Origin of the sequence: Streptomyces humi (genome assembly GCF_001005085.2) — a bacterium.
Lineage (GTDB): Bacteria > Actinomycetota > Actinomycetes > Streptomycetales > Streptomycetaceae > Streptomyces > Streptomyces humi.
The window spans coordinates 114,197-171,867 of record NZ_LBMU02000058.1; the positions used below are offsets into that span (position 1 = coordinate 114,197).

A 57,671-nucleotide genomic window follows, 5' to 3' on the forward strand; every position below is an offset into this window, starting at 1 on the left:
GGCCCCGAACGCGGCCATCCGGCCGACCGCGAGGTTCATGTGCCCCACGGACAGGGCGACCATCTGGGCGAGGGCCACCACGGTGAGGGTGGCGACGTCCCGCAGCAGCGGGAAGAGCACCAGACGCTGGTCGAGGAACGCCGGCCGCAGCACCCCGAACAGCACGCCGAGGGCGATGACCAGCACCAGCAGACCGAGCCGCTGGTTGACCCAGAACGGCATCCGGTGTCCGGCGGCGGGTGCCTCGGCGGTGGTCCGCGGCGGGCTGACGGACGTCGTCATGCCACCCTCCGGTCGTCGAGGGCGTCCAGGTCCCAGTCGATGCCGATGCCCGGCACGTCCGGGGCGACCGCCATGCCGTCGCGGATGGCCAGTTCGGTGCGGGTCACCGCGCGCAGTTGCGGGATGTACTCGACGAAGCCGCCGTTGGGCACCGCAGCGGCGAGGCTGACGTGCAGCTCCATCAGGAAGTGCGGGCACACCGTCACGTTGTGGCTCTCCGCGAGGTGCGCGACCTTCAGCCACGGGGTGATGCCGCCGATCCGGGCCGCGTCGACCTGTACGACGGACGCGGCGCCCGCCTCCAGGTAGCTGCGGAACTGCATGACCGCGTACATGGACTCGCCGACGGCCACCGGGATCCGGGTGGCCCGCGCGAGCCGGGCGTGCCCGCTGATGTCGTCCGCGGGCAGCGGCTCCTCGAGCCAGTACGGGTCGTACGGCTCCAGCGCGGCCGCCAGCCGGAGCACCGAGGACGCCGTCTGCGACTGGTTGGCGTCGGTCATGACGTGCAGCCGCGGTCCCACCGCCGCCCGTACCGCGGCCAGCCGTTCCGCGTCCTCGGCGGGGTGCGGCTTGCCCACCTTTATCTTCACGCCGGCCCAGCCCGCCTCCTGGGCCCGCAGGGCGCCCTTGACCAGGTCCTCGGTGTCCAGCTGGAGCCAGCCGCCCTCGGTGTCGTAGACGGGGACCTCCTGGCGGTGTCCGCCGGCCAGCCGCCACAGTGGTTCGCCCGCCCGTCGGCAGCGCACGTCCCACAGGGCGGTGTCCACGGCGGCGAGCGCGAGCGAGGTGATGGCGCCCGTGGTGGTCGCCCGGGTCAGGGCGAACAGCCGCTGCCACAGCGCCTCGACGTTCCGGGCGTCCTGTCCCTCCAGCGCGGGCAGCAGGTGGTCGCGGAGCAGCGCCAGGACCGAGGTGCCGCCGGTGCCGATGGTGTAGGCGTAGCCGGTGCCCGTGAGGCCGTCCGCCGTGGTCAGGTCGACCAGGACCGTCTCCTGTCTGACGAAGGACTGCACCGCGTCGGTGCGGTCCGTCTCGACGGCGATGTCGGCCAGCCTGGCGGTCGCGGTGGTGATGATGCTCATCCGTGTCCGTTCTCTGTGGAGGTGGAGCCGGGCGCCGTGCCCCGCCGGGCGGTCAGCCGCACGACAGGTACGTGTCGGCGAACTCGGTCTTCAGCCGTGCGGTCCTCGCCTGCCGGGCGGTGTCGTAGTCGGCGACGTTCGCCCTGGTGACGACGAACGAGCCGGAGTCCACCTCCACCCCGGGGTCGCGCACGGTGCACTGCTTCGTCTGGAGCAGCGCCAGCGCCCAGGTGCCGATCTCGGCCTGCCCGACCGGGTTCTGCACGACGGTGGCGGTGACCGTGCCCTGCCTGATGCCGCTGAGGATCTTGGCGTCGTCGTCGATGGCGATGACCTTCGCCTTCGAACCGGACGACCGCACGGCGTCGGCGGCGGCGACCGCCGGGTTGTAGGCGGTGGCGACGATCCCGGTGATCCGGCCGCCCTTGGCCGCCATCAGGTCGGACACCGCCTTCTGCGCGGTCCCCAGGTCGGTGTCGATGTCGGTGACGGTCTGAAGCAGTCCCACCTTGCCGCCGGACTCCCTGACGGCCCTGGCGACGCCCTTGATCCGCAACTGGGTGTTGGCGTCCACGTTGTTGCCGGTCAGGTGGACCAGGGTGCCCTTGCCGCCCATGGCGGTGATGGCCGCCTTCGCGGCCTTGTAGGCGGCGAGTTCGACGTTCGTGGAGAGGCAGAAGTCGGCCTCGTCGGTGCTGCCTGCCGGGCAGGAGCCCAGGGACGCCACCGGGAATCCCTGCGACTTCAGGTCCGCGAAGGTCGTGTTGATGTCGGTGGGGGAGACCCCGAAGATCCCGAAGGCGTTGTATCCACGCGCCGCGAGCGTGGACAGCAGGTTGTTCTGCTTCTGCTGGTCCCACTCCGCGGTCTCGTCGAAGGTGACGGCGCCGAGCTTGTAGGTCTTCTGCACGGTGGCGCCCGCCGTCCTCCAGGGCCGGAAGTACGGGTGGGCGCCGCCGGGCACCAGGGCGACCCGGGCGCCGGCGCCGTCCACCAGCTCGGCACCGGCACCGGTGTGCCGGGCCGCCGACGCCTGGCCGGCGGCGGGGAGGGGCGCGTTGCGGTAGGTGCAGGCCGTGGCCCCCGTGGCGAGCAACGCCGCCGTGAGGACTCCGGGCAGGACGGATCTGGTCGCGAAGTGCATCTCCCACCCCTGCGGAATCAGATAGGAAAACGATGCGGCGATCGTGGGGCAGGCGAGCTCGCGCGTCAAGGCTTGCAGCAAGATGGGCTTGAACTGGGGCGACCCGAGAGAGGGCCTGACCGGTCCCGGTGGGGGGTCGCAAATCCTATAGGAAGTGATCCTGTGCCTGAGGGATCACCCGTGCCCAAGGGCGGGTCAAGAAGTGGCATTTCCCGGTAACGCGGGAGGCTGGTCGGCGCCCACCACCATGGGCTACCGTCGGTAACACCCTGCCGTCCCGGCAGTCCCGGTCATGTCTCCCGCACCGCCCGCATCCGTACGGAAGGCAGTTCATGGACACTCCCAGACCAGTCGCCGGCGCCCCCGAAGGCCCCGACGAGCCGTCCCGTATCACCCGTCGCCAGGTGCTGACGGTCGCCGGCGGCGCGCTGGCAGGCCTGACCCTGGGGCAGGCCGGCGCGTTCGCCGCCGAGTCGCAGGACGCGGACGCCATCGTCGTCGGCCACGGCCTCGCCGGTCTGGTCGCGACGGCCGAACTCGCCGCCGCCGGCCGCAAGGTGCTGCTGCTCGACCAGGAACCGGAGGCGAGCCTCGGCGGTCAGGCCTTCTGGTCCTTCGGCGGCCTGTTCTTCGTCGACTCCGACGAGCAGCGGCTGATGGGCGTCAAGGACTCCCATGACCTCGCCTGGCAGGACTGGCTCGGCACGGCGGGCTTCGACCGGGGGGTGGACGACCCGGGGGGCCAGGACTACTGGGCTTACAAGTGGGCCCGGTCCTATGTGGAGTTCGCCTCCGGCGAGAAGCGCTCCTGGCTCTCCGGGCTGGGCGTGCAGTGGTTCCCGATCGTGGGCTGGGCCGAGCGCGGCGGCGGGCTCGCCGACGGCCACGGCAACTCCGTGCCGCGCTTCCACGTCACCTGGGGCACCGGCCCCGCCGTCGTCGAACCCTTCGAGAAGAAGGTGCGGGCGGCGGTCGCGGCCGGCAAGGTGACCTTCAAGTTCCGTCACCGCGTGGACGAGTTGGTGACCACGGGCGGTGCGGTGACCGGCGTCCGCGGTGCGGTCCTGGAGCCCAGCGGCGCGGCCCGCGGCACCCCCAGCAGCCGTACGGTCGTGGGCGACTTCGAACTGCGGGCCCCGGTCGTGGTGGTCACCTCGGGCGGGATCGGCGCCAACCACGATCTGGTACGGCAGAACTGGCCGGCCAGGCTCGGCACCCCGCCCAAGTCCATGGTCACCGGCGTGCCCGCGCACGTGGACGGCCGGATGCTCGGCATCACGGCGCGGGCGGGCGGGCGGATCGTCAACCCCGACCGGATGTGGCACTACACCGAGGGCCTGCGCAACTACGCCCCGATCTGGCCGAACCACGGCATCCGCATCCTGCCAGGACCCTCCTCGATGTGGTTCGACGCCAAGGGGCGCCGGTTCACCAGCCCCGACCTACCGGGCTACGACACCCTGCACACCCTCGGCACGATCACCGCCTCCGGCTACGACTACTCCTGGTTCGTCACCACCCAGAAGATCATCGCCAAGGAGTTCGCGCTCTCCGGCTCCGAACAGAACCCCGACCTCACCGACAAGAACGTCTGGCAGCTGCTCTCCCGGATCTGGCAGACCCCGGAGCCCATCGAGAAGTTCAAGAACAACGGCGCCGACTTCGTGGTCGCCGACAACCTCACCGACCTCGTCACCGGCATGAACAAGCTGACCGGCGACGACCTCATCGTCCTCGCCGACCTCAAGCGGCAGATCGAGGCCCGGGACCGCGAGATCGACAACTCGTACACCAAGGACGTCCAGGTGATGGGCATCCGCAACGCGCTGAACTACGTCGGCGACTCCCTCAGCCGTACGGCGCCGATCCACCGGATCCTGGACACGAGCGCCGGCCCGCTGATCGCCGTCCGGCTGAACATCCTCACCCGCAAGACCCTGGGCGGCCTCCAGACGGACCTCTCCGGTCGCGTCCTGGACAGCGCCGGCTCCCCGGTGCCCGGACTGCACGCGGCCGGCGAGGTGGCCGGCTTCGGTGGCGGCGGGGTGCACGGCTACCGCTCGCTGGAGGGCACCTTCCTCGGCGGCTGCCTCTTCTCCGGGCGGCAGGCGGGCCGGGCGGCGGCCGCGGCGACGGCCACCTGACGGAAACGGCCGGGAGAGTCCGGGCCATCCCACCCCCATCTCGCCCTGACAGTGGCACTCTTGACAGTGTGCGTACTGTTTCGCGACGTTTGAGCGGCACCTCCGGACCGGCGACGCGGTCGCCGGTCCGGGAACGCCGGCGCACGGCGGGAGCAGGAGCTGTTCGCAGCAACGGCGGAACGGCGGAACGCAGTATCCGCGTTATGGGGGGGAGCGGTCGCCCATGCGATCCGAAGGCCAGTGCAGAAGTCATGCGTCCCACACCTCGTCAGCCGAAGGGCGGTTGATCTGAGGTGGAGATCACGATCCACAGACCGGGTGAGCTGACCCAGCCGCTCCGCCGGGCCTGGCACCGCGCGATGGACGAGTCACCGGAGTACGCCAACCCCTTTCTGGCCCCGGAGTTCACGATCGGTGTCGGCAGGCACCGCTCCGGGGTGCGGGTGGCGGTGCTGCGGGAGGGCGGCGAACCCGTCGGCTTCCTCCCGTACGAGCGCAACGCCCTCGGCGTCGGCCGGGCGGTCGGGCTCGGCCTCTCCGACTGCCAGGCGCTGGTGCACCGGCCCGGCGTCACCTGGGACGCGCAGGCTCTGCTCGGCGCGTGCGGGATGGCCATCTTCGAGTTCGACCACCTGGTCAGCGAGCAGAGACCTTTCGCTCCCCATGTCACCGGGACCTTCGCCTCCCCGGTGATCGACGTCAAACCCGGCGACGGAGGGTATCCCGACTGGCTGCGCGCCACCTACCCGGGCCTGGCGAAGACCACGCTGAAGAAGGAACGCCGGCTCGGCCGCGACCTCGGCGAGCTGCGCTTCGAGTTCGACGAGCGCGATCCGGCCGTACTGCGCACCCTGATGCGCTGGAAGTCCGCCCAGTACCGGCGGACCGGACGCATGGACCGCTTCGCCCGCCCCTGGATCGTCGACCTCGTGGACCACCTCTTCCACGTCCGCGAGGAACACTTCACCGGGGTGCTGTCCGTGCTCTATGCCGGGGACCGGCCGGTGGCCGCGCACTTCGGCCCGCGCTCGGCCACCGTGCTCGCCGCCTGGTTCACCGCGTACGACCCGGACCTGCGCTACTACTCGCCCGGGTTGATGATGCATCTGCGCACCGCCGAGGCCGCCGCGCGCGGCGGGGTCACCCTCGTCGACCTGGGCCGCGGCGACAAGGAGTACAAGGACTGGCTGAAGACCCGCGAGCTACGGGTCGGCGAGGGCTTCGCCACCCGGGGCCACCCGGTGGCGGCGGCACACCGGCTGTGGCGCCGCCCGGTCCGCGGCCTGCGCAACACCGTCCTCGCCCATCCGCGGCTGCGTGACCCCGCGGACCGGCTGCTCAGGACGGTCGGCACGCTGCGGACGTCCCGCCGGTCCGACGGACCGACCGGGGGGTGACCCGGCCGTCATTCGCACTATGATCCTGTAAAGGTAAAAATCTGCGGTTCTGCCCTGGAAGGGTGTCGCCCCGGCCGGAGTGATCCATGCCCCGCAAGCACTCGATGGACGACGACGAGCTCCTGGTCAGACTCAGGTCGCTCACCGCCCAGGCGCGCGAGCGGGCCGAGTACCAGCGCTCGCAGGTCGAACTGGCCGTCGCCCTCCAGCGCGGCATGCTGCCCCGGGACCTGCCCGACACCCCCCGTTTCCACGTGGCCGTCCGCTACGCGCCCGCCTGCTACGGACTCAACGTGGGCGGCGACTGGTACGACGCCTTCACCCTGCCCGACGGCCGCATCGGGCTGTCCATAGGCGACGTCCAGGGCCACAACATCGAGGCGGCCGCCTTCATGGGCCAGGTCAGGGCGGGGCTGCGGGCGCTCGCCTCGGTGGCCGGCGAGCCGGGCGAGCTGCTCGCCCGCACCAACGACCTGCTGGTGTCCCTGGGCAGCGACCTCTTCGCCACCTGCATCTTCATGCGGCTCGACCCGGAGACCGGGGTCCTGGAGAGCGCCCGGGCCGGTCACATCCCCTTCGTCTGGGCCACCGCCGACGGCAAGTCCGGGATCGGCGAGGACGAGGGCGGACCGCCCCTGGGGATCGACCCGGGCATCGAGTTCCCGGTCACCCGGTTCCGGCTCACCACCGGCGGGATGTTCGTCCTGCTCACGGACGGGGTGGTGGAAGGGCCGTCGATGAGCATCGAGGAGGGCCTCGACCAGGTGGTACGCCTGGCCGGTGTCGCCGCCGTCGCCCGTCTGGAGGCGCAGTCCCTGGCGGCCGCCGTGATCAAGGGAGCGGAACTGGTGGGCCACGAGGACGACGCGGCCGTCCTGGTCGTGGGCCACGACGGCCTCGACTTCACGCCGTAGCACCGGCGCTCGCCTCGCCGACGTGGCCGCCTCGGTGTGTGATGGCTGCTGTGGTGGCATTCCGGGAACTGCGCCGACCGGCCGTCCTCGTCCTGCGGACGCTGGCGGTCGCCGCCTGCTACTACGCGGCGGCCCGGCTCGGCCTGCTGCGCCGGCTCACCGTCGAGGGCGCCGTCTTCACCCCGATCTTCCCGTCCACGGGCGTGGCGCTGGCCTGCCTGCTGGTCTTCGGCCTGGGCTGCTGGCCGGGCGTCACGCTCGGCGCGTTCCTCCTCGTCACGTCGCTCGGCTCGCCCGGCCTCGACGTCGTCGGCATCCTCGTCGGCAACACGGGCGGCCCCGTCTGCGCCTACCTGCTGCTGCGCCGGGCCGGTTTCCGCACCGACCTCAGCCGGCTGCGGGACGGCGTCGCCCTGGTGTTCCTGGGGGCCCTCACCGCCATGCTGGTCAGCTCCGTCGTCGGCATGGTCTCCTTGCTCCTCGTCGGCAAGGTCGCCACGAGCAGCTTCTGGCCGAGCTGGCTGGCGTGGTGGGTCGGCGACGCGATGGGCGTCCTGCTCGTCACCCCGGTCCTGCTGCTGCTCCTCGAAGCCCGCCGGCCCCCGCCGCTGGGCCGCTGGAAGGAGGCCCTCGCGCTCGGGGTCGCCACCGTCGTCCTGGTCCCGGTGGCCACGCACAGCTCGCTGAGCGCGCTCTTCCTCGTCTACCCGCTGCTGATCTGGGGCGCCCTGCGGTTCCGGCTGGCCGGCAGCATGCTGTGCGCCCTGTTCACCTCGGTGCTGGCCACGGTCGCCGCCACGGACGGCGTGGGCGCGTTCACCGGGCTGTCCCCCATCGAGGTGATGGTGAAGCTTCAGTTGTTCAACGGTTCGATGGCCCTGACCGCGCTGCTGCTGTCGGCCGTGATCAGCGAGCAGCGCAACACCAGGATCTCCGTCGCGGCGGCCTGCAAGGAGCTGGCCGAGGCGCTGGAGCACCTCAGCGCGCACGACACCCCGGCCGGGCGGGCGCCACCCGGGAAGGACAAACGGTGACCGGGCGTCGCCCGGTCACCGTCGCGGTGGGGAGGCCGCCGTCAGACGGTGCCGCTCGCCGTGATCTGAACCTTGGCCTTGGGGGCACCGCCGCGGGTGCCGTAGCCCTCGATCTTCTTGACGAGGTCCTGGCCCTCGACGACCTCGCCGAAGACCACGTGCTTGCCGTCCAGCCAGTCGGTCACGATGGTGGTGACGAAGAACTGCGAGCCGTTGGTGTTCGGGCCCGCGTTGGCCATGCTCAGCAGGAACGGACGGTCGTGCTTGAGCTGGAAGTTCTCGTCCTTGAACTTCTCGCCGTAGATGCTCTTGCCGCCGGTGCCGTCACCGCGCGTGAAGTCACCGCCCTGGAGCATGAACTGGGGGATGATCCGGTGGAAGCCGGAACCGGCGTAGCCGAAGCCGTGCTGCCCGGTGGCGAGCTCGCGGAAGTTGCGGGCGGTCTCGGGCACCACGTCGTCGAACAGGTTGAACACGATCCGGCCGGCCGGCTCGTCGTTGATCGAAATGTCGAAATAAACGTTGTCGCTCATGCAGGCCAACCTATCGCGAACCGCCCCCCGGCCCCTCCCGTGGGGCGGGAGAGGCCGGGGTGTCGGCCTAGTGGCGCCCCGCCAGCCGCTCCAGCACGGCCTCGGCCATGGCCGCCTCGCCCTTGGCGTTGGGGTGCGCGGGGGCGGCGGGTGAGGCCGGCTGGAGGGGTTCTGTCCAGCGGTCGGCGGGCGCCTTGCACATGTCGTGCCCGACGGTCGGCCCGTAGGTGTCCACGTACCGGGCGCCGTTCCAGGCGGCGACCAGGCGCAGCATCAGGTTGAGCCGCTTGCCGGTGTCGCGGAGGTAGGGGAAGTCCTTGGCGGCGAAGGGCACCGTCGGATAGCAGCCGCTGCCGTCGTCGGGCAGCAGGTCGGGGTAGCCGACGACCAGGATCCGGGCGTGCGGGGCCCGGGCCCGCACGGCCCGCAGCACCCTGTCGACCTTGGGCGCGGTCTGCGCGATGTTGACCACCAGCTGGTCGGTGCCGGAGGAGTTGTAGTACTGCTGGCACGGGTTGCCGGCGAGGTCCTTCGAGCTGAGCGCCGCGCAGGTGGCGATGATGGAGCCGAACCCCACGTCATTGCCGCCGATCTGGACCGTGACCAGGTCGGTGTCCCGCCGCACCGCGTCCAGCTGCGGGCCGTTGGTGCCCTGCGCCTTCCACATCTCCGCGGTCGTGGCGCCGGAACAGCTCACGTCCTTGAACGCGCTCACCTTCCGTGCCGCCGCCACCAGCGAGGGGTAGTTGTGGTCGGAGCGGGCGCAGTTCGCGTCGACCTGGGTCGGGATGACGGGGCCCGAGGTGTAGGAGTCGCCGAGCGCCACATAGCTCGTGCCGCGGTCGTGGCCGGGGCCGCGGCCGCCGTCGTGCGCCGCGGCCGGTGTCGTGGACGCGGCCACCAGGGCGCAGCCGCCCAGCGCCGCCGCCACGGTCGCCCTCCGCCGGTGCCCTCGCGCCGAACTCCGCGACGGGGTGCCGTACGCCATGAAGATCCCCCCTAACCGGGACGCGTACGGAACCGGTCCCGACGGGCGGCCCGCACGCATGTGTCGGGGGTCTGTATACCGCCCGGTAGGAGTCGCTAGCCAGAGGTCGGACGCAATGAACTGGAACGAGTAACCCGCCCTGCGCGCAAGGGGATCCGGTCCGGGCGGCGGGTCGGCGCGGCCGACCGCGCTTGAAGTCGGAAACCGATCGGTTTACAGTGGGCGGCGCCCGTTGGAAACCGATCGGTTTTCCATCTCCCGGCCTCTGGAGTGTGAGTGTCATGACCGCGATCAAGGACTCCGTCGTCCTCGTCACCGGCGGCAGCCGCGGTATCGGAAAGGCGCTGGTGGAGGAGTTGTACGCACGTGGCGCAGGCAAGGTCTACGCCACCGCGCGCGATCCGCGTTCCGTCACCCACCCCGACGCGGTGGCGCTGCCCCTCGAGGTGACCGACCCCGGCTCCCTGGCCGCCGTCGTCGAGCAGGCGCAGGACGTCACGGTCCTGGTGAACAACGCCGGGGTCGCCCTCGGCACCGAGTTCCTGACCTCGCCGCTCGACGACCTCCGCCGCGAGTTCGAGATCAACTTCTACGGTCCGCTGCGGCTCGCCCGCGCCTTCGTGCCGGTCATCGAGCGCAACGGCGGCGGCCATATCCTGAACGTCCACTCGGTGCTGTCCTGGGTCGCCGAGGGCGGCGCCTACAGCGCGTCCAAGGCGGCCCTCTGGTCGCAGACCAACAGCCTGCGCCTCGCGCTCAAGCCGCGCGGCATCGGCGTCACCGGCCTGCACATGGGCTATGTCGACACCGACATGGCCGCGCACGCCGACGGGCCGAAGGCCGAGCCGCGGGAGATCGCCGCGGCGGCCCTGGACGGCGTCGAGTCGGGCGCCTACGAGGTGCTCGCCGACGACATCACGCGCTGGGTCAAGGGCGCCCTGTCGGGGGACCTCGGCGCCATGTACGCGCAGCGCGGCCTGTGACGGGGGCCGCGGCGGCCGAAAAAACCGCTCCCGAAGGCTTGTCGGCGAGTTGCCTCACCACTTAAATCAAAACCTGAACTAAGCAGTGCGGTGCGGTCGTCGTCCGCACCGCCACGCTCACCTCAGGGAGCCGCTGATGAGACGACTGAGATCCTTGGGCGTAGCGCTCGCCGCCATGGCGGCGCTGCTCGCCCTGCCCACCGCGCACGCGCCGGCCGCCCACGCGGCCGACGCCCCGCTGTCGCAGGGGAAGACGGCCACCGCCTCCTCCGAGGAGAACGCCGGGACCACCGCCGCGAACGCGGTCGACGGCAACACCGGCACCCGCTGGTCGTCGGCCTTCACCGACGACCAGTGGCTCCAGGTGAACCTCGGCGCCACCGCGAACGTCACCCAGGTGGTCCTCAGCTGGGAGGCCGCGTACGGCAAGGACTACAAGGTCCAGATCTCCCCGGACGGCACCGACTGGACCGACCTGAAGACCGTCACCGGCGGTGACGGCGGCACCGACACCCTCGACGTGTCCGGGCAGGGCCAGTACGTCCGGATGCAGGGCGTGCACCGCGCCACCCAGTGGGGCTACTCCCTCTGGGAGTTCCAGGTGTACGGCACCACCACCGGCACGCCCCCGGTCCAGGGCGGCGGCGACCTCGGCCCCAACGTGATCGTCGTCGACCCGTCCACGCCGAACCTCCAGGCGAAGTTCGACTCCGTCTTCGCCCAGCAGGAGTCGGCCCAGTTCGGCACCGGCCGCTACCAGTTCCTCCTCAAGCCGGGCACCTACAACGGCATCAACGCCCAACTCGGCTTCTACACCTCGATCTCAGGGCTCGGCCTCAACCCCGACGACACCCAGATCAACGGTGACATCACGGTCGACGCGGGCTGGTTCAACGGCAACGCCACGCAGAACTTCTGGCGTTCGGCGGAGAACCTCGCCATCACGCCGTCCAACGGCACCGACCGGTGGGCCGTGGCTCAGGCGGCCCCCTTCCGTCGTATCCACGTCAAGGGCGGCCTCAACCTGGCTCCGAACGGCTACGGCTGGGCCTCCGGCGGCTACATCGCCGACTCGAAGATCGACGGCACCGTCGGCCCGTACTCCCAGCAGCAGTGGTACACCCGGGACAGTTCGGTCGGCGGCTGGACCAACGGCGTCTGGAACATGACCTTCTCCGGCGTCCAGGGCGCCCCCGCCACCAACTTCGACTCCGGCCCGTACACCACGCTGGACACCACCCCCGTCTCACGTGAGAAGCCGTTCCTCTACCTGGACGGCAGCGCCTACAAGGTCTTCGTCCCCGCCAAGCGCACCAGCGCCCGGGGCGTCTCCTGGCCGGCGAACGCGGGCACCTCCATCCCGCTGGACCAGTTCTACGTGGTCAAGCCCGGCGCCACCGCGGCCACCATCAACCAGGCCCTCGCCCAGGGACTCAACCTCCTGTTCACCCCGGGCGTCTACCACCTCGACCGGACCATCGACGTCACCCGGGCCAACACCGTCGTCCTCGGTCTGGGCCTCGCCACCCTGGTCCCGGACAACGGCGTCGACGCCGTGCACGTCGCCGACGTCGACGGCGTGAAGCTCGCCGGGTTCCTCATCGACGCGGGCCCGGTCAACTCCGACACCCTGCTGCGGATCGGCGCCCCCGGCTCCACCGCCGACCACTCCGCCAACCCCACGTCCATGCAGGACGTGTTCGTCCGCGTCGGCGGCGCCGGACCCGGCCTCGCCACCAACTCGGTCGTGGTCAACAGCAACAACGTGATCATCGACCACACCTGGCTCTGGCGCGCCGACCACGGCAGCGGAGTCGGCTGGACCACCAACCGGGCCGACTACGGCCTGCGCGTCAACGGCAACGACGTCCTCGCCACGGGCCTGTTCGTCGAGCACTTCAACAAGTACGACGTCTACTGGAACGGCGAACGCGGCCGCACGATCTTCTTCCAGAACGAGAAGGCGTACGACGCCCCGAACGCCGCCGCCATCACCCACGACGGTGTGGTCGGCTACGCGGCCTACAGGGTCGCCGACACCGTGGGCACGCACGAGGCCTGGGGCCTGGGCAGCTACTGCAACTACACGGCCGATCCCACGATCGTGCAGTCCAACGGCTTCCAGGTGCCGACCGGTTCGGGCATCAAGATGCACGACCTGCTGGTGATCTCGCTGGGCGGTATGGGCCAGTACGCCCACGTCGTCAACACCACCGGGTCGCCCACCTCGGGGACCAGCACCACCCCGTCCAAGGTGACCCAGTTCCCGTGACCGGCTAGGCCGCCGCCCTCCGCCGCGCCGGGAGCCGCAGCAGCAGCCGTCGCGCCGGGCCCTCAACGCCCTCGTACAGGAGCCAGGACAGGCCCAGCGACACGGTGAAGGCGACGAGGGCGGCGGCCGTGCCGGTGAGCAGGTCGAAACGCGGGCGGGTGCCGAGCAGGTGGGTGCCCGCCCGCAGGACCAGCAGATGGACCATGTAGAACGCGAACGACAGCTCGCCGAGCCGCACCAGCCCTCGCCGCCGCCACAGCGAGGGCAGCCCCCGCAGATCCGCCTGGGCCGCCGCCGGGATGAGCACCGCGAACCCCATGAGGGTGCAGGCGGTGGCCGCGTAGTCGTCGGTGACCTGCGGGACCAGGAAGTAGCCGATGACCGCGAGCGCGAGCGAGGCCTCCAGGCCGGGGCCGCGCCACCGGCCCAGCAGCACCAGGCGCGCGGTGGCCGCGCCGAGCACGAACTCGGGCAGCCGGGCGGCCGGGAAGGAACTGATCGGCTGGTCCCACCAGTGGTGCGAGTCCGTCCAGGCCAGCGCCAGCACGGCGAGCACGGACAGCGCGGCGAGTGCCGTGGCCCCCCGGCCGCCCAGCCGCCGCAGCACCAGCGCCAGCAGCGGGAACGCGGCGTAGAAGAACGCCTCGCAGGCCAGCGACCAGCTGACCGGGTCCAGCGTCTGCCACCAGGGGCGCCACCAGGAGTGCACCAGGAAGACGTCGGCGAGGCCCTGCGGCAGGGTCGGCCGCGGCTGGCGGGGCAGCGTGAACGCCATGACCAGTGCGAGGACGACGGTGACCAGGTGCACCGGGTAGATCCGGGCGACGCGTCGCCACCAGAAGCGCGGTGCCCGGTCGCCCGGCCGCGCCGACCACATCAGAACGAACCCGGACAGGATGAAGAAGAACGACACCCCCGAGGCGCCCGCCTCGAAGCCCCAGGTCATGAGCCGGCCGCCGGTTCCGCCGAAGTAGCGGAAGTTGTGCACGTGCAGCCCGAAGACCAGCACCGCGGCCATCCATCTGAGGCCGGTGAGGGACGGCAGTGCCGGTGCCGGTGCGGACGGCTGGGCGGCGGGGGACGGGGGCGCGGCGGCCGGAGCGGTCGAGGGGGCCTGCGTCGCCGTCGTCATCGGGTCACCTGCCGGGGGGTTCGCGCGTGGAGCATGAAACGGAGCGTTGCCCGTTCCACACCTTTCATTCCGGCCACGGACGAAACATCACACCAACGCCGAGGGAAGGCCTCGGCCATATGGGCCGCCGGGGCCGGACGGGCGGGTGCGACCCTACCCGGACGGCCGACACGCGCCGTGGCCCCCGCCGGCCGCCGCGGCACCCGGCGGGACGCCGTGGCCCGCACCTTCGGGCCCCGCGCGGCGCGCCGAAACCCGGAGGCCCGAACGTGTGAGCCACCCGTCCGCGGGTTGACGCCGCAGGACCGCCCGCCGGGCGACGCCGGGAACGTGACGACAGGACCTAGGACCGGGACGGCGTGGCGACGGCGCTCGGGCGGGTCTCGTCCGGCGTGTCGCGTGCGGTCGAGGGGGACGCCGACCGCCCCGGTACGGACGTCTGCGCGGTGCCCCGGGTCGGGCGTCGGGGGGTGGGCTCCGGTGAGGTCCCGCCCCGCGTCGGCGCGACGCTCGGGCTCGGACTGGGGTCGACCGGTGCCGGGGACGCCGAGGGGCGCTGCGGGGCCGTCGGGCTCGCGGCCGGCGGTGCGAGCGGCAGCCGGGGGGTCACCGGTGCCGAGGGTGCCGTCAGATGCAGGGACAGGGCGACACCGGCGGCGACGGCGCAGGTCAGCCCGGCTCCGGCGGCCGTACGGAGCAGCCTGCGGCGGCCCGCCGCGCGCCGTACCTCCTCGTAGCGGCCCGGTGGCGGACCGAGGTGGGTGGCGGGCGGGCGCAGGATGACGGTGAGCGGGTCGTCCGGGCCGTCGAACTCCGGCTCGTCGTCAAAGCGTGTGGTCAAGGCTTCTCCTCAGATGGACGCGGAGCAGTTCTCGGGCCGCGTGCAGATCGGCCTTGACGGTTCCCTCCTTGCGACCGGTCAGTTCGGACACCTCCCGGATCGGCATGTCAGCGTAGTAGTGCAGCAGGATCGGGACGCGCAGTCGCTCCGGCAGCGACTGCACCAGCAGCCGTACCGAGGGGTCCGCCTGCTCGGCGTGCGGGCGGGTCGCGGCCTCCGAGCCGACCTGGCGTACCGCCCGGCGCTCACGCTCCAGCTTGCGCCAGTGGTCCCGCACGAGATTGGCCGCGGTGACATAGAGGAAGCCGCGCGGCTCCTCCACCTTCGTCCACCGGGCCCACAGCCGGGTGAACGCCTCCGAGGCGACCTCGTGCGCCGTCTCGTCGTCGTCGACGAGACGGCGGCACCAGCCGGCCAGGCGCGGGTACAGGGCGGCGAACAGCTCGGAGGCCGCCGTGTCACGGGACCGTTTCAACGTTCTCCAGGGTCGAAGAGGGCCGAAGAAGGGGTGCGGGGTGCGGAAGGGCCCACCGGGGAGGATGCGGGACCGGCGGTGGACGTTCCGCCGGTCCCGCGTCCCTCCGGCGGGTCAGGGCGCGGTGCCGGTCAGCGTCGCGAAGACGATCACGTTGTCGAGGTAGCCGTCCCCGCCGCGCGGTCCGCCGCAGGTGATGAGCCGCAGCTCCGGGCGGCCCACGTCCCCGTACACGTCCTTCGTCGGGAACGCGGACTTGGCGACCGTACGCACCTCGCGGACGGTGAACACCGCCGACCTGCCGTTCTCCAGACGCGTCACGACCTGCTCGCCCCGGCGCAGCTCGGCGAGCCGGCGGAAGACGCCGTCGCCGTAGGCGCCGACCGTGACATGGCCGAGGATCACCGACGGACCGACCTGCCCCGGAGTGGGGGAGTAGCGGTACCAGCCCGCCCGGTCGTGCGCGGTGACCGGCGGCACCTGCACCGTGCCGTCGGCCGCGAGGCCCAGCCGCAGCAGCGGGGTGTCGACCCCGATCGCCGGGACCCGCAGCCGGACCGGTGCGGACCGGCCGAGCGGTGTCGCCGTGGCGGACCCGGCGGACCCGGCGGGTGTGGCGGACGGTCCGGGGGGCCGCTGCCGGGGTTCGGTCGTGGCCGCCCCGTGCGGTGCCTGCCCCGCACAGCCCGCCAGCAGCGAGGCCGTCGCGGCGGTGAGGAGGGCGCGCCTGGAGAGCGGGGTCATGCCCCGGTCGCCCGGCGGCGGCGGACGACGAGCGTCGCGGCGCCCGCGGCGAGCACCACGGCGCCCGCGCCGGTGCCGATCAGCGCGCCGTCGGAACCGGAACCCGAGGACGACTCGGTGACCCCGGTGTCGGGGGCACCCTGCGGCACCCGGGCGACCTGGCCCCGGTCGCGGGCCGGCGCCGGGGTGGGCGCGGCGGACCTCGCCTCGGACGGGACGGGGGAGGGGGCGGTGGTCGGCGCGGTGCTGGCGACCGGGCTGGGGGCGGTGCCGGAGGCGAACGCGGGCACGGTGCCGCCCAGCACGGCGGTGCAGGCGAGGGCCGTGGCGCTCAGGACGGTTCGGCGCATGAGGATGCTCTCTTTCGTCGGCCCGCCGTGGTCGGGGCGGGCTGGACAACGGATCGAGCGGAGAGACGAACCGGCTCCGGGCCGGGTTGTAAAGAGCAGGCAAAGTCGTTCGCGGGGCGCGCGGATCGGCACGCCGTCAGACTTGAGCGGCTTGTTTTCTTGAATCATTCGAGTCTTTGAGGTTAGGTTGGCCCCATGACCGCATCCCAGCCTCCGACGACCGCCGATGAGCTGCGCGGTGCCGGCCTGCGGGTGACGGCCGCCCGTGTCGCGCTCCTTGAGACCGTCCGCCACGGCGACCACCTCGACGTCGAGGCCATCGCCTCGGGCGTCCGCGACCGCGTGGGTCACATATCGCTCCAGGCCGTGTACGACGCGCTGCACGCGCTCACCACGGCCGGACTCGTACGCCGTATCGAACCGGCCGGCAGCCCGGCCCGGTTCGAGGGACGCGTCGGCGACAACCACCACCACCTGCTGTGCCGGTCGTGCGGCGCCGTCGTCGACGTCGACTGCGCGGTCGGTGACGCCCCGTGCCTGACCGCTTCGGACGACCACGGCTTCGCGATCGACGAGGCCGAGGTCATCTACTGGGGCCTGTGCCCCGCCTGTTCCACCGTCAGTTCCTGAGTACGTCGATCCGCCCCTTCCGGAAGGATTTCCCCCAATGTCCGAGACCCAGGAGAACGCCGCGGGCAAGTGCCCGGTCGCGCACGACCGCGCCCCGCACCCCACCCAGGGCGGCGGCAACCGCCAGTGGTGGCCCGAGGGGCTCAACCTGAAGATCCTCGCCAAGAACCCCGACGTCGCGAACCCCCTGGACAAGGGCTTCGACTACGCGGCGGCCTTCCAGACGCTCGACCTCGCGGCCGTGAAACGGGACATCGCCGAGGTGCTGACCAGCTCGCAGGAGTGGTGGCCGGCCGACTTCGGCAACTACGGCCCGCTGATGATCCGGATGGCCTGGCACAGCGCGGGCACCTACCGCATCTCCGACGGCCGCGGCGGCGCCGGCGCCGGCCAGCAGCGTTTCGCCCCGCTCAACAGCTGGCCGGACAACGGCAACCTGGACAAGGCCCGCCGGCTGCTGTGGCCGGTCAAGAAGAAGTACGGCCAGTCCATCTCCTGGGCCGACCTCATGATCCTCACCGGTAACGTGGCCCTGGAGCAGATGGGCTTCGAGACCTTCGGCTTCGGCGGCGGCCGCGAGGACGTCTGGGAGCCGGAGGACGACGTCTACTGGGGTCCCGAGAAGATCTGGCTCGACGACCAGCGCTACACCGGCGACCGCGACCTGGAGAGCCCGCTCGGCGCCGTCCAGATGGGTCTGATCTACGTCAACCCGGAGGGCCCCAACGGCAACCCGGACCCGATCGCCGCGGCCCGCGACATCCGTGAGACGTTCCGCCGGATGGCGATGAACGACGAGGAGACCGTCGCGCTGATCGCCGGCGGCCACACCTTCGGCAAGACGCACGGCGCCGGCCCCGCGGAGAACGTGGGCGCCGAGCCCGAGGGCGCGCCGATCGAGCAGCAGGGCCTGGGCTGGAAGTCCACCTACGGCACCGGCAAGGGCGGCGACGCGATCACCAGTGGTCTGGAGGTCACCTGGACCACCAAGCCCACCCAGTGGAGCAACGACTTCTTCAGCATCCTCTTCGGCTACGAGTGGGAGCTGTCCGAGTCCCCGGCCGGCGCCAAGCAGTGGGTCGCCAAGGACGCCGAGGCGATCATCCCGGACGCCCACGACCCGTCGAAGAAGCGTCTGCCCACGATGCTCACCACCGACCTGTCGCTGCGCTTCGACCCGATCTACGAGCCCATCTCCCGCCGGTTCCACGAGAACCCGCAGGAGTTCGCCGACGCGTTCGCCCGCGCCTGGTACAAGCTGACCCACCGTGACCTGGGCCCGAAGTCCCTGTACCTCGGCCCGGAGGTGCCGGCGGAGACCCTGCTGTGGCAGGACCCGCTGCCGCAGGCCGAGGGCGAGGCCATCGACGCCGCCGACGTCACGGCCCTCAAGGCCAAGCTCCTCGACTCGGGGCTGACCGTCTCGCAGCTGGTCTCCACCGCCTGGGCGTCGGCCTCCACGTTCCGCGGCAGCGACAAGCGCGGCGGTGCCAACGGCGCCCGTATCCGCCTGGAGCCGCAGCGCGGCTGGGAGGCCAACGACCCCGACCAGCTCGCCCAGGTCCTGCGCGTCCTGGAAGGTGTCCAGCGGGACTTCAACACCGGTGCCAAGAAGGTCTCCCTGGCCGACCTGATCGTCCTCGGCGGTGCCGCCGCGGTGGAGAAGGCCGCCCGGGACGCCGGTGTCGACATCGAGGTGCCCTTCACCCCGGGCCGGGTCGACGCGACCGAGGAGCACACGGACGCCGAGTCCTTCGCGGCCCTCGAGCCGACGGCCGACGGCTTCCGCAACTACCTCGGCAAGGGCAACCGCCTGCCGGCCGAGTACCTGCTCCTCGACCGCGCCAACCTGCTCGGTCTCAGCGCCCCCGAGCTGACCGTCCTGGTCGGCGGGCTGCGCGTGCTCGGCGCCAACCACGGCCAGTCCAAGCACGGCGTCCTCACCGAGACCCCGGGCGTGCTGACGAACGACTTCTTCGTCAACCTGCTCGACTACGGCACGGAGTGGAAGTCGACCTCCGAGGACCAGACCACCTTCGAGGGCCGTGACCTGGCCACCGGCGCGGTCAAGTGGACCGGCACCCGTGCCGACCTGGTCTTCGGCTCCAACTCCGAGCTGCGTGCCGTCGCGGAGGTCTACGCCAGCGACGACGCCAAGGAGAAGTTCGTGCGGGACTTCGTCGCCGCCTGGGCGAAGGTCGCCGACGCGGACCGGTTCGACCTGGTCTGACCGGCCCCGGCCTGGTGCCCGGACCGGCTCCTCGGGAGCCGGCCCGGGCATTGCCGTCCTTGCGGGCCGTTGGCCGACTCCCCACCGGCAGGACGGCGTAGCGCGCTGCACATGAGTCGTTCTTTACTCCACCATGACCCCGACTCCCGCTGTTCACGCGGCCTTCGCAGACTCTGCACGTCCTCGAGTCACCCCCCGTACCGGCCGCCCGCGGGAGTACGAGCATGAGCCACGGTCACAGCCACGACCACGGTCACCACCATCACCACCACGGGGACGGCGACGCCGCCACGTCGCTGCCGCCCGCCCTCGATCTGTCGGTCCCCGACGAGGAGCTGACGCCCGGTCAGCTCTCCCGTCGCTCGATGCTGCGCCGCACCGGCCTGCTCGGCGCCGGGCTCGCCGCGGGCAGCGTCCTCGCCGGCGCGGGCCAGGCCGCCGCGGCGGTCTCCTCCTCGCACTCCGGCAACGGCCGGTCCGGCGGCTACCTGTGGCTGGCCGGCGACCACCACATCCACACCCAGTACAGCTCCGACGCCAAGTACCGGGTCGTCGACCACGTCCGGCAGGCCAACGCGCACGGCCTGGACTGGATGGTCATCACCGACCACGGCAGCGAGGCGCACGCCAGGATCGGCGTCGAGAAGGTCAACCCGGACATCGTCGCGGCCCGCGACCAGATCGACGACACGCTCGTCTTCCAGGGCCTGGAGTGGAACATCCCGGCCGCCGAGCACGGCACGGTCTTCGTCCACCCCGGCAAGAACGAGGTCGCCGTACTGAAGGAGTTCGAGAACTCCTTCGACGGCTCGGTCAAGGGCGCCTCCGCCGGCACCGCGGCCAACGAGGCGCTGGCCATCTCCGGCCTCAACTTCCTCGCCGAGCAGGTGCAACGCCGCAAGGTCAGGGACGCGCTGTTCCTCGCCAACCACCCGGCGCGCAAGGGCATCGACTCCCCGCACGAGATCCGGGCCTGGCGTGACGCCCAGCCCTCGATCGCCGTCGGCATGGAGGGCGCCCCCGGCCACCAGGCGGGCGGCCTGCCCAAGCCGAACGGCCCCGGCTCCGCGCGCGGCATCTACGACAACAGCCCGAGCGCCGACTCGTTCGCCGCCTACCCGCTGGAGAGCTACCGCACCTGGGGCGGCTTCGACTGGATGACCGCCACCGTCGGCGGCCTGTGGGACAGCCTCCTCGCCGAGGGCAAGCCCTGGTGGGTCACCGCCAACTCGGACTCCCACAACGTGTACGCGGACACCGCGGTGCGCGGCCCGAACAGCGACTTCAACGCCAACGGCCGCTACGAGGACCCGGTCTACGGCACCGGCATCAGCCTCACCGACACCGACTTCTGGCCCGGCCAGTACTCCCGCACCCACGTCGGCGCCGCCTCCTTCTCCTACAAGTCGGTCATGGACGGCATCCGGGCCGGCCGGGTCTGGGTCGACCACGGCGGCCTGATCAGCGGCCTGAACGCGCAGCTGCGCGCCGGCTCCCGCGCGGTCACCCTCGGCGGGGTGCTACAGGTGAAGAAGGGCAGCCAGGTCGACCTGGTCGTGGAGATCAGCCTCGCCAACGGGCCCAACTGGGCCCAGTTCGTGCCGAGTCTGGCCCGCGTCGACGTCATCCAGGGTGACGTCACCGGCAAGGTGGGCGACCGGGACACCTTCGCCACGCCCGCCACCAAGGTCGTGAAGTCCTTCGAGGTGCACCAGTCGACCGGCGCGGTCCGGCTGACGTACTCCCTCGGCCGCCTCGACAAGCCGGTCTACGTCCGGCTGCGCGGCACCGACGGCAACCGCTCCGCGGTCGGCGTCAACGGTGCCGCCGTGGACCCGGCGGGTCCGGCCATCGACGTCCTCGGCGACGCGGACCCGTGGAAGGACCTCTGGTTCTACTCCAACCCGATGTGGGTCCTGCCCGCATGACCTCCCCGCACCACCCGTCCGGCGTCCGCCCCGTCATCGGGGTGGACGCCGGTTCGGCGACCCTGCGGGAGGCCGACCACCTCATCCACGGGCTGCTGGCGCGACTGGCGCTCGGCGACGGCGTGTTCGCCTGTACCCACCTCCACCGCACCGACGACCGCCGGGGCACGGCGGTGTCGCTCGAGGTCCCGGACCCGGACGCGGTGTGGCGGGAACTGCCTGCCCTGCTGCCGGCCGGCGCCGGTCTGGTCCTGGCCGACCGCGTCCGCGGCCCCGGTGACGCGGTGGCCACCGCCCGCGGCGCGGCGCTCGCGCCCCCCGCCTCCGGCCGCGCGGTGGTCTACCCCGGCGTGGCCCGGCTGACCGGCACCGTCGCCGTCGCGGACCTGCTCGACCGCACCGCCGTCGAGCGCCTGGTCGTGCTCGGTGCCCCGGGCGCCGAACTCCCGCCCACCACCGAGGTGCTGACCCAGGACCACGTACGCCCGGAGTGGCGTGCCGGCGTCCTCACCCTCGCCCTGGTGCCGGCGGCGGGCGGACTGCTGGCCCCCTTCGAGGTGCCCGATCCGACCCCGTGCTGCGCGGACCACATCTGACGCGCGGGTAATCCCTTAGTGACATGGCCTGGTCAAATCTGTCAGGCTTCCGACTCGCACCACTCATAGCGCGTGACCCGTGACCGCTCCCCGGCACACCCCTGCCGGGCGGGCGGTCTCCGAGCAGGCCGGAATCCCGGCCGGCGTAAAGGAGTTTCGTGTGAGATCGACCCCCCACAAGGCCTTCGTGACCATCGCGTCGGCCGTCGCGGCACTCACCGCGGCCCTGCTCCCCGGCAGTACCGCGTCGGCCGCCGAGCCGGCGGCCTGCACCCCGGCCCAGCTGATCACCAACGGCGGCTTCGAGAGCGGCACCTCACCCTGGACGCAGTCCTCGACCAGCGTGATCACCAGCCGCTCCGGCCAGACCGCCCACGGCGGCTCCAGCTTCGCCTGGCTGGACGGCACCGGCGGCACCCACACCGACACGCTCTCGCAGAGCGTCACCGTCCCGTCCGGATGCGCCGCCACCCTGACCTTCTGGCTGCACGTCGACACCGCCGAGACGACCTCCTCGACGGCGTACGACAAGCTCACCGCGAAGATCGGCAGCACCACCCTGGCGACCTACTCCAACCTGGACAAGAACACCGGGTACGTGCAGAAGTCCTTCGACGTGTCCGCGTTCGCCGGCCAGACCGTCACCGTCGCCTTCACCGGCACCGAGGACTCCAGCCTCCAGACCAGCTTCGTCCTCGACGACGTGGCCCTGGACACCTCGGCCGCCACCACCCCGGGCGACACCACCCGCACCCCGGCCGCACCGTCGTACACCGTCAGCCTGACCAGCAACGCCACGGGCACCGGCTGGACCGGCCACGAGAGCGTGACCTTCACCAACGCCTCCGCGACCGCGCTCAGCGAGATCTATCTGCGGCTGTGGGACAACTACCACGGCACCTGCTCGGCCCCGCCGATCACCGTCAGCAACGTCACCGGCGGCACCGCGGGGGCCCTCTCGGTCGCCTGCACGGCACTTCAGATCGCCCTGCCGACGCCCCTCGCACAGGGCCAGAGCACCACGATCGGCTTCGACCTGGGCATCACCGTCCCCAGCGGCGCCGACCGCTTCGGCTACGACGGCGCGTTCAGCATGATCGGCAACGCGCTGCCCGTCCTCGCGGTCCGGGACGGCTCCGGCTGGCACCTGGACCCGTACACCAACAACGGCGAGTCCTTCTACTCGCTGGCCGCCGACTTCAAGGTGACCCTGGACCACCCCAGCAGCCTGCTGGTCCCGGCCACCGGCACCTCGGTCGACACCCCCGGCACCAGCGGCCGCACCGTCACCACCGCGACCGCCTCCAAGGTCCGTGACTTCGCCTGGGCGGCCGGGCCGTTCAGCAAGATCTCCGGCACCTCGCCCGGCGGGGTCCCGATCAACATCTACTCCGTCTCGGGCATCAGCTCCTCCAGCGCCCAGTCGATGCTCACCACCGCCAAGTCGGCGGTCGACGCGCACGCCGGCCGCTTCGGGGCCTACCCGTACGGCGAGTTGGACGCCGTCATCGACAACAACTTCTGGTTCGGCGGCATGGAGTACCCGGGCTTCGTCCTCGACCTGGTCAGCACCACCGCGCTCACCCACGAGATCGGCCACCAGTGGTGGTACGGCATCGTCGGCGACGACGAGTACAACAGCCCCTGGCTGGACGAGGCGTTCACCGACTACGCCACCGACCTGGCGCAGGGCCTGACCGGCACCAACTGCTGGAACAGCGTGTCCTGGGCCTCGTCGGCCGAGAAGATCACCAACTCCATGGCGTACTGGGACGCGCACTCCTCCCGCTACTCCACCGTCGTCTACGGCTACGGCAAGTGCGCCCTGCACGACCTGCGCCGCCTGATCGGCGACACCGCCATGACCAACCTCCTGAAGAGCTACGCGAGTTCGCACTGGTACGGGGTCTCGACCACCGCCGAGTTCAAGGCGGCGGCCCAGGCGGCCACCAGCACGGACCTGACGTCGTTCTGGACCACCCACCGCATCGAGGGCTGACCGGAACGGTCCGCGACCCACGCGTGGGACGGCCGCGAGCCCGCGGCCGTCCCACGCCGGGCGTGCACCGCGCCGGAGACGGCCGGGCGCTGATCGCCGCGGCCGTCAGGGGATGGCCAGTTCGGCCCAGATCGTCTTCCCCGACGAGGTGTACCGGGTGCCCCAGCGCTGGGACACCTGGGCGACGAGGAACAGACCCCGGCCGCCCTCGTCGTCCCGGCGCGCCCGCCGCAGATGCGGGGCCGTGTGCGCGTTGTCGGAGACCTCGCAGAGCAGCGAGCGGTCCCTGATCAGGCGCAGCACGACCGGCCCGGTGGCGTACCGGATGCTGTTGGTGACCAGCTCGCTCACCACGAGTTCGGCCGTGAACGACAGGTCGGACAGACCCCAGCGGTCCAGCTGGCGCTCGGTGTCCGTACGGGCCCGGGCCACCATCGCCGGGTCGGGCGGCAGCTCCAGGTCCGTCACCTGCCGGGTGTCGAGCCGCCGGGTGCGCACGAGCATCAGCGTCGCGTCGTCCGCCTGCGGCCCCGGCGGGAGCGTCGCCATCGCCCGGTCGCACAGCTCCTCCAGCGGGCAGCGCTGCCAGGTGAGCACATGGGCGAGCCGGTCGATCCCGCTGTCGATGTCGGTGCGCCGGTCCTCCACGACGCCGTCCGTGAACAGCGCCACCACGCTGCCGTTCGACAGGCTCAGCTCGACGTTCTCGTACGGCAGGCTGCCCAGGCCCAGCGGCGGCCCCGGTGCCAGCGCGGACAGCGCCACCGAGCCGTTCGCGTCCGCCACGACCGGCGGCGGGTGGCCCGCGCTCGCCCAGACGCACCGGCCGCTCACCGGGTCGTAGATCGCGTACAGGCAGGTCACCCCGAGCGCCTCGTCGCTGAGCCCGTCGTCCCCGTGGGGCTCCGAGTCCAGGGCGACCAGACCGTCCAGGCGGGTGAGCAGCTCGGCCGGGTCCAGGTCCAGCAGGGCCAGCGTCCGTACGGTGGCGCGCAGCCGCCCCATGGTCGCCGCCGCGTGCACCCCGTGCCCGACCACGTCACCCACGGTCAGCCCGACCCGGGCACCGGACAGCGGGATCAGGTCGAACCAGTCGCCGCCCACGCCCACCCGGCTGTCCGCGGGCAGATAGCGGTACGCCACGTCGACCGCGCTCTGCTCCGGCAGCCGCTGCGGCAGCAGGCTGCGCTGAAGCACCAGGGCCGCCGCGTGCTGGCTGGTGTACCGGCGGGCGTTGTCGATGCCCACGGCGGCCCGCTCGGCCAGCTCCACCGCGAGGGCCTGTTCCTCGGGCCCGAAGGGGTCGGGGTTGCTGCTGCGCCGGAAGGTGGCCAGGCCCAGGACCGCGTCGCGGGCGAGGAGCGGGACGAACAGGCTGGAGCACCGGGCGGCGGACCCGCCGCCCGCCGGGCCGGCGTCGACGACGGGGCGGCTGGTGGCCAGGCTCTGGGCCTGCGGTGACGTGGGCGGATAGGAGACCGGGCTGGTCCGGAACTCCTCCGGGGTCCGGCCGTGCATCCGGAGCAGGCTGTGCCCCGGTGCCGAGCCCGTCGGCGGCTGCCGTCCCTCGATGACCGCCGGCGGCAGGTCCACCAGCACCTCGTCGGCGAGTTGCGGTACGGCCACGTCGGCCAGCTCCGCGGCCGTCCGGCGCACGTCCAGCGAGGCACCGATCCGCTTGCCCGCCCGGACGAGCAGCGACAGCCGCTCCTGGGCCCGGTAGCGGTCGGTGACGTCCAGGGACTCCTCGAACAGCCCCAGCGGTTCGCCCCGGGCGTCCACCAGCCGGTGGTAGGAGCAGGACCAGACGTGCTCACGGACCGGGTCGGCGGGGGCCCGGCCGCGGTAGTGCATGCCCAGGATCGGTTCCCCGGTCGCCAGGACGTGCTCCATCACCTGGTCCTCGTCCGGGGGATGGTGGCGGGAGATGAACTCGCCCTCCGGGAAGAGGGCGCTCGCGGGCAGGCCGACGTACTGCGCGACCCCCGCCAGCTCCATGTCGGTGGAGGCGTTGCCCCAGACCACGTTCATGTCCGTGTCGAAGACGGTCAGCCCCACGGACGACTCGGTGGCCAGCCCCTGCAACATCGCCAGCTGCGCCTCCCAGCCCCGCAACGCCTCCAGATCCGCCGCGACGACGACGGTGGCGGCGCCGCCCCGGTCCGACAGCGGGCTGACCGTCACGGCCGCGCGCAGGGTGCGTCCGTCCCGGCAGCACAGGTCCAGGACCGTGCTCCGGGGGTGGTGCGCCCTACAGAGAGCGGACAGCCGCTGTCCCGGCGCCACCAGCAGCCGGGCGGCCGACCGGCCCAGCACGTCCTCGGGGGAATGGCCGAGGAGGCGCTGCGCCGAGGCGCCCCATCCGGAGACGCGGCCTTCGGCGTCCAGCACCGCGGCGGCGGCCTTCGAGAGATCCAGGGGGCTGTGGAAGTCGACGTCGGCGGCATGCGGAAAACGATCCATGGCACCGCTTCCCTCCGTGCCCCCTCAGCATCCCGTGCCGCAGGACGGACGACAACCGCACGCCCGGGGCCCGGCCGCGGCCGGACGGCGGGAGACCGCGTCAGCAGCGGATGCCGACGAATCCCCGCAGGTCAACGCCGCGGGCCACGGCGGCCGTCACGGTGTGCGATAGCCGCGGAAGGTGACCTTCGCGCGGGTCTCGAAGCCCAGTCGTCCGTAGAGCGCGAGCGCGGTGGTGTTCGCCTCCGCGACGTGCAGGAAGGGGCGCTCGCCACGGGTCACCACACGGTCGGCGAGCGTGCTCACCAGGCGGGCGGCGTGGCCGCGCCCGCGCGCCTCGGGGGCCGTGCAGACCGCGCTGATCTCGGTCCAGCCCGGTGGCCGCAGCCGCTCGCCCGCCATGGCCACCAGTCTCCCGCCGTCCCGGATGCCGAGGTAGGTGCCGAGTTCACGGGTGCGCGGCCAGAACGGCCCCGGCTGGGTCCGGGCGACGAGGTCGACCATCTCGGGCACGTCGGCGGCGCCCAGTTCGACCACCTCGGCGGCGCCCGTGGACCGCGCCGGGGCGGGCGGGGTGCCGTCGGGCAGGACCAGCTGCCGCCCCTCCAGGACGAAGACCGGCTCCCAGTCCGGCGGCGGGGTCGCCGGACAGCTGAACATGTCCGCGAACGCGCCGCGGCCGAGCAGCCGGGCCAGGTCGGCCCAGTCGGCCGGTTCCGGGTCGGCGGGCAGCGCGGAGAAGGTCGCGACGTCCGGCAGGTAGGTGGCGGCCCGGCCGAGGCGGCGCGCGAGCTCCGCGTGCCGCCCCCGCAGGGACGCGCCCACCGGGTGGTCGAGTGCGTCGGCCGCACCGCTCGTCATCGTGCCACGCCCTTCTCGTCGTACGTGCCGGTCCGACCCGGGCGATGCCGAGCGCCGTCGGCGTCCATGCCGTGGATCATCGTATCCAGCGGGTACGGGCCGACCGGCGGCGGTGTCCACCGCGGCCCGCGCCGGCCCCAGGAGCTCCCGGGTCCGGCGCACGCCGTACGACGGGGTCAGCCCGTGTGCCCCGAGCCGTGGCCGCCGTGTGCCGCGCCGTGGTCGAAGGCCATCGCCTCCTCGGGCATCACCACGAAGGGCCGCATCATGCCCATGTCCTCGTGCTCGAGGAGATGGCAGTGGTACATGAACCGGCCGTAGGCGCCGTCGAACCTGCCCATGACCCGCAGGACCTGACCGCCCGGCACCCGGAACACGTCCTTGTACCCCAGCTCGTTCGGCGCCAGCGGGAGCCGGGTGGCCGCGTCGTACGCGATCGGCTCGACGGTACCGCCCGTCGCCGGGTCGAAGCCGGAGACGTCGTAGGCGTCGCGGCCCAGCAGCTGGAAGTCCGCCAGGTGGATGTGCATCGGGTGGACGATCGGCGCCAGGTTGAGGAAGCTCCACTGTTCGTAGGAGCCCTCGGCGATGGTGAAGCCGAGCGCGTCGTTGAAGGTCCGGGAGGTGCGCCGGTACGTCTTCGTGGTGCCGTCCGCCCCGGTGAGCTGGATGACGCCGTCGGCGGGGAGCTGGACGGAGGCCGGGTCGGTGACCTCGGTCATCTCCCAGATCTCCGGGTGCCCGCCGGCCCCCTTGGTGGCGGGCGGGGTCAGCACGATCAGCCGGTGGCCGTGCGGGACGTCGTGGGTGAGCCGGCGGAAGGAGCCGGAGAGCACCTCCGGCAGCTCGAAGGTGTCCGGCTCGCCGGCGCAGCCGACCCGGAACTCCATGACGGCGGGGTAGCGCACGTCACCCGCCGGGTCCGGCACCCCCGGCGCCTGGTTGCGGCCCTTGTTGACCAGGCGCAGCCGCCGGCCCTCCAGGCCCCGGAAGTCGGCGAGCAGGTCGAAGCGCTCCGCGGGGGCCGCGGTCAGCGTGGGCAGCGCGGCGTCGAAGTCGACCGGTACCGGGCGGGGCAGCAGCCCGCCGTCGCTGCCGATCTGGTGCAGGACGCCCGGCACCGGGTCGCCGTCCTCGTCGACCAGGACCAGTTCGAAGATGCGCGCGTTGGACGCGTTGACCAGCCGGAAGCGGTACCAGCCGGCGGTCACCTCGGCGTACGGCCAGATACGGCCGTTGACCGTGGTGTACGGGCCGGTGAACGGGATGGAGACCGGCTTGCCCGTCTCCGGGTTCTGCTGCTGGACGACCACCGTCTTGTGCAGCAGCCGCCCGTTGAGCCGGCCGTCCTCGTCGGTGTCCAGGTTCCGGTCGGCGAGCAGCAGCGGTATCTCCCGCTCCCCGCACGGGAGTCCGAGGGCGTCCTCCTCGTCGTCACGGACGAGGTAGGTGCCGTACAGGCCGGTGTGCACGTTCCACCGGGTGATGTTCATGGCGTGGTCGTGGTACCACCACTGCACCGCCTGGTGGTCGTTCGGGTACTCGGAGAGCTGGGCGTCGCCGGAGCCGACGGCGTTGTCCGCCCAGCCGTCGTTGCCCCCGCCGGTCTGTGCCCCGTGCAGGTGGGTCACCGTCCACGCGGGCAGGGCGGCGACGTCCTTGTCCGGTTCGACGCCCTCGCGGCCCGGCTCGGTGCTCGCCTGCGGCCGGCCGTCCGTGCGCAGCGGTACCTGCACCGAAGTGACCGGGTACTCGCCGCCCTCGGGGATCCGGTTGGTCCAGGCGATGCGGACGCGCTGCCCGCGGCGCACCTCGATGGTCGGGCCCGGCACCTGCCCGTCGTATCCCCACATCAAGGTCGGCGGGAGCTGCGGGTGCAGCCGGATCCAGGCCGGGCGCAGGGCGATCTCCGTCTCGCGCAGGACGTCCGCGCCGCCGGGCCGCAGGACCGGCGGGACGGGCAGCGGCGCCGCGTAGGGCGCCAGTTCGTCGGGCGCCGGCGCCGTTTCCCCCGCGTCGCTCCCGGTGATCCTTTCGATGATCTCGGTCAAGGTCGAACACCCCCGTGTGTTCTGTGGTCTGTTCCTTCACCCCACAGGACTCCCGAGATGTCGCCGACGTTCCAGGAATGCCCCGTTCCGCCCGAATGGGTGATTGGTTCCAGCCATCGTCGGCGTGTGGGAACACCGCTCGGCACGGTCCGGGGAGGAGGACCGTGCCGAGCGGTGTCGGGACGCGGTGGGCGTCGTCAGGCGGTGGCGCGCTGCCTGCGGCGCAGCGTCAGGTAGGTGCCCGTGGCGCCGGCGGCCACGAGGGCGCCCGCACCGAGGCTCACCGGAACCGCCGGGAACGCGCCGGAGCCGGTGGTGGCGGCGGTGTCCACCATCGCCGGGCCGGGGGTGATCCGGGTGCTGACCGGGGCGACGTGGCGGATCGGACCGACGGACCGCACGGAGCCGTCCGACTTCAGCAGCACCTGCTTGTTGTTCGGGTGCCTGAAGTCGAACATGCCGTTCAGCGAACCGGCGGTGGCGTCGAAGGAGTGGTCGCCGATCCGGCCGGTGCGCCAGTTGTTCTCGATGAACCGGGTGATCGAGGCCTGGTCGGTCAGCGTGTGGTCGACCTTGTTCACCTTGCTGTACGGCGAGATGACCAGCAGCGGCTGCCGGGTGCCGGGGCCGCAGCGGTCGGCGTACCCGCCGGACGCGGCCGGGCCGGACTGGCAGGCCGCGCTGTCCAGGGCCTTGCCGTTGGAGCCGACCGTGGTGTCCTTGGAGCCGTTGCGCGGCGTGACGTAGGCGTGGTCGTACCAGCCGTCGGAGTCGTCATAGGCGACGACGATCGCGGTGGACTTCCACTGCGGCGAGCTCTGGATGGTGTTGATCTCGTTGACGAGGAAGTGCTGCTCGTCCGTCGGGTCGGAGTACCCGGCGTGCCCGTCCTGGTACTCGCCGGCCTTGAGGAAGCTGACGGCCGGGAGCTTGCCCGCCTTGGCGACGGCGGTGAAGTCGGTCAGGTCGTAGTTGTGGTTGGCCCGGCCGTTGTGACCGATCTCGTTCACGTTCTTCGGCGCCACGTGGTGGGGGTTCGCCGTCGACTTGTAGTACGAGAAGGGGTTGTGGTGCGGGCTGTAGTCGACCACGGACGCGCCGCCCACGTTGGTGTGCGTGGTGTCGCACTTGGCGTAGGAGCCGGACGTGCCGTTGTAGACGGTGGACGGGCGGAAGCCGCCCTGGAACCAACCCCAGGTCACGTGCTTGCTGTTGAGCAGGTCACCGATGTTCTTGCCCTGGAGCGCCGCCAGCGCGCTGGTGCTGGTGTGGTCCTTGTCGGAGCAGTCGTCGAAGGCCGGGTCGGGGTCGTTGACGACCGTGCCGACGCCCTTGGCGTCCGGGGACGCGATGGCGTACGAGTCGGGGGTCGACGTCTGCTTGCCGGTGACCGGGTCCACGGAGATCGCGCCGTGCGTCTGCCCCGAGATCAGGTTGAGCGCGCCGGGCGTCGAGGGGCCGTAGACCGAGCTGTAAGAGCGGTCGTTGAGAGCGTAGTGCTGGGCGTAGTTCCACAGACCGGTGACGGTGTTGCCGTCGTAGTAGTCCATCACCAGGCCCGGCTCGCCGAACAGGCCGCCGGAGCACTTGTCGACCTCGGTGTTCTGCACGAACTGGTCGGCCTTGCCGCCGTCGTAGGCCAGCTGCTCCGGACCGTAGGAGTGGTTCTGGTCGCAGGTCATCGCCTGCGCCGGGGTGAGCCGCTTCGGCAGGTACTGGTTCGGGTTCCTGGTGAGCAGCCCGGCGTGCGCGAGGGTGTCGACGTCCTTCGGCGTGTTCTTCGCGGCCGTGAACTTCGTGCCGTCGGTGTTCGCGGCCTTCGGGTAGGTCGCGAAGTAGTGGTCGAAGGAGATGTTCTCGTCGAACAGCACGACCACGTGCTTGATGGGCGTCGCGGTCGACGACGACCCGCCGGTGTGCCCGGCGGGCACGGCGGCCCAGCTGGGCGCGGTACCACCGAGGACCGTGAGCGCGGCGGCCCCCGCGAGAGCCCCGAGGCTCCTCATCGCCGTTCGTCTTCCTGTGCTGGCCATGCTGGTTCACCCTCCGGGCATGAACGTCACTGCGTCGTACAGGCAGGGATGTTTCGCCCGCCGCCGGGCGTCCCGGCGGAGTCATGATGGCGGCGGAATGAACACCGGGTCAGGGATGCCGGGGCAAATCTTGACTGTGTGTTGACCGATCGGTCCAGGCAACCGCCGTGGAGTTGTTCGAACAAGCCCGGTTCCAGCGGGTGCCCAAGTTCAGGTCAAGAGCGCGCGTCCGTACCAGTCCGCCGTGTCCCGTACACCGGGCAGCGCGAAGAAGTACCCGCCGCCGAACGGCGAGACGTAGTCCACCAGCGGTTCCCCGGCCAGCCGCTTCTGCACGGTCTCGAACTGCCGGGCCAGGTCCTGCTGGTAGCAGCTGAACAGCAGACCCATGTCGAGGTTGCCGTTGCCGTCCATGCCCCGGTCGTAGTTGTAGGCGCGCCGCAGGATCCGCTGGTCGTCGGTGGCCGTGGTGCGCGGGTTGGCCAGCCGCATGTGCGCGTCCAGCGGGATGACGTCCCCCTTGGGGTCGTCGGCGTACCTGGGCGTGTCGTGTTCGGCGTCGCCGTCCAGGGGCGCCCCCGACTCACGGGAACGGCCGAACATCCGCTCCTGTTCGCTGAGCGAGACCCGGTCCCAGAACTCCACCAGCATCCTGATCAGCCGCACCACCTGGTAGCTGCCGCCGACCGCCCAGTCCGGCTCGCCGGCGCCCGCGCCGACCCACACCAGCCGGTCCATCTCACGGGAGGTGGTCCGCGGGTTGGCGGTGCCGTCCTTGAACCCCAGCAGGTTGCGCGGGGTGCCGGACGGCCGGGGCGGACTGGCGAAGCCGTCCATCCGCCAGCGGACCTGCATGCCGCCCCGGGTGTGCCGGGCGATGTCACGCAACGCGTGCAGCACGGTGTCCGTGTCGTCGGCGTGCAGTTGGAGGCTGAGGTCGCCGTGGCACCACTCGGGCTTGAGGTCGTCGTCAGGGAAGGGCGGCATGGTGGTCAGCCGGCGGGGCCGCAGCTTTCCCAGTCCGTACCGGTCGTCGAAGAGCGAGGCGCCGACGCCGACGGTCACCGCCAGCGCCCTGGCGGGGAGTTGTCCGCCGAGGACGCCGGAGTCGGCGGGCGGCGCGGTGATGCCGACGGGGTCGGGGGTGCCGCCCGAGGTCAGGAAGCGGGCGCGCTCGGTGAGCGTGCGCAGCAGGTCGGCCAGTCCGGCCCGGTCCCCGGCGGTCACGTCGAAGGACGTGAACACGGTGGTGCGCCGGGGCGTGGCGATCGCGGACCGCTGGTGCGGGCCGTGGAAGGGTGCGACGGCCTCGGTGCCGGCGGTGGCCGCGCTGTCCGGGGCCGGGGCGGCCGCGCCGCCCGCGGCCAGTCCCGCGCCCGCGAGGGCCGCGCCGCGCAGGAAGCCGCGGCGGCCGACCCCGCCCGTGCCCGCCTTCTCGTCGGTGCTCACACCGTCCTCCGTGGGTCGCACAGGGTGGCCACCGACGCCAGCCGCTCCACCAGGTCGTCGAGGACCGCGTCGACGTGCTCGCGCTGCCGGTGGGTCAGCCCGGTCAGGGGGGTCCAGGCACCACCGTGCCGGAACGCGTCGAGCGTCCTGCCCGCCCGGTCCAACTCGCTCCGCAGACCGGACAGACCCGTGTACCGCCCGGCCAGCACCGAACGCAGCCGGGCCAGTACCTGCTCGGTGCCGTCCAGGTTGGCGCGGGCGGTGGCGAGGTTGCTGCCGCTGCCGTAGTCGGTCCGGCCGGTGAGCTCGAACTGCACCGTGTTCTCCAGGATCTCGTGCGCCCGCAGCCCCAGTTGGGCCGGGTCCATCCGGGTCTGCGCCCAGCCGTCGCGCAGCGCGGTGACCGCCTTCAGCAGGGCGGCCGCCGGGGCGCGCAGACCGGCGGCGGACTCGCCGTGCCACAGCCCGTACTCGACGCGGTGGAAGCCGGTGAAGTCCTGGTCGTGCACCCCGCCGGGCAGCCCCGCGTCGGTGCCGTTGACCGCCCTGTCCGCGTCCCCGAAGGCGTCGTAGGCCGCGCCCATCCGCTCGTACTCGAGGTGCGCGGGCAGCCAGGCGGTGCGGGCGGCCGGCAGGTCGCCGCGGTCGATCGCGTCCCGCAGGGCCGTCGTCAGCCGTACCACCTCGGACAGACCGGTGCCGACCCACTTCTGGTAGGCGAGCGCCGGCGGGATCAGGTCGTGCTCGGTGACCGGGGCCGCGGCCGGACCGCTGCGGCCCTTCGTGACGCGTACCGTGGGCCCGGTCACCGCGTCGGCGTCGTCGGGCACGCACTTGAACGCGAACGCGCCCCTGCCGAGGCGGACGGTGAGCTCCCGGGTGGTGCCGGGGCCGATGTCCTCGACCTCGCCGTAGACCGCCTGGCTCCTCGGGTCCTCCAGCAGGACCTCGGCGGGACCGTCGGTCGGGTTGTGCAGGTCGAAGACCTGGACGCCGGACACCGGCGTGGTCCATCCCCGTCCGCAGCGGCTGGGGGACACCTCCACGGTCGTGTGCGGCAGCGCGGACGGGTCGGCGTGCGCGGACGGGTCGGCGTGCGCGGACGGGTCGGCGTGCGCCGGGCGTGGGTCGTGCGTGAGCGCCAGTACTCCGGCCACCAGGCAGACGACGGCCACACCGACGACCGCCCAGGGACGCAACGACCTCCCGCTGAGGCCGGACAACACCATCCCGAGCTCCCGGGGTCGTACCGTTCGTGATCGCCTCATGTTAGGCAGCCCTTCGTTCTCGAACGGCCGTCCAAAGGAACCCATGACCAAGAGTTCCCTGCCGGTTCACCCGGCGTCCGGACGCCCTCCTCGGTCGGCGCCCGGCTGCACGATCCTGAAGAAGGCCCGGGCACCCGCCCGCTGTGCGGACCTGCGCAGGCGTGCCGTGAGCGGACGGGCCGCGGGGGCCGGGACGGGGGCGTCGGCGAGGCGGGGGAAGAGGGCCTCGGCGTTGCCGCGGTCGACGGCCGCCAGGGTACGGCCGTCGGTACCGTTGTCGAGGCCGTTGGCGAAGTACTGGGCGGCAGCGGCGGGCGCGAACGGCCAGTCGCTGCCGAACAGGACGTGCCCGGGACGGGCGAAGGCGAGCAGCGTGGGCAGCGCGGCGGGACTCGCGGAGAGCGCGGTGTCGAAGTAGAAGCCGCGCAGGTCGTCCAGGATGTCGAGGGGGCTGCGCCCGGTGTCGGCTGCCAGGGCGACGGCCATGCGGTGCGAGGCGTACGGCACGAAACCGCCCGCGTGGCTGAGGACGAACCGGATCCGCGGGTACCGGCGCACCACCCCGCTCCGGACCAGGAGATACGCGGCGCGGGTGGTGTCCAGGAGGAAGTCCGCGGCGAACGGCGGGATGCCCTCGACGGCGGGGCCGGGCAGTTCGGCCGGGTGGACGAACACGACGGCGCCGTGCTCGTCCAGGACCCGCCACAGGGCGTCCTGCCCGTCGGCCCCGAGATACGCGCCGCCGGTGTTCGCGAGCAGGGTGACACCGTCGGCACCGAGGCCGCCGAGGGCCCGCCCGGCCTCGCGCGCCGACGCGGCCGCGTCCGGCATCGGCAGCGTGGCGAACCAGCCGAAGCGGCCGGGATGTCCGGCGGTGAGGGCGGCGGAGAAGTCGTTCAGCCTTCGGGCCAGGTCCGCGGCCGCACCGGGATCGGCGAGGAACCCGGTGCCGGGGGTGGAGACGGACAGGATCGCCGTCGCGGTGCCCAGCAGGTCCATCACCTCCAGGGCCGCGCCGGGGCTCCAGTCGGGCAGGGCCCGGCCGCCCGCCTCGGTGATCCCGTGCCGGTCGAGGGCCTCCCGGTAGAGGGGCGGCACCAGGTGCTGGTGGACGTCGATCCGGCGTGCGGTGCTGGTCATCACTGCCTTCCCGTCGTGACGGCACTTGACCGTCCTCTGACGGCCCGCTTACCGTAACGGCTGCTCCAATTGGAGCAGACGCTACAGCAACGTGGCGGGACTGGACGGCATGGCGGGACTGGACGACATGAGGTGGCCCGGTGAGTGAGACCAGCACGGTGAACAGCACCTACGACGTGGCGGTGATCGGCTACGGGCCGACCGGGGCCACCGCGGCGAACCTGCTGGGCGCGCTGGGGCTGAGCGTCGTCGTCCTGGAGCGGGACGAGGAGGTCTACACGCGGGCCCGGGCCATCTCCACCGACGAGGAGGTCATCCGGATCTGGCAGCGGGTGGGCCTGGCCGACCGGCTGAAGCGGGACATGCTCGCCGAACGGCCGCTCGACTTCGTCGACGCCCGCGGCCGTACCTTCCTCAGCGCCCGTCCCGCACCGCGCGGCCACGGCCATCCGCCGCAGATGTTCCTCTACCAGCCCGCCCTGGAACAGGTCCTGCGCGAGGGCGTCGAGCGCCACCCGAACGTGCGGGTGCTGCTGCGGCACGAATGCCTCAGGCTCCGCCAGTCCGCGGACAGCGACGCCGTCGAACTGACCGTCGCGGGGGCGGACGACAGGCTACGGCGGCTGCGCGCGAGGTATGTGATCGCGGCCGACGGCGGCTCCAGCCTCACCCGCGCCCAGCTCAACGTGGGCTACGAGGGGCGCACCTACGAGGACCGCTGGGTCGTCGTCGACACCAGGATGCTCGAACCGTGGCCCGGCCACGACCGGCTCCGCTTCCGCTGCGACCCGGACCGTCCGGCCGTGGACTGCCCGACCCCGCTCGGCCACCACCGCTGGGAGTTCCCCGTCCTGCCCGGCGACGACGAGAAACACCTGACCGGCCATGACGCCATCCACGCCCTGGTGGCCCGGTACGGCATCGCCCCGCACCAGATCGAGATCCTGCGCGCCACCGTCTACAGCCACCATGTGCGCTTCGCCGCCCGGTTCCGGGTGGGCCGGGTCTTCCTCGCAGGGGACGCCGCGCACGCGATGCCGCCGTGGATCGGCCAGGGCATGGCGGCCGGGGTGCGTGACGCGGCCAACCTGTGCTGGAAGCTGGCCGCCGTACTGCGCGGCGAACTGCCCGAGCCGGTTCTCGACTCCTACGAGGCCGAACGCAAGCCGCACGTCAAGGAAATCACCAGGCGCGCGGTGTTCGTCGGCCGGATCATCACCGAGCGCAGGCCCGCGACGGCCCGGATCAGGGACACCGCGCTACGCGCGATCCGCCCGGCGTCAGCCCTCACCTCCCGGCTCGTGAACGCCCACTGGATACCGGTCGCGTCCTACGCCGGGGGTCTCCAGGCCCGCCCGCGCGCCAAGGCGTCCGGACACCAGATCCCGCAGCCCTGGGTCACCGCCCCCGACGGCACCCGGGCCCGGCTGGACGACGTCCTCGCCGGCCGCTGGCTGCTCCTGCACACCGGACCCGCCGTCCCGCAGTCTGCCTGGGAGCGGGCCGGAGTCCCCGCCCTGGCGGTCCGCCCGGCCGGCTCCGACCCGGCCGAGGGCGCCGTGGTCGACAGCGACGGCGTGCTGCTGCCGTGGCTGACCGCACACCGCGCCACCACCGTCGCCCTCCGCCCGGACGCCTACGTCTACGCGGCCGCCCCCGCGGCAGCCCACCTCCCCCCACCCCCACCCGGCTTCACCCTCCGCACCCAGACCCCGTGACCCCAAATCCCCGCTGCCCTTCGGCTCCACCGACTCCGCCTGCGGCTCCACCGACTCCGCCTGCGGCTCCGCCGACTCCGCCTGCGGCTCCGCCGACGGACACCGCCAGGTAGCGGAACTCTCCACCTGCTCCGCCCTGCTCGGAGTACCCCTCCCAGCTGAGCGGGTACGTGCCTCGCAGCGTGCAGGTGTTCGGCTCGTAAGTCCCCTCGGCCCAGAGCAGCGTCCCGCCGAGTTCCCGTCCGTGGTGAATCCGGAAGTCGTGATCCCGAGTGCGCCGACGGCCGGTACCCGGCGGAGCCCACAGGGCCGCCTCGTTGGACACCATGAGGGCGAGCCCGTTCTGACCGGGCCGACGACAGAAGCGCTCCAGCCGCGCTATGTCCCGAGCGAAGTGCAGACGGGCAAGGTCGGTGGCGCCGTGCGCTTTCAGGGCGTACTCCTCGACCGGAGTGCCGGCCTCGCCGGTCCAGCCCCGGGTGAAGTACTTGAACTCGATCGCGGTGCTCCCCTCGGGCCCGAGGCACTGGAGGTCCAGATACTCGGTCCTCCCCGGCCCCCGCTGCGGCACCTCGAGCCGCGAGCGCACGTCCGGCGCCAACTCCCAGAGGACCCTGGCGAAACTGTGCTGAAGGTCGGCTTCGGAGTGGAAGACGGGCCTGCTCCGAGACAGCTCCGCCATGACGTCATCGAGCGAGACCCGCCCGGCAATGCTTCTCATGGGATCCATCGACGCCGTGTTCACGGTGCCATTGAAATAGCGCCCACCCTCGACCTTCAACCCTCAAGCCCTGCCGTCACCGCACACGGAAACAGCCGCGTTCGAAGCATGAGCCTGAACTCTCGCCCTACCAGAATGCGATACGGAACCGGCTTCTCGCGGCCCCCGTGGTGGTCGCGTCCGAACCCTGGCGGCCCGTCTTCGAATACGAGTACGGCGCTCCCGTCGGCGGACTGCTCGGGATCGGCTTCGCGACGGCCCCGACACCGGCCGCTGGTGATGGTCGTCTCCTCCGACGGGCACGGTCTCTTCGACGCCGTGACAGGCGAGAAGATCGCCAGGGACCGCGACCCCGCTCCCGAGGACAGCACCCCTGACGCAGTCGGCGACCTGGCCTGCCCCGGGCTCGGGCCGATCACCGTAAGCCGTGTACGCATCGCCGGACTCTTCGGCGGAGGGCTGCACACCACCACCGAAGACGGCTGGACCCCGGAAGTCGTCTCCCCGGACTGGCCTAACCTCCACTCGAGCTACTCCACATACCGCGCAGCCGGCTTCTCCCCCTCCGGCCGGGCGATCGCTGTGGCAACGGGCAGCGACCTCTCGCTGTGGACCCGCGAGGCGGACACCGGCACGCACCGCTTCAGCAGTACCAAGACCTGACCTCAAGGGCGACCGCAGCGCCGTGCCTGTCAGCCGTCGAAGCGGATCCACTTGGTCGGCGTGTCACCCAGTGGGGCAAGAGCGGCGCGATGGGTTGCACCGGCCCAGACACTGAAACCGGCGTCACCAGGCTCGTCCAAGACATGCTTAACGAGACCTGGAGCCACGTAGAAGCGCGTGGGGAACGCAGCGCAGAAGGGCCGCGACGCGTTTCTGCACTCCCAGACAGCGAGGGCGGTGCTGTGCCAGCCGGTAGCAATGACGCAGTCCGTCAGGCAGATACGAAGGATGTGCTGCTACTGGCGGTGGTTCGGCACTCTCGGACGCAGCGGAGTATCAACCGGTGATGAACTGTTCGAGCGCGCTGGCGCGGTTGCCGTTCAGCTGACCGAGCCATTCCAGGTTCGGGAGATCTGCCGGCTGGAGGCAAGGACGGACACGGTCCAAGTCGGCCCTGCTCAACGGTGAGGCGAGCCGAAGGGCACAGTCGGTGAGGACGTGCTCGTCGGAGCCTGGACGGAGCACCGTGCCTGCCCGGGTCACGGATCCAGTGATGATGACGGTGGCGCTCCCGAGGGTGAACCACTCCCGGGCCGCCGTGCCACCGCAGAGCCCGTATGCCCGCTCATCGTCCACGACCGACATGGGAGACATCCCATGAGAGTGATCAACCATGTGCACATCTTCCTCGACGATCCGAAGCCGGCTGCCCACGTGCCGGACATGGCCTGACAGCAGCAAACCAAGAGGTTTGTGAACGTTGCTGTGCGCGTACGTCCCAGTGTCCCGAGAACTGCTCCAGGAGGTGGATCTGCCGGGGAAAGTCCGTTGTACCGACCGCTGAGATCAAGCAGATGCAGCGGCTGCCAATTGCTCGCTTGGCCCTACGCGCCGTCAGCGAAGTCCTCAGGCTGACCCCGGCAGCCTTGGTCGACGTGGTGGCCTTCAACGGCAACGTGAACGCGAATCCGGGGCAGGTCTGCCTCGGTCAAGGGGAGCCGCGGAGCCGCTCGGGAAGCTGCGGGTAGTATCCGCGAGCGCTTTGGCCTCGGCTGCCGAAGCATCTGGGCGGGGGGGATTTGGCGATGACGTTTCGACTGCGCGCTGTCCGCGCGTTCGCGTTGCTGGTCGGCTTCTTTCTGATGGGCGTGGTCCTGCTGTCGGCCATGGCGGTGCTCGACTGGCTGCTGATGACACGGCTGCTCACCGCTCAGGCGGCCTGGTTCGAAGGTACGGTTCTGACCGTCACCGTTCTGCTGGCATTTGCCATTCTGCGGGGCATCTTCGTCTTCCTGCGGGCTGGACGGCTGGGCCCGTTGCCCCATGCGGTGGCGGTCACTCCTCAGGACCAACCCGAGCTGTGGGAACAGATATGAGCCGCTGCCGAAGTGACGGGACAGCGGCCGCCGGACGAGCTCTACCTGGTCGCTGAGGTCAACGCGGGCGTCGCGGAACAAAGCCGTCTGTTGGGGCTCCTGCGTGGGCGACGCCGTATGCTCCTGGGCCTGCCGCTGCTCGCCGGGCTGACCGTCTCACAGCTGCGGGCCGTTCTCGCCCACGAGTTCGGGCACTACGGCAACCTTGACACCCGGCTCGGCGGTGTCGCGATGCGCGGTCGGGAAGCAGTACTGCACACGGTGGAGGTACTCCGGGAGGGCAGCACCCGGCTGCACCACGCGGTCGGAGCCCTGTACGTCGGCTACGGCCGAATGTTTTTGCGTGCTTCGCAGTCCGTGGCTCGCCACCAGGAGCTCGCCGCGGACCAGATGGCCGCCCGGCACGCGGGCCGTGACGCGACGGTCGCTGCACTACGTACCCTTCCGGTGCTCACCGGCGCGTACACCTACTACCTGGAGACGTACGCCGGAATGGGAGGGTCGCTAGGAGCGCTGCCGCCTGTGGGCGAGGTGCACGGCGGTTTCTGTCGGTTGCTCGCCGCCCGAACCGGAGAGCGGCTCGCTGTACTCTCCGCCGGGCAGCGGTCGCCGCGCCCGCACCCGTACGATTCGCACCCGCCGGTAGCCGAACGGATCGCCCTCGTCGAGCAGTTGTCCGGCGATGGCCGAACTGACGAATCGGCCGACGAGCCGACAGGGTTGACCCTGCTGCGTGATCCGAGCGTGGTGTTCGCCGCTCTGGAGGCCCGAACGCTGTTGCAGGAGGCGGCGCGGCTGCGGCGCATGAGTTGGGACGACCTCGTCATGGCCCGCGCGGTCGCCGACGCCGAGGGCTGGTCCCGGCCGCTGCGTGTCGCCGTGGCCAGGGCGCTTCGCTCATCGACGCAAGGCGCGGACGGTACGGCGAGCGTACGCCGAGATCCCACGGCCGAAGCTGCGGCCGACGACGTCTTGCCGGGCCTGGAAGAGATACTCGACGCGTTCGACCGCGGCCTGCTGTGGATGGCGGTCGCTGACCGCATGCCCAAACCGCATCAGGCGGCGCGACTGACCGGACCGTCCGCCCGTAACTTCATTCGGCCCAGGCTCTTCGACGGGCTCGCGGGCATGGTCCACCTGCGCCTCACCGAGTCCGGACAGGCTGAACCGGACATCGCATGGTCGGGACAGCCCGGACTCATCCTGCCCGAGGCGTGGGAGAAGGGCATGGACGAGGCCATAGACGCGGCCGTCGCCGACACACCCGACACAGCTCCGCTGCGCGCCCTGCTCGCCGGCCAGGGCCCCGGCTTCTGAGGGTGTGCTCGCGTGCCCCAGGACGTGGAGGTCCGCGACGACGTCATCCAGAAAGCGGTGGGTCAGTTGCACCCCGTCGTAGTGTGCTTCCGCGTCGCCGCCTTCGCCGCGGCATTCCCGGGGACGTGGTCGTGCGGCTGAACGAGCCGAGCGGCGAGGCGGTTTCGGGCGCACAGCACCGGGCAGACATGCGATCCGGCGGTGCGATCAGACCCTGACGGTCATGCGCTCGACAGCGGGCAGCCCCTTGTCCCACCAATGTCCGTAGCGCCGGTAGACAGCCGGATCACGGTTGACGAGCAGCGCTGACAGTCTCTCTGCCTCCTCCGTCAGACCTTGCCACGCGGCCTTGCCGAGCTTGTGGAACGCGGTCAGTTCCAGCCCGCCGTCCGCTGCCCGCCACACCCCGGCGACCTGCCCGTCGACGAGCAGACAGGGCAGCACGTCGCCGTTGCGCCGGACAACCAGCGGCCGGTACGCCTCAGGCATGACCCGACCGGGGACGACGTGGGCCAACAGCGTGCTGTCCCACATCGGCAGCAGCCTCGGCGGCGCCGGGGTGTCCTCGGCGGGAACGGTAGCGTCCACGAGGTCGAACAGGGCGGCCCGGCCCGGCCCGGCCACCCGTACCACCTGGTCGTGGAGCTCGTTCAGCGCCTGGGCTATCGCGTTCCGCGTCAGCAGGGTGAACCGGGCGAAGTCCTGGGCCGACGCCGGCCCGAACGCCCGTAGATAGGCGAGCAGCAGCCGCTGGACTCCAGTGTCCGCCTGCTGTAGAGCGGACCCGGTGGCCGCCGGGGAGGCACGGTAGGTGTTCGGCTGCGCGAACGACCACGGTCCGCCCGTCGGCACATGATGCACAGGCGCGTACGTACGCAGAGCCCACCACACCCGGTGCGCGTGCTCGCCGAACGACCCCGTGACGTCGACCTCCACCTCGGCTCCGGTGCGGGGCCGCTCCAGGAAGTCGGCGAGCTTCGGGAGCAGTCCGTCGGCGTCGGTGGGAGCCAGTCCTGTCGCCGTGAAACGTCTGTCATACAGCCGCGACGCCCGCAGAGTGCTCAGCATCGCGGCGCGGTAGGGCTCGTAGTCCTCGGCATGGACGGCGTGCAGGGTGATCCGCATGAGGGTTGCCTTCACGATGCGGCGGTTCGCGAACGCCGCGTCGAGATCCTCAGGCGCGAAGTCCTGCACGCGATTCCACAACGCCAGATACGGTGATGCCGGCGCCTGCGCCTGGACAGCGCAGATCCGGCGAACAGCCTCAGCCACGTCGAGGCGCTGACGTTCGAGCAGGAGCTGACGGTCCAAGGTGGCCAGGGCGAGCTGCCGAGGAGTGAGTGTCACGCCCGGATTATGTCTCCCCTGCCAGTCGCAGCCACAGCCCTTTCCGTGCTGGTGGGCAGCCACCGGCTCAGGGCGCTCTGCTCCGCCTCGAGGGTGTCCCGTGGCGCACGTGTGCAGGGCTCTGCGTCCGGGTCGGTGGCCGCTGTTGGGATCTACCCAGGCGGCCCTTCAGGTGATTGCCGAACGCCTCATGAGCCGGACGGCCGTCGCGGGGGTACGACGTCTCAGCAGAGGACGAACGCAGGACACCGTGAGGAGCTCGGGGATGTACGCAGCAGTCCGGCGGTACGAAGGGGTGACCGATTCGGCCGAGGCGGCACGTCTCGTGAACGAGGGGTTCGTGCCGCTCATGCGTCAGGTCTCCGGCTTCGTGGCCTACTACTGGATCGATGCCGGGGGCGGAGTGATGGTCTCGACCAGCGTCTTCCAGGACCGGGCCGGTGCCGAAGAATCGATCTTGAGGGCCGCGGCCTTCGTACGGGACAACCTTGCGTCACTGCTGCCCAACCCTCCCGAGGTGGTGGCCGGCGAGGTGGTGGCTTCCGCATGACGGCGTTCGGAGCAGCCGCGTGAGATGGTCTCCAAGGCTGGTGCGGGGAGGCGCTGCGCAGTCAGTCGAACGCCGCGACCAGGCGGACTCCGTCGTCACCGAATCGGCCGGCCAGGGCCTTCATCACGGCGAAGACGTGCGGCCACTGGGTCCCCGGACCCAAGACGGCGCCCGCGGTCAGTGGTTCGTAGACACAGACCAGATCGTCGGTGGACCACTCGACACGTTCTGACGGGTCGCGACGGCAGTCCGCAGGCGGCACACCCACCAGGGCCACGAACTCCGACGGCCACTGACGGGATACCGGTTGGCGGTGCAGTGTGCCCGGGCCCGGTCACAGATCGGCGGGAAGGCCACGACCGGGTGCAAGCGGCGGGAAGGCCGCGTGGTCGCCTAATCCGAAGAGAAGGCCGAAGGCCGTGTGGTCGGTCTCGTCGTACAGCGGCCACAGATCCAGGGCGGCCACCCACGGCTCGCCGTCGTAGTCGTCGGTGCCGGCACAGGTATGCCGAAACTCGATCCCGCCGTATATGTCCGTGCCCATGACGGCGCACCCTGACGGCCATGGCGTGCACGACGCACACGCGCCTGCGACCCGGCCGGCCCGTGGTCGGCGCCGACTGCCGAGCCGGGGCGTCCAGGCACCTGCATCTCAGCCCCTGACCTGTATCAACTCCCTTTGACGTACCCGTCGAAGGATGGATCATGGCTGCGTGAGAAAGCGGACGAAGAAGGAATCCCCGGTCGGGCAGCCAGAGTACGAGCCGGAGCTTTCCCCCTACCAGCGGGCGATGCGTGAGAGGCTCCTCGCGGCTCCCGTGGTGCCGGCGCCCGAGCCCTGGCGGCGCATCGCCTACGCTCCCGTCGGCGGACTGCTCGGGATCGGATTCGCGTCGCGTCCTGACACCGGGGACGACTTGGTGATGGTCGTCTCGCAGGACGGTCACGGTCTCTTCGACGCTGTCACAGGAGAGAGGATCGCCCGGGACCGGGACCCCGCTCCCGAGGACAGCCTCCCCGACTCGGACGCCGATCTGTCGTGTCCTGGTCTGGGACCGGTCGCCGGAAGCAGAGTGCGCATCGCGGGGCTCTTCGGGGGAGGACTGCACACCACTGCCGAGGGGAGCTGGGCCCTGGAGGTCGTCGCCCCGGCTTGGCCCAACGAGCGTGTCCTGCTTTCTCGTGGCAGTGGACTGCCCCATTCCGGTCCGTACGGTGAGCGGTGGTGGCACATCTTCCACTCCGACTACTCCGAGCTCCGAGCCGTCGGATTCTCGCCCTCCGGGCAGACCCTGGCCGTGGCGACGAGCAGTGATCTGTCCCTGTGGACCCGCAGGGCCGGTCAGGGGGACGGCGGCGACGAGCGCGGCGCCGCGCACAGCCGCGTCCTCGTCGCCGAGGACGCGGCACGGTAGGACGCGCCGGGCGGTGATCCCACAGCCCCAGCCGCTTGATCCCCCCGGGTGTGGAGGGCCGAGGGGCGGTGGGTGTGGGGCGGAGAGGCGGGGTGCGAGAAGATCGTTGGTGAGTGTTGTGTTCGTGAGCTGCTGGAAGGAATCGTCGAGACCATGGCTGTCATCGAAGTCCGCGGCCTGACCGAGGTGTTCGGATGAGCGGCACCGGAGAGCACGTCCTGCTGCGTGTCGAGGGACGGGCCGCGCGCATCGTCCTGAACCGGCCCGCGGCCATCAACGCGCTCTCGCACGCCATGGTGTCCCGTATCGCCGAGGCACTGACGGCCTGGGAGGACGACCCGGCCGTCGAGACCGTCGTCATCACCGGCGCGGGCGAGCGCGGCCTGTGCGCCGGCGGCGACATCCGCGCCGTCCACGACGACGCCCGTGACGGCGACGGCTCCGGCGCGGCCGCGTTCTGGCGCGACGAGTACCACCTCAACGCCCGGATCGCCCGCTACCCCAAGCCGTACGTCGCAGTCATGGACGGCATCGTCATGGGCGGTGGGGTGGGGATCTCCGCGCACGGGGACGTCCGGATCGTCACCGAGCGCTCCCGGATCGCCATGCCGGAGACCGGCATCGGCTTCGTCCCCGATGTGGGCGGCACCTTCCTGCTCGGCCGGGCCCCCGGCGAACTCGGCACCCATCTCGCGCTGACCGGGGCCCAGATCGGCGCCGCCGACGCCGTTCTGTGCGGACTCGCCGACCACTACCTGCCGTCCGGTTCGGTCCCGGCGTTCCTCGCCGACCTCGCCGGTCTGCCCGTCGCCGATGCGCTGGCCCGCTGGGCGGGGCCGGCGCCCGGTGGCGAACTGGCAGGCCACCGCGCCTGGATCGACGCCTGCTACGCCGCCGGCACCGTCGAGGAGATCGTCCGGCGGCTGTCCGCCCACGGCGACGCGGCGGCGAAGGAGACGGCGGAGCTCCTGCTCGGCAGGTCGCCGACGGCCCTGAAGGTCACCCTGGAAGCGGTGCGCCGGGCCCGGCGACTGGGCTCGCTGGAGCAGGCGCTGGACCAGGAGTACCGAGTGTCCTGCGCGGCCCTCACCAGCCCTGACCTGGTGGAGGGCATCCGTGCCCAGGTCGTCGACAAGGACCGTGCCCCGCGCTGGTCCCCGGCCACCCTCGCCGAGGTCACCGACGCCGATGTCGACCGGCACTTCGCCCCGCTCGGCGAGCGCGAACTGGGCCTCGCACGACCCTGACGAACCCTCACCGGGCCCTGACCGGGCCGTTCCGCGCTCCAGCCGGGCCGTTCCGCGCCCCGGCCGAGCCCGGCACGCGGCCGGGCGCCGATCGTCCACCAGCCGCGAGAGGAAGATCACGCCAGGTGACGCGGTCTTGGCCGGTCCTCCGACACGCGGTACGGTCGGTCCGGTATCGACGACAGCGAGACGGAAGCCGGTGGGAATCCGGCACGGTCGCGCCACTGTATGCAAGAGCCCCCCGGGCCCTTGCGAGTCAGACCCGTGGCTGTCGTCCTGTGTGCACCACCGAGATGGGACGCGAACTCCCAGAGGAGGTTCTGCCATGGCGCAGACCGTCGCCCAGCCGACAGCCACCACCCCCGTCGTCCCCGCCAAGCTGCCGCTGTCCGCGATAGCTCCCTGGGCGGTCTTCTTCGGCATCCTGATGCTCGTCCTGCTCTACTTCGTCGGCGCCGAGCAGGGCGCCACCTCCGTGTTCAGCGGCACGGACGTCCACGAGTGGGTGCACGACGCCCGCCACCTGCTCGGCTTCCCCTGCCACTGACGCGAGGGACGCCGTCCAGCCCATGAACTCCGCAACAGTACGGAACCTCCTGGTGCGGGGCATGCTCGCCGGCCTCGCCGCCGGCGTGCTCGCCCTGGTCGTGGCCTACCTGCTCGGTGAGCCGAACGTCGACAAGGCGATCGGCTTCGAGGACGCCCACGCGCACGAGCACGAGATGGAGGTCGTCTCCCGCTCCCTCCAGTCCACCGCGGGCCTCGCCACCGGTGTCCTGGTCTACGGGGTGTCCTTCGGCGGCATCGCGGCCCTCGCCTACTGCTTCGCCCTGGGCCGGGTCGGCCGGTTCGGCCCACGGGCGACCGCGCTGCTGCTGTCCGGCTGCGCGCTGCTCGCCGTGTACGTGGTGCCGTTCCTGAAGTACCCGGCCAACCCGCCGTCGGTGGGCGACCCGGACACCATCGGCAAGCGCACCACGCTGTACTTCCTGATGATGCTGCTCAGCGTGCTGCTGGCGGTCGCCGCCACCCTCCTCGGCAAGCGGCTCCGGCCGCGCCTGGGTACCTGGTGGGCGACCGTGCTCGCGGTGGCCGCGTTCGGCGTCGCCGTGGGGCTGGCGTACCAGTTCCTGCCGGCCGTCAACGAGGTGCCGAAGGACTTCCCGGCCACCCTGCTGTGGCGGTTCCGGCTCTCGGCGCTCGCCATCCAGGTGGTGCTGTGGGGCGGATTCGGCCTGCTGTTCGGCGAGTTGGCCGAGCGGCAGCTCAACCCGAAACCGGCGAAGGCCGCGGCCGCCGGACGGACCGTCCCCGCCGCCCGCTGACCGGACGCGGAAGCACACGAGGGCCCGGCCGGATCCGTCCGTCCGGGGCCCTCGTGCGCTCGGCCGACGGCCCGTGGGCGCCCGGCAGGGAACCGGAACCCCGCTGTCGCCCTTGCGTTGGGACAGCCTGGTGGAGTCAGTCGAGCCACATCCGTGGTCAGGGAATCCGGTGCGAATCCGGAGCTGACGCGCAGCGGTGAGGGGGACGGGCGGGACACGACGCCACTGGGAGACCGGGAGAGACCGGGAGAGACCGGGAAGGCGCCCCGACCGGACGAACCGGAGTCCGAAGACCTGCCCGCCCCTTCGTGCCCGCGCGCGAAGGGACGTCCGCAGGCCAGGCTCCGCGTACGAGCCCCGACCCCCGAGGCATGCCCGTGTTCCTCCGCGCCCCAGCGCCGCTCCGCGCCCCCTTGTTCCTCCGCGCCCCGCGCTGCTCCTCACCTTCGCCCTGCTGCTCACCGCGGCGATCCAGGAGGCGGCCCTCGTCCCGGCTGGCGGGGACGCCCAGCCTCAGGTGTCACGCAGCACCCCCCTCACCCTCGACGCGGTGTACGGCGAGATACGCGACCTGGCCCGCGTGTTCGGCGTGGAAGCGCGTGGCGAGAAACTGGGTCGCCTCGCCGGCGTGCGCGCCGAGGTCGGCGCCGGCCAGGGCCACCCGGTGATCCGCTTCCTGCGCGCGCGGCCCGGCACCGGGCCGTGAGGCCGGCCACGGCCGCTGTGAACCGGCCGTGCACCGCCCGTGCCTTTGCCGACCGGCCGGTGCCGCACTCGCGTCCGCCCCCGTTGACAAGGGAAGATGGGCGGTGAGCGATCGATCAACGACAGCGGAGGAATGGACTCATGCCGCATGAGCGAGCGGGCCGGCCGGCGGCTCCGGAGGACCTCGTCGACGTGGCCCGGCTGGTCACGGCCTACTACGCGCTGCACCCCGACCCGTCCGACCCCGCCCAGCGGGTGGCGTTCGGCACCTCGGGGCACCGCGGATCGTCGCTGGCGACCGCGTTCAACGAGGACCACATCGCGGCCACCAGCCAGGCCATCTGCGAGTACCGGAGCGGCCAGGGCACCGACGGCCCCCTCTTCCTGGGCGCCGACACCCACGCCCTGTCCGAACCCGCCAAGGTCACCGCCCTCGAGGTGTTCGCCGCCAACGGCGTGACCGTCCTGATCGACAGCGCCGACGGCTACACCCCCACCCCGGCCGTCTCGCACGCCATCCTCACCCACAACCGGGGCCGGACCACCGGTCTCGCGGACGGCGTCGTCGTCACCCCCTCGCACAACCCGCCCGCCGACGGCGGCTTCAAGTACAACCCGCCGAGCGGCGGCCCCGCGGCCTCCGACGCCACCTCGTGGATCCAGGACCGCGCCAACCAGATCATCGCGGGCGGCCTGAAGGACGTGCGGCGCGTCCCGTACGAGCGGGCGCTCGCCGCGGACACCACCGCCCGGTACGACTTCATGGGCGTCTACGTCGACGACCTGCCCAGCGTCCTCGACCTGGACGCGGTCCGGGCGTCCGAACTGCGCATCGGCGCCGACCCGCTCGGCGGGGCGTCCGTCGCCTACTGGGGCCGGATCGCCGAACGGCACGGGCTCGACCTCACCGTGGTCAACCCCCACACCGACCCCACCTGGCGGTTCATGACGCTGGACTGGGACGGCAAGATCCGGATGGACTGCTCGTCGCCGTACGCGATGGCCTCGCTGATCGAGAAGCGGGACGAGTACCGCGTGGCCACCGGCAACGACGCGGACGCCGACCGGCACGGCATCGTCACCCGTGACGCCGGCCTGATGAACCCCAACCACTACCTGGCCGTCGCCATCTCCTACCTCTACCGCCACCGCGACCAGTGGGCGGCGGACGCCGGGATCGGCAAGACGCTCGTCTCCTCCTCGATGATCGACCGGGTCGCCGCCGACCTCGGCCGCCGGCTCGTCGAAGTGCCCGTCGGCTTCAAGTGGTTCGTCGACGGACTGGTCAGCGGCGCGATCGGGTTCGGCGGCGAGGAGTCGGCCGGCGCGTCCTTCCTGCGCCGGGACGGCTCGGTGTGGACGACCGACAAGGACGGCATCCTGCTCGCCCTGCTCGCCTCCGAGATCACGGCCGTCACCGACCGGACACCGTCCGAGCACTACGCCGACCTGACCGCCCGTTTCGGCGAACCCGCCTACGCCCGTATCGACGCCCCCGCGAACCGCGAGGAGAAGGCGCTGCTCGCCAAGCTCTCCCCGGCCCAGGTCACCGCCAAGACCCTGGCGGGCGAGGCGGTCACCGCGGTGCTCACCGAGGCCCCCGGCAACGGGGCCGCGATCGGCGGCATCAAGGTGACCACGGAGAACGCCTGGTTCGCGGCCCGCCCCTCCGGTACCGAGGACGTGTACAAGATCTACGCCGAGTCCTTCCAGGGCCCCGACCACCTCACCCGGGTCCAGGAGGAGGCCAAGGCGGTGGTGGACGCGGCCCTCGGTGACTGACACCTCCCGGCCCCCGGGCGGCGGACGCCGACCGGCACCCGCCGCCCGGTCAGGTCGCGAAGGTGCGCCGCCGCGCCCGGGTCTCGGCCAGGTCCGTCGCCGCCCGGCGGGCGCTCGCGGCCAGGTGGGCCGAACCCCAGGCGTGCGCGGTGCCTTCGGCCAGCGCATAGGCCTCGGCGGCCTCCCGGTCCGCGCCGAGCAGCCGGTGCAGATCGGCGAGGGCGTGGGCGAGCGGCCGGCTCGCGTACGCCGCGCCCGCCGCCCCGGCGAGCTGTCCGCGCAGCGGGACCAGGTGCCCGACGAGGGCGGCCGCCGCCTCGTGGTCCTGGTGCAGCACCGCGAGCTGGGCGCGGAAGTCGAGTTCCAGGCCGTGCAGATGGTCCCGCAACGGCTCCCGGGCGACCGGGACGGCCCGGGACTCGTCGAGTCTGCCCAGGCGGGCCAGGACCAGCGCGTGGGCCACGGCGACCGGGCCGCCCGCGGACTCGTACACGGCCCGGACCATCGGCTCGATCTCGGCGGTACGGTCCTGGATCAGCCGCATGCTGATCAGCCCCAGGGTGCGCAGCCCGGTGGCGTGGTGGGCGCCGACCCGCTGGAGCAGGGTGTCGGCCTCGGCGTAGTCGGCCTCCGCCGCCTCGAACCGGCCCCCGACGGCGGCCAGCATCGCCCGGGTCGCGGCGCTGATCCCCTGCGCCCAGACCAGCCGGTAGCGGCGGGCCAGCACCAGGCCCTCCGCGGTGTGCCGGTGCACGGCGGCGGGGTCGTTGCCGGCCCCCGCGGTCATCGAGTCGAGGTGCTCGCACACCCAGCGGTAGGCCGGCAGGTCGTGGGCGCGGGCGAGCGCCCGCAGTTCGGCGGTGAGGGGCGGCCGTTCGGCGGCCCGCGTCTCGTGCGGCAGCAACCGCGCCGACGTCATCAACGCGGCAGCCAGCAGCCGGGGTTCACCGTCCGCGCGGGCGAGCGCCAGCTGGTCCCGGGCCGCCGCCGAGGCCCGTGCCGGGTCCTCGGCGGCGACCGCGTCGACCAGCACCTGGAGGACACGCGCGCGGGTCGGGCCGTCCGGCCCCGGATCGGCCGCGAGCTGTTCGAGGCGGGCCAGCGTGGTCCGGTCGTACGGGCCCTCCAGGCGGCTGCGCCAGGGCGCCGGCTCGGTCCATGCGCCGTAGACGGCCGCCACCAGGTCGCCGCGGTCGGCCTGTTCGGCCAGCTCCACGGCCCGCTGCCGGGTGCGCCGGGCGGCGTCCGTGGCCCCGGTGCGCACCTGCGCGCCCAGCAGCCGTACCAGCAGCTCGATCAGCCGGTCCGGCGGGGTGTCGGCGTCCGTGACCGCGGTGTGCGTGTCGATCGCCTGCTGGATCAGGGTGACGGCCACGTCATGGGCGTAGCGCCGCTCGGCGGCCTCGGCGGCCCGCAGCGCGTAGTCGACGGCGAGCGGGGCGTCGTCCGCGCTCCCCGAGCGGGCGAAGTGGTGGGCGAGCGCGGCGAGTTCGCCGGGGCGATGGCGGCGCAGCAGCCGGGCGACACGGGCGTGCAGCCGGGCCCGCCGGGCGGCGGACAGGTCGGCGTACACGGTGTCGCGGACCAGGGCGTGCACGAACCGGACGCGACCGGGTCCCGGTTCGGCGAGCAGGTCGGCGGCGAGCGCGCCGTCGAGCCCTTCCAGGACCTCCTCCTCCGGAGCGTCGGCGAAGTCGACCAGCAGGGCGACCTCGGCCTCCAGACCGAGCACGGCGGTGAGCCGGACGACGGACCGGGCGGCGGCGGGCAGCAGGGCGAGGCGTCTGCGCAGTACGTCGCGCACGCCTTGGGGGACCTCGGAGACCGCCACCAGGGCACCCTCGTCGGCGAGCAGCCGGGCGCTCTCCAGGACGTAGAACGGATTGCCGCCGGTCCGTTCGGCCAGGGCCGCCACCGTCACCGGATCCACGGGTGCCGCGCAGACGGCGTCGACCAGGGTGGCCGTGTCCCGCGGCGGCAGCCCGCCGAGCGTGATCCGGTGCGGGGCTGCCGGGGCGACCTGGGCGAGGGTCTTGAGCAGGTGCTCGCCGACCTCCGCGGGCCGGTACCCGGCGACGGTGAGCAGGGGCACGCCGGTGACGGCGGCCGCCGCCTCGACCAGGGCCAGGGTCTCGGCGTCGGCGCGGTGCAGGTCCTCCAGCAGCACGGCGAGCGGCGCCCGCGCGGCGGCGGCGCGCAGCCAGGCCGCGAAGGCACGGTGCATCCGGAACCGGCCGGCGGTCGCCTCGTCACGGCCGGGCGCCCCCGGACGACCGGTGGCCTCCTCGCGACCGTTGCCGGCGGTTCCCTCCGGTTCCCGCAGCAGCACCGCGAGTTCGTCGGGCCGGTCCGGCGGCACCTCGCGGGCGAGCGCCCCGAGCGCCTCCACCCAGGCCCAGGCCGGTGGCGCGCCCTCGTACTCGGGGCAGCGGCCGACCACCACCCGCCAGCCGGACCGGCGCAGCCGCTCAGCCGCCCGGTCGAGGAACGCGGACTTGCCCGCTCCCGCCTCGCCGGTGACCAGGACGACACCGCCCGACTGCCGCGCGACGCCGGCGGCCGCCTCCACCGCGCCCAGTTCCGCGGCCCTGCCGACGAACAGACCGCGCCCGGTGCGCGCGGGCAGGACGGCGGCAGCGGGTTCCGGTACGGCCGCGCGCAGCACGTCGAGCCGCCCGTTGAGCACGGCATGCTCCAGGTCACGCAGCGCGGGCCCGGGATCGCAGCCGAGTTCACCGCGCAGCACGGCGGCGGCGCGGCGCAGCGAGGAGAGCGCGTCGGCCTGCCGGTCGCAGGCCCACTGCGCGAGCGCGAGCAGGCGCCAGCCCTCCTCGCGGAGCGGACTCTCCCGGACCAGCGACTCGGCGTCCGCCGCGGCCTCGGCCGCCCGGCCGGTGCGCAGCCCGGCGGCGACCGAGAGTTCGCGGGCCTCGGTGCGCAGCCCGGTCAGCCGGGCCACCTCCGCGGCGGCCCAGTCCTCGTCGGCGTGCTCGGCGAAAGCCGGGCCGCGCCACCAGCCGAGCGCCTCGGCGAGCAGCCGCCGGGCCTCCTCGGCCGAGGCACCACGGGCCCGCCCGACCCGGCTCTCGAACCGCCAGGCGTCCACCGCGTCCGCGGCCAGCCGCAGGGCGTACCCGGGTGGCGCGGTGACCAGGACGGTGGCCGGGGCGCGTGGGGCCCGGTCCGGTTCGAGGGACCGGCGCAGATTGGACAGGTAGGCGTGCAGCGACACGGTCGCCTTGGCGGGCGGCGCACCCCGCCACAGCGCGTCCGCCATCCGTTCGACCGGTACGACACCGCCCCGGGCCGCGATCAGCAGCGCCAGTACGGCACGCTGTCGCGGAGCACCCAACTCGACCGGTCTTCCGGCGACTTCGGCACCCAGCGGACCCAGGACTCGCAAACGCAGCACGCCGCGGGAATCTACCCGAGCGCCGCGTCGATCCTGTCAACGGACGATAAACGCGGCGCACCGCACGACGCCAAGACGAGCGCCAAGCGGACGCCAAGTGGGGTGCGGCACGGTGGGCGGTCGAAACACAGACACCTGATCGTTGGAGCAAGCAAGCGTGTCCCTCAACAGCAGCCACGGCGCCCCGGCCACCGCCGAGCGTCCTCATACCCACGAAATGGTCGTGGTCCACCGGGTCTTCCGCCGCGAGTCGGCACTGCTGCCCCGGCTGGTGCGGGCCGTGCCCGACGGCGACACGGCCCGTGCGGCCCTGGTCCGCGGGGCCCTGGGCGACTACACGATGGGCCTGCACCACCATCACCACGCCGAGGACGAGCTGATCTGGCCGCTCCTGAGGGCCCGGGCCGAGCGGGACGAGGCGCTGGTGGACCGGATGACGGAGCAGCACGAGGCCATCGACCGCACCCTGGCGGCCGTGGCGGAGTGGACGCCGGTGTGGGAGAGGTCCGCCGACCGGATCGCCGGTGAGGAACTGGCCCTGGCGCTGGAGGCGCATCGCACCGCGCTCCTGGACCACCTCGACGAGGAGGAGGCGTCGCTGCTGCCGCTGGTCGCCGAGCACCTGACCGTCGCCGAGTGGGACCTGGTCGGAGAGCGTGGCCTGGAGGGGCTGCCGAAGAACAAGCGCATGCTCGCGCTCGGCGCGATCCTGGAGGAGGCGACTCCCGAGGAGAGCGCGTTCTTCCTGGGCAAGGCCCCGCTCGTGGGCAGGCTGCTGTGGCGGGCCGTCGGCCGGCGCCAGTACGCCGCCTACCGCGACCGCATGCGTGCCCCGCTGGCCGGGGAGTAGCCCGGTGTCCGTACTCGACTCCGCCCCGCTCGACGTCCTGGACGCCTACCGCACCTGCGAGTTCGCGACCCTGGGCCGCGACGGCACCCCCGTGGCGTGGCCGACGGCCGTGTGGCGCCGCCCGGACGGGACACTGCTGCTGAGCACCTCCCTGGCGTTCGCGCAGAAGGCGCTGAACATCCGCCGGGACGGCCGTGTCGCCCTGCTGTTCTCCGACCCCACCGGCAGCGGCCGCACCGCGCCCCCGCAGATCTTCGTCGGCGGACACGCCGAATGTCCCGACGAGATCATGACCGGCCCCCAGGGCGCCGAGGAGTACTGGCGGATGCTGTTCGAACGACAGCCGCACAGCCGGTCGTACCTCTCGGCGCCGATGCGGCCGCTGATGGACTGGTACTACCTGCGGCTGCTGATCAGCGTGACACCTCGACAGGTCGTGGTGCGGCCGCCGTTGCCCGCGCCCGACGCACCGGCACCGGCTCAGCCACCGGCACCGGTCAGTGGGCTGCTTGGCGCGGCGCGGCTCGCCCGGTTCCCGACGGCCGTGTTCGCCGGGCGCGACGCCTCCGGGGCTCCGGTGCTGGCCAGGACCCGGCCGGTGCCCACCGCAGACGGCTTCGCCGTGGCCGTGCCGGCCGACTGCCCGGCGGCACCAGGCCCCGCCTCCCTCCTCGCGCACCGGCACGACGAGCGGCTGAACAACATGTACAACGTGCTCGTGCGCGGCGAACTGCGCACGGGCGACGGGGGACCGGTGCTGGTCCCGGAGAAGGTGGTGGAGCCGATGGGCACCGGCCGCGTGAGCGACGCGGTGGGCGTGCTGCGCAGCACCAGACGGGCCACCGACCGCTACCTGTCCCGGCGCGGCCTGCCCCGGCCACGCGTGCAGTGGCAGGACTTCAGGACACTGGCGCGGAACCCCCACCACCCCTAACCCCCTAACCCCTCCGGCCCCTCCCGGCCCCCTCCGGGCCCTTTCGGCTCTCCGGTCCCTCCGGGCCGCCCCTTTCAAGGAGTGGTCCGGAGGTGGTTCGGGGGTGCCCTTCAGTGGGCGGTCGCGGTGCAGGTGACGTCCGTGGCCGGCAGCCGTCCGCTCGACAGGTAGGCGTTGACCGTCGCGTCGACGCACGCGCTGCCGTACACGCCGAACACCGCGTGCTGGTCCGCCCCGCGCAGCGTCACCAGCCGGGAGCCGGGCCAGCCGCGGTGCACCGCCTGGGCGCCCTCGTAGACGGTGCGCGGGTCGCCCGTGGCGTTGACGAGGAGGGCCGGCAGGTCGTCCCTGATCCTCGTCGGACGCTCGCGCGGCGGCTCCCAGAACGCGCACGGTCCGATGTTGTTGGTCACCGGCCCGAACAACGGGTCCTTGGCGCGGGCCCGTTGGACGTCATGCCAGTAGGTGTCCGGGAGGCGGGGCGCGGCCACGTCCCCGCAGAGGACGGCCATCTGCACGCTGCCGTACGCCGATTCGGAACCGGTCAGCTGGAAGCGGAGCGTGTCGGCGAGCCATGGACCCGGGTCGACGGACCTGCCGTCGGCCGCGTCCCGCAGGTCGCGGACGGCCGACGCGAGGGCGCCGTACGCCGTGTCGTCGTCCTGCGAGAGGCCACTGAAGACGACCATCGGCGTGATGCTCTCGTCCACCTGGTAGTCGCCGACCCGCAGCGGGGCGCGCTCCGCCGCGGCCTGGACCCGGTCCACGACCGCCAGTACCGCCTGCCGGCTGCCGCCCAGGCCGTACGTCGTGTCGCGGGCGGCGGCCCACGCGGCCCAGTCCCGCAGCGCGTGCCGGTTGGCGGGCTCCGAGCCGCGCAGCAGGCGCGGGCTGTACCGGCCGGGGTCGGCCACCCCGTCCAGCACGACCCGGTCCGTGCGGCCCGGGAACATCGTGGCGTACACCTGGCCCAGGTAGGTGCCGTACGAGTAGCCGAGGTAGGAGATCCGCCGCTCGCCGAGCGCAGCGCGGATCACGTCCATGTCCCGCGCGGTGTTCCGGGTGGTGACGTACGGCAGGACGTCGCCCTCGAACTTCCGGCAGTCATCGGCGAGTCGCGCGGCCAGGGCGGTGGAGCGGTCGAAGCCGGCCCGGTCGTGCCCCGGGCCGCGGATCGCCGACCCGGTGGGCCAGTGGCAGTCCATGGGCGTGCTGCGGCCGACGAAACGCGGGTCCACGCCGACCACGTCGTACCGCCGGCCCACGTCCTTCATCGCCGCCCGCACCCACGGCGGGTCACCGATCGTCTGCCCGCCCGGGCCACCGCTGTTGAGCAGCAGCGACCCGACGCGGTGTGCGGTGTCGGTGGCCTCGATGCGGGAGATCGCGACGGTGATCGTACGGCCGCCCGGGTCGTCGTAGTCCAGGGGCACGGTGACGTCGGCGCACCGGGCGCCCGCCTTCTCCAGCTCCCTGCCGGTGTCGTCGTCGGGGCCGAGCAGGCAGCTCTCCCAGACGAGGTGCTGGTGGTGGTAGCGGGCGAGCGGGTCGGGGGCCGGGTGGGCGGTGGCGGCCGGGGCGGCGCCGAAGGCCAGCGCGCCGGCGAGGGCGAGGGCGGCGGGGGCCGTGAAACCGGTCATGCTGCGGTCCTCTCACTGGTGCCGGCCGGGCAGAGGGAGACATCGACGAGGTGCTGGAAGTCCAGTTCGGCCCGCAGGCTGTCCGGTACCTGGTCGAGGGCGACGGCCACGCTCCGGCCGCCCGGACCGACCGCGACCAGCGCCCGGTGGCCGCCGGGCACGGTCCCGGCGTGTCCCCACCACACCCCGCCGCACGGCAGCGGCGACGAGATCAGCCCCAGCCCGTAGCGGGCGCCCGGCCACAGCCGGTCCGGATCGGCGGCCACCGTCCGCCGCATCTCGGCGAGTTCGGGCGGCGGCAGCAGCCGCCCGCCGAGCAGCGCGGTGGCGAACCGGAGCAGGTCGGCCTGGGTGGAGACGAGCGCGCCGCCGACACCGCCGAAGGAGGTGTTCCAGTCGGTCCCGTCGACGCGCCGCCCGTCCTCGCCGGTGAAGTAACTGTGCGAGTACCGCCCCCGGATCCTGGTCTCGTCCCCCGGCCAGTAGGTGTCGCGCAGCCCGAGGGGCGCGATGATCCGCCTGCTGGTCTCCGCCTCCGGAGCGTGTCCGGTGACCTGCCGCACGATCAGTCCCAGTACCAGGTAGTTGGTGGTGGCGTAATGCCAGGTCCCCTCGGGGGGCGGGAGTTCCAGGGCTCGCGCGATCAACTCGCGCGGTTCGTAATGGCGGTGGCGCAGGCGCTCCGGGTGCTCCCACTCGGGTGCGTCGAGGTAGTCGGGCAACCCGCTCGTGTGGCGCAGGAGTTGCCGTACGGTGATGCGGCGGCCGTGGTAGCCGTGGGCGTCGATCAGACCGGGCAGGTAGTGGTCCACGGAGGCGTCCAGCGAGAGCCGGCGTTCGGCGGCGAGCTGGAGGACGACGGTCGCGGTGAACGTCTTGGTGACGCTGCCGACGCGCAGCCGGTCGGTGGTGTTCATGGGGCGGCCGGTGCTGAGGTCGGCCGTGCCCGAGGCCGCGGTCCAGCGCCCGCACGGGCCGTCGGCGAGCACCGAGGCGCCGGCGATGTGATCGCCGGAGGTCAGCTCGGTCAGGGCCCGGTGGACCTCGGCCGACGCGGCGCACCGCCCGACGGGTGAGGCAGGTGAGGCAGGTGAGGCGGGTGACGGCCGTGCGGTGGCGGGCGGCGCGGCCGCCAGCACGAGTGCCGCCGCCGATAACGCGAGGGCGGACTTCACAGGAATGGTTGCCATGCGCCCTCACGCTAGGCAGGCGGGGGCCCGCGATCACTCCTGCGGGCTGCCGCATCCGTGGTGGGGGCAGCCCCCGCCGCGGCGGGGGGCCGGCCCCCGTCGGCTACGTCGCCCGGCACTGCGCGAGCCGCTTCTCCAGGAACCTGCGTTCGGCCGCGTTCGCCACCGACTCCAGGGCCCGTTCGTACGCCTCGGCCGCCTCCCGCGTCCGCCCCAGGCGCCGCAGCAGATCCGCCCGGGTCGCCGGCAGCAGGTGGTAGCCGGCCAGTTCGCCCTCCGCCTCCAGCTCCGCCACCAGCGCCAGCCCTGCCTCCATCCCCTCGGCCATGCCCACCGCGACCGCCCGGTTGAGCCGGACCACCGCCGACGGGACGAACCGCTGGAGTTCGCCGTACAGCCCGGCGATGTCGGCCCAGTCGGTGTCGGCGGCGGTCGCCGCGGTGGCGTGACAGGCCGCGACGGCCGCCTGGATCTGGTACGGGCCGGGACGGCCACGGCGCAGGGCCCCCTCCA

47 protein-coding genes, 1 pseudogene and 2 riboswitches (2 of these 50 running past the window's edge) are annotated in these 57,671 nt (G+C 72.4%); of the genes and pseudogenes, 24 read left to right on the top strand and 24 right to left on the bottom strand.

Annotated features, from left to right (window positions below):
• The 3 genes in view from AAW13_RS25750 to AAW13_RS25760 are tightly spaced (at most 52 nt apart) and all read right to left on the bottom strand, a layout consistent with a single transcriptional unit that may run on beyond the window.
• On the bottom strand, positions 1–282 hold the beginning of the coding sequence (locus AAW13_RS25750; RefSeq protein WP_046734489.1) for an ABC transporter permease. The gene continues 783 nt to the left of window position 1, outside the view; only the first 282 of its 1,065 coding nucleotides appear in the window; its start codon is at positions 280–282; its stop codon lies off the left edge, out of view.
• On the bottom strand, positions 279–1,367 hold the full coding sequence (locus AAW13_RS25755; protein WP_046734490.1) for a mandelate racemase/muconate lactonizing enzyme family protein: 1,089 nt from the start codon (positions 1,365–1,367) through the stop codon (positions 279–281). The genes AAW13_RS25750 and AAW13_RS25755 overlap by 4 nt, the downstream gene beginning before the upstream one ends.
• 52 nt (positions 1,368–1,419) lie before the next feature.
• The gene (locus AAW13_RS25760; RefSeq protein WP_079178968.1) at positions 1,420–2,511 is read right to left on the bottom strand and encodes a substrate-binding domain-containing protein; all 1,092 of its coding nucleotides are present in this window, start codon (positions 2,509–2,511) and stop codon (positions 1,420–1,422) included.
• 332 nt (positions 2,512–2,843) lie between these two features.
• On the opposite strand from AAW13_RS25760, the gene AAW13_RS25765 reads away from it, so the two are divergent.
• The 4 genes from AAW13_RS25765 to AAW13_RS25780 all read left to right on the top strand — a co-directional run bounded on the left by AAW13_RS25765 (position 2,844) and on the right by AAW13_RS25780 (position 8,000).
• Positions 2,844–4,655, top strand: coding sequence for an FAD-binding dehydrogenase (locus AAW13_RS25765; protein WP_046734491.1), 1,812 nt, complete (start codon positions 2,844–2,846; stop codon positions 4,653–4,655).
• Between the two features lie 293 nt (positions 4,656–4,948).
• Positions 4,949–6,052 carry a GNAT family N-acetyltransferase gene (locus tag AAW13_RS25770; RefSeq protein ID WP_046734492.1) on the top strand — a complete coding sequence of 368 codons (1,104 nt, stop codon included), beginning with the start codon at positions 4,949–4,951 and terminating at the stop codon, positions 6,050–6,052.
• A gap of 86 nt (positions 6,053–6,138) precedes the next feature.
• Positions 6,139–6,966 (top strand): PP2C family protein-serine/threonine phosphatase, encoded by an 828-nt coding sequence (locus AAW13_RS25775; RefSeq protein ID WP_046734493.1) that lies wholly within the window; start codon positions 6,139–6,141, stop codon positions 6,964–6,966.
• Between the two features lie 50 nt (positions 6,967–7,016).
• A complete protein-coding gene (locus tag AAW13_RS25780) occupies positions 7,017–8,000 on the top strand; it encodes an MASE1 domain-containing protein (protein ID WP_046734494.1) in 984 nt (327 codons plus the stop codon).
• 41 nt (positions 8,001–8,041) lie between these two features.
• On the opposite strand, the gene AAW13_RS25785 is transcribed toward AAW13_RS25780, so the two are convergent.
• Together AAW13_RS25785 and AAW13_RS25790 are read right to left on the bottom strand one after the other, a co-directional pair.
• On the bottom strand, positions 8,042–8,533 hold the full coding sequence (locus AAW13_RS25785) for a peptidylprolyl isomerase (RefSeq protein ID WP_046734495.1): 492 nt from the start codon (positions 8,531–8,533) through the stop codon (positions 8,042–8,044).
• A gap of 67 nt (positions 8,534–8,600) precedes the next feature.
• Positions 8,601–9,521 (bottom strand): SGNH/GDSL hydrolase family protein, encoded by a 921-nt coding sequence (locus AAW13_RS25790; RefSeq protein WP_046734496.1) that lies wholly within the window; start codon positions 9,519–9,521, stop codon positions 8,601–8,603.
• A 281-nt stretch (positions 9,522–9,802) separates the two neighbouring features.
• On the opposite strand from AAW13_RS25790, the gene AAW13_RS25795 reads away from it, so the two are divergent.
• Both AAW13_RS25795 and AAW13_RS25800 read left to right on the top strand, forming a co-directional pair.
• Positions 9,803–10,504, top strand: coding sequence for an SDR family oxidoreductase (locus tag AAW13_RS25795; protein WP_046734497.1), 702 nt, complete (start codon positions 9,803–9,805; stop codon positions 10,502–10,504).
• 136 nt (positions 10,505–10,640) lie between these two features.
• A complete protein-coding gene (locus AAW13_RS25800; protein ID WP_046734498.1) occupies positions 10,641–12,776 on the top strand; it encodes a discoidin domain-containing protein in 2,136 nt (711 codons plus the stop codon).
• Between the two features lie 4 nt (positions 12,777–12,780).
• Here the strand turns inward: AAW13_RS25800 and AAW13_RS25805 are convergent, their stop codons facing one another.
• The 5 genes from AAW13_RS25805 to AAW13_RS25825 all read right to left on the bottom strand — a co-directional run bounded on the left by AAW13_RS25805 (position 12,781) and on the right by AAW13_RS25825 (position 16,318).
• Positions 12,781–13,908, bottom strand: coding sequence for an acyltransferase family protein (locus AAW13_RS25805; protein ID WP_046734499.1), 1,128 nt, complete (start codon positions 13,906–13,908; stop codon positions 12,781–12,783).
• Between the two features lie 343 nt (positions 13,909–14,251).
• Positions 14,252–14,749, bottom strand: a complete 498-nt coding sequence (locus AAW13_RS25810) for a hypothetical protein (protein WP_046734500.1) — start codon at positions 14,747–14,749, stop codon at positions 14,252–14,254.
• Positions 14,733–15,224 carry an RNA polymerase sigma factor gene (locus AAW13_RS25815; RefSeq protein ID WP_046734501.1) on the bottom strand — a complete coding sequence of 164 codons (492 nt, stop codon included), beginning with the start codon at positions 15,222–15,224 and terminating at the stop codon, positions 14,733–14,735. The genes AAW13_RS25810 and AAW13_RS25815 overlap by 17 nt, the downstream gene beginning before the upstream one ends.
• A gap of 114 nt (positions 15,225–15,338) precedes the next feature.
• Positions 15,339–15,968 carry a class F sortase gene (locus AAW13_RS25820; RefSeq protein WP_046734502.1) on the bottom strand — a complete coding sequence of 210 codons (630 nt, stop codon included), beginning with the start codon at positions 15,966–15,968 and terminating at the stop codon, positions 15,339–15,341.
• The gene (locus AAW13_RS25825; protein WP_046734503.1) at positions 15,965–16,318 is read right to left on the bottom strand and encodes a Tat pathway signal sequence domain protein; all 354 of its coding nucleotides are present in this window, start codon (positions 16,316–16,318) and stop codon (positions 15,965–15,967) included. Before AAW13_RS25825 ends, AAW13_RS25820 begins: the two co-directional genes overlap by 4 nt.
• A gap of 195 nt (positions 16,319–16,513) precedes the next feature.
• Between AAW13_RS25825 and AAW13_RS25830 the strand changes: the two genes are divergently transcribed.
• The 5 genes from AAW13_RS25830 (at position 16,514) to AAW13_RS25850 (ending at position 23,701) form a co-directional block, all read left to right on the top strand.
• Entirely contained in the window at positions 16,514–16,948 is a 435-nt protein-coding gene (locus AAW13_RS25830; RefSeq protein WP_046734504.1) for a Fur family transcriptional regulator, read from the top strand.
• Positions 16,949–16,985: 37 nt separating this feature from the next.
• Entirely contained in the window at positions 16,986–19,178 is a 2,193-nt protein-coding gene (gene katG / locus AAW13_RS25835; protein WP_046734505.1) for a catalase/peroxidase HPI, read from the top strand.
• Positions 19,179–19,402: 224 nt separating this feature from the next.
• Positions 19,403–21,106 (top strand): PHP domain-containing protein, encoded by a 1,704-nt coding sequence (locus AAW13_RS25840; protein WP_046734506.1) that lies wholly within the window; start codon positions 19,403–19,405, stop codon positions 21,104–21,106.
• Entirely contained in the window at positions 21,103–21,702 is a 600-nt protein-coding gene (locus tag AAW13_RS25845; protein WP_046734507.1) for a hypothetical protein, read from the top strand. The genes AAW13_RS25840 and AAW13_RS25845 overlap by 4 nt, the downstream gene beginning before the upstream one ends.
• A 160-nt stretch (positions 21,703–21,862) precedes the next feature.
• Positions 21,863–23,701, top strand: a complete 1,839-nt coding sequence (locus AAW13_RS25850; RefSeq protein ID WP_046734508.1) for a M1 family aminopeptidase — start codon at positions 21,863–21,865, stop codon at positions 23,699–23,701.
• A gap of 105 nt (positions 23,702–23,806) precedes the next feature.
• Here the strand turns inward: AAW13_RS25850 and AAW13_RS25855 are convergent, their stop codons facing one another.
• From AAW13_RS25855 to AAW13_RS25885, 7 genes are all read right to left on the bottom strand, one after another.
• Positions 23,807–26,164, bottom strand: coding sequence for a SpoIIE family protein phosphatase (locus AAW13_RS25855; RefSeq protein WP_046734509.1), 2,358 nt, complete (start codon positions 26,162–26,164; stop codon positions 23,807–23,809).
• 156 nt (positions 26,165–26,320) lie between these two features.
• Entirely contained in the window at positions 26,321–27,025 is a 705-nt protein-coding gene (locus AAW13_RS25860) for a GNAT family N-acetyltransferase (RefSeq protein WP_046734510.1), read from the bottom strand.
• 176 nt (positions 27,026–27,201) lie between these two features.
• Positions 27,202–29,076: an O-aminophenol oxidase PhsA gene (gene phsA, locus AAW13_RS25865; protein WP_046734511.1), complete on the bottom strand. Its 1,875-nt coding sequence runs from the start codon at positions 29,074–29,076 to the stop codon at positions 27,202–27,204.
• A gap of 197 nt (positions 29,077–29,273) precedes the next feature.
• The gene (locus tag AAW13_RS25870; RefSeq protein ID WP_046734512.1) at positions 29,274–31,109 is read right to left on the bottom strand and encodes a phospholipase C; all 1,836 of its coding nucleotides are present in this window, start codon (positions 31,107–31,109) and stop codon (positions 29,274–29,276) included.
• A gap of 210 nt (positions 31,110–31,319) precedes the next feature.
• Positions 31,320–32,558, bottom strand: coding sequence for an iron uptake transporter deferrochelatase/peroxidase subunit (efeB, locus tag AAW13_RS25875; RefSeq protein WP_107483406.1), 1,239 nt, complete (start codon positions 32,556–32,558; stop codon positions 31,320–31,322).
• Positions 32,555–33,787 (bottom strand): EfeM/EfeO family lipoprotein, encoded by a 1,233-nt coding sequence (locus AAW13_RS25880; RefSeq protein WP_079178969.1) that lies wholly within the window; start codon positions 33,785–33,787, stop codon positions 32,555–32,557. The genes efeB and AAW13_RS25880 overlap by 4 nt, the downstream gene beginning before the upstream one ends.
• A gap of 105 nt (positions 33,788–33,892) precedes the next feature.
• Positions 33,893–34,966, bottom strand: coding sequence for an amidohydrolase family protein (locus AAW13_RS25885; protein WP_046734515.1), 1,074 nt, complete (start codon positions 34,964–34,966; stop codon positions 33,893–33,895).
• 140 nt (positions 34,967–35,106) lie between these two features.
• Here AAW13_RS25885 and AAW13_RS25890 point away from each other — a divergent pair, with 140 nt between their 5' ends.
• Positions 35,107–36,684 carry a bifunctional 3-(3-hydroxy-phenyl)propionate/3-hydroxycinnamic acid hydroxylase gene (locus AAW13_RS25890; protein ID WP_071659683.1) on the top strand — a complete coding sequence of 526 codons (1,578 nt, stop codon included), beginning with the start codon at positions 35,107–35,109 and terminating at the stop codon, positions 36,682–36,684.
• Here AAW13_RS25890 and AAW13_RS25895 read toward each other — a convergent pair.
• Positions 36,659–37,429 carry a hypothetical protein gene (locus AAW13_RS25895; RefSeq protein ID WP_240528736.1) on the bottom strand — a complete coding sequence of 257 codons (771 nt, stop codon included), beginning with the start codon at positions 37,427–37,429 and terminating at the stop codon, positions 36,659–36,661. The two genes, AAW13_RS25890 and AAW13_RS25895, sit on opposite strands and share 26 nt — an antisense overlap.
• Before the next feature lie 116 nt (positions 37,430–37,545).
• Between AAW13_RS25895 and AAW13_RS25900 the strand changes: the two are divergent.
• From AAW13_RS25900 to AAW13_RS25915, 3 genes and pseudogenes are all read left to right on the top strand, one after another.
• Positions 37,546–38,068, top strand: a pseudogene (locus AAW13_RS25900) (hypothetical protein).
• Between the two features lie 1,085 nt (positions 38,069–39,153).
• Positions 39,154–39,444 (top strand): hypothetical protein, encoded by a 291-nt coding sequence (locus tag AAW13_RS25910; RefSeq protein WP_052768701.1) that lies wholly within the window; start codon positions 39,154–39,156, stop codon positions 39,442–39,444.
• 12 nt (positions 39,445–39,456) lie between these two features.
• A complete protein-coding gene (locus AAW13_RS25915) occupies positions 39,457–40,761 on the top strand; it encodes a M48 family metalloprotease (protein ID WP_052768702.1) in 1,305 nt (434 codons plus the stop codon).
• Positions 40,762–40,968: 207 nt separating this feature from the next.
• On the opposite strand, the gene AAW13_RS25920 is transcribed toward AAW13_RS25915, so the two are convergent.
• Complete coding sequence (locus tag AAW13_RS25920) at positions 40,969–42,108, bottom strand: winged helix DNA-binding domain-containing protein (RefSeq protein ID WP_046732739.1); 1,140 nt, start codon at positions 42,106–42,108, stop codon at positions 40,969–40,971.
• A gap of 265 nt (positions 42,109–42,373) precedes the next feature.
• Between AAW13_RS25920 and AAW13_RS25925 the strand changes: the two genes are divergently transcribed.
• Entirely contained in the window at positions 42,374–42,658 is a 285-nt protein-coding gene (locus tag AAW13_RS25925; protein ID WP_046732740.1) for a hypothetical protein, read from the top strand.
• A 334-nt stretch (positions 42,659–42,992) separates the two neighbouring features.
• On the opposite strand, the gene AAW13_RS25935 is transcribed toward AAW13_RS25925, so the two are convergent.
• Positions 42,993–43,202, bottom strand: coding sequence for a hypothetical protein (locus AAW13_RS25935; protein WP_046732742.1), 210 nt, complete (start codon positions 43,200–43,202; stop codon positions 42,993–42,995).
• A gap of 247 nt (positions 43,203–43,449) precedes the next feature.
• Here AAW13_RS25935 and AAW13_RS25940 point away from each other — a divergent pair, with 247 nt between their 5' ends.
• From AAW13_RS25940 to pgm, 6 genes are all read left to right on the top strand, one after another.
• Positions 43,450–44,073, top strand: coding sequence for a hypothetical protein (locus AAW13_RS25940; RefSeq protein WP_240528737.1), 624 nt, complete (start codon positions 43,450–43,452; stop codon positions 44,071–44,073).
• Between the two features lie 194 nt (positions 44,074–44,267).
• Positions 44,268–45,320: an enoyl-CoA hydratase/isomerase family protein gene (locus AAW13_RS25945; protein WP_046732743.1), complete on the top strand. Its 1,053-nt coding sequence runs from the start codon at positions 44,268–44,270 to the stop codon at positions 45,318–45,320.
• 148 nt (positions 45,321–45,468) lie between these two features.
• A riboswitch (cobalamin riboswitch) is annotated at positions 45,469–45,606 on the top strand.
• A 39-nt stretch (positions 45,607–45,645) separates the two neighbouring features.
• Positions 45,646–45,867: a CbtB domain-containing protein gene (locus AAW13_RS25950; RefSeq protein ID WP_046732744.1), complete on the top strand. Its 222-nt coding sequence runs from the start codon at positions 45,646–45,648 to the stop codon at positions 45,865–45,867.
• A 22-nt stretch (positions 45,868–45,889) separates the two neighbouring features.
• The gene (locus AAW13_RS25955; RefSeq protein WP_046732745.1) at positions 45,890–46,645 is read left to right on the top strand and encodes a CbtA family protein; all 756 of its coding nucleotides are present in this window, start codon (positions 45,890–45,892) and stop codon (positions 46,643–46,645) included.
• A gap of 111 nt (positions 46,646–46,756) precedes the next feature.
• A riboswitch (cobalamin riboswitch) is annotated at positions 46,757–46,961 on the top strand.
• A gap of 201 nt (positions 46,962–47,162) precedes the next feature.
• Positions 47,163–47,351: a hypothetical protein gene (locus tag AAW13_RS45060; RefSeq protein ID WP_046732746.1), complete on the top strand. Its 189-nt coding sequence runs from the start codon at positions 47,163–47,165 to the stop codon at positions 47,349–47,351.
• Positions 47,352–47,491: 140 nt separating this feature from the next.
• Positions 47,492–49,132, top strand: a complete 1,641-nt coding sequence (gene pgm / locus AAW13_RS25960; RefSeq protein WP_046732747.1) for a phosphoglucomutase (alpha-D-glucose-1,6-bisphosphate-dependent) — start codon at positions 47,492–47,494, stop codon at positions 49,130–49,132.
• Positions 49,133–49,181: 49 nt separating this feature from the next.
• Here the strand turns inward: pgm and AAW13_RS25965 are convergent, their stop codons facing one another.
• Complete coding sequence (locus AAW13_RS25965) at positions 49,182–52,544, bottom strand: ATP-binding protein (protein ID WP_046732748.1); 3,363 nt, start codon at positions 52,542–52,544, stop codon at positions 49,182–49,184.
• A 157-nt stretch (positions 52,545–52,701) separates the two neighbouring features.
• Here AAW13_RS25965 and AAW13_RS25970 point away from each other — a divergent pair, with 157 nt between their 5' ends.
• Together AAW13_RS25970 and AAW13_RS25975 are read left to right on the top strand one after the other, a co-directional pair.
• Positions 52,702–53,394, top strand: a complete 693-nt coding sequence (locus AAW13_RS25970; RefSeq protein ID WP_240528738.1) for a hemerythrin domain-containing protein — start codon at positions 52,702–52,704, stop codon at positions 53,392–53,394.
• A gap of 4 nt (positions 53,395–53,398) precedes the next feature.
• Positions 53,399–54,328 (top strand): pyridoxamine 5'-phosphate oxidase family protein, encoded by a 930-nt coding sequence (locus tag AAW13_RS25975; RefSeq protein ID WP_046732750.1) that lies wholly within the window; start codon positions 53,399–53,401, stop codon positions 54,326–54,328.
• A 110-nt stretch (positions 54,329–54,438) separates the two neighbouring features.
• Here the strand turns inward: AAW13_RS25975 and AAW13_RS25980 are convergent, their stop codons facing one another.
• The 3 genes from AAW13_RS25980 to AAW13_RS25990 form a co-directional block, all read right to left on the bottom strand.
• Entirely contained in the window at positions 54,439–55,968 is a 1,530-nt protein-coding gene (locus AAW13_RS25980) for an alpha/beta hydrolase (RefSeq protein ID WP_046732751.1), read from the bottom strand.
• Positions 55,965–57,158 carry a serine hydrolase domain-containing protein gene (locus AAW13_RS25985; RefSeq protein WP_046732752.1) on the bottom strand — a complete coding sequence of 398 codons (1,194 nt, stop codon included), beginning with the start codon at positions 57,156–57,158 and terminating at the stop codon, positions 55,965–55,967. Before AAW13_RS25985 ends, AAW13_RS25980 begins: the two co-directional genes overlap by 4 nt.
• 103 nt (positions 57,159–57,261) lie before the next feature.
• Positions 57,262–57,671, bottom strand: partial view of an RNA polymerase sigma factor gene (locus AAW13_RS25990; RefSeq protein ID WP_046732753.1) — the final stretch only. Its footprint extends 850 nt past the window's final position; only the last 410 of its 1,260 coding nucleotides appear in the window; the start codon falls outside the window, past its right edge; the stop codon is at positions 57,262–57,264.

Bases quoted from the DNA above. Each gene is read 5' to 3' on its own strand.
- AAW13_RS25755 (WP_046734490.1), bottom strand. From the start codon at position 1,367: ATGAGCATCATCACCACCGCGACCGCCAGGCTGGCCGACATCGCCGTC.
- AAW13_RS25760 (WP_079178968.1), bottom strand. From the start codon at position 2,511: ATGCACTTCGCGACCAGATCCGTCCTGCCCGGAGTCCTCACGGCGGCG.
- AAW13_RS25765 (WP_046734491.1), top strand. From the start codon at position 2,844: ATGGACACTCCCAGACCAGTCGCCGGCGCCCCCGAAGGCCCCGACGAG.
- AAW13_RS25775 (WP_046734493.1), top strand. From the start codon at position 6,139: ATGCCCCGCAAGCACTCGATGGACGACGACGAGCTCCTGGTCAGACTC.
- AAW13_RS25785 (WP_046734495.1), bottom strand. From the start codon at position 8,533: ATGAGCGACAACGTTTATTTCGACATTTCGATCAACGACGAGCCGGCC.
- AAW13_RS25790 (WP_046734496.1), bottom strand. From the start codon at position 9,521: ATGGCGTACGGCACCCCGTCGCGGAGTTCGGCGCGAGGGCACCGGCGG.
- AAW13_RS25795 (WP_046734497.1), top strand. From the start codon at position 9,803: ATGACCGCGATCAAGGACTCCGTCGTCCTCGTCACCGGCGGCAGCCGC.
- AAW13_RS25800 (WP_046734498.1), top strand. From the start codon at position 10,641: ATGAGACGACTGAGATCCTTGGGCGTAGCGCTCGCCGCCATGGCGGCG.
- AAW13_RS25805 (WP_046734499.1), bottom strand. From the start codon at position 13,908: ATGACGACGGCGACGCAGGCCCCCTCGACCGCTCCGGCCGCCGCGCCC.
- AAW13_RS25820 (WP_046734502.1), bottom strand. From the start codon at position 15,968: ATGACCCCGCTCTCCAGGCGCGCCCTCCTCACCGCCGCGACGGCCTCG.
- AAW13_RS25825 (WP_046734503.1), bottom strand. From the start codon at position 16,318: ATGCGCCGAACCGTCCTGAGCGCCACGGCCCTCGCCTGCACCGCCGTG.
- AAW13_RS25830 (WP_046734504.1), top strand. From the start codon at position 16,514: ATGACCGCATCCCAGCCTCCGACGACCGCCGATGAGCTGCGCGGTGCC.
- katG (WP_046734505.1), top strand. From the start codon at position 16,986: ATGTCCGAGACCCAGGAGAACGCCGCGGGCAAGTGCCCGGTCGCGCAC.
- AAW13_RS25840 (WP_046734506.1), top strand. From the start codon at position 19,403: ATGAGCCACGGTCACAGCCACGACCACGGTCACCACCATCACCACCAC.
- AAW13_RS25845 (WP_046734507.1), top strand. From the start codon at position 21,103: ATGACCTCCCCGCACCACCCGTCCGGCGTCCGCCCCGTCATCGGGGTG.
- AAW13_RS25855 (WP_046734509.1), bottom strand. From the start codon at position 26,164: ATGGATCGTTTTCCGCATGCCGCCGACGTCGACTTCCACAGCCCCCTG.
- AAW13_RS25860 (WP_046734510.1), bottom strand. From the start codon at position 27,025: ATGACGAGCGGTGCGGCCGACGCACTCGACCACCCGGTGGGCGCGTCC.
- AAW13_RS25870 (WP_046734512.1), bottom strand. From the start codon at position 31,109: ATGGCCAGCACAGGAAGACGAACGGCGATGAGGAGCCTCGGGGCTCTC.
- AAW13_RS25880 (WP_079178969.1), bottom strand. From the start codon at position 33,787: ATGGTGTTGTCCGGCCTCAGCGGGAGGTCGTTGCGTCCCTGGGCGGTC.
- AAW13_RS25885 (WP_046734515.1), bottom strand. From the start codon at position 34,966: ATGACCAGCACCGCACGCCGGATCGACGTCCACCAGCACCTGGTGCCG.
- AAW13_RS25910 (WP_052768701.1), top strand. From the start codon at position 39,154: ATGACGTTTCGACTGCGCGCTGTCCGCGCGTTCGCGTTGCTGGTCGGC.
- AAW13_RS25925 (WP_046732740.1), top strand. From the start codon at position 42,374: ATGTACGCAGCAGTCCGGCGGTACGAAGGGGTGACCGATTCGGCCGAG.
- AAW13_RS25935 (WP_046732742.1), bottom strand. From the start codon at position 43,202: ATGGGCACGGACATATACGGCGGGATCGAGTTTCGGCATACCTGTGCC.
- AAW13_RS25940 (WP_240528737.1), top strand. From the start codon at position 43,450: ATGCGTGAGAGGCTCCTCGCGGCTCCCGTGGTGCCGGCGCCCGAGCCC.
- AAW13_RS25945 (WP_046732743.1), top strand. From the start codon at position 44,268: ATGAGCGGCACCGGAGAGCACGTCCTGCTGCGTGTCGAGGGACGGGCC.
- AAW13_RS25950 (WP_046732744.1), top strand. From the start codon at position 45,646: ATGGCGCAGACCGTCGCCCAGCCGACAGCCACCACCCCCGTCGTCCCC.
- AAW13_RS25955 (WP_046732745.1), top strand. From the start codon at position 45,890: ATGAACTCCGCAACAGTACGGAACCTCCTGGTGCGGGGCATGCTCGCC.
- pgm (WP_046732747.1), top strand. From the start codon at position 47,492: ATGCCGCATGAGCGAGCGGGCCGGCCGGCGGCTCCGGAGGACCTCGTC.
- AAW13_RS25980 (WP_046732751.1), bottom strand. From the start codon at position 55,968: ATGACCGGTTTCACGGCCCCCGCCGCCCTCGCCCTCGCCGGCGCGCTG.
- AAW13_RS25985 (WP_046732752.1), bottom strand. From the start codon at position 57,158: ATGGCAACCATTCCTGTGAAGTCCGCCCTCGCGTTATCGGCGGCGGCA.